This is a genomic window from Fibrobacter sp. UBA3629 (genome assembly GCF_002374005.1).
Lineage (GTDB): Bacteria > Fibrobacterota > Fibrobacteria > Fibrobacterales > Fibrobacteraceae > Fibrobacter.
On record NZ_DFLC01000015.1, the window covers coordinates 1 to 57,671 of the forward strand.

General features: G+C 55.6%; 45 protein-coding genes and 1 tRNA gene (1 of these 46 running past the window's edge). 15 read left to right on the forward strand and 31 right to left on the reverse strand.

The genetic code is table 11. The features are described from left to right. A partial coding sequence (locus B2310_RS05440) for a PAS domain-containing hybrid sensor histidine kinase/response regulator (protein ID WP_290729281.1) occupies window positions 1-1,850 on the reverse strand: 1,850 nt, incomplete at its 3' end. A gap of 124 nt (window positions 1,851-1,974) precedes the next feature. Between B2310_RS05440 and B2310_RS05445 the strand changes: the two genes are divergently transcribed. Together B2310_RS05445 and B2310_RS05450 are read left to right on the forward strand one after the other, a co-directional pair. Next, complete coding sequence (locus B2310_RS05445; protein ID WP_290725698.1) at window positions 1,975-3,678, forward strand: putative bifunctional diguanylate cyclase/phosphodiesterase; 1,704 nt, start codon at window positions 1,975-1,977, stop codon at window positions 3,676-3,678. Further along, the gene (locus B2310_RS05450) at window positions 3,675-4,019 is read left to right on the forward strand and encodes an Hpt domain-containing protein (RefSeq protein ID WP_290725694.1); all 345 of its coding nucleotides are present in this window, start codon (window positions 3,675-3,677) and stop codon (window positions 4,017-4,019) included. Before B2310_RS05445 ends, B2310_RS05450 begins: the two co-directional genes overlap by 4 nt. A gap of 9 nt (window positions 4,020-4,028) precedes the next feature. Here B2310_RS05450 and B2310_RS05455 read toward each other — a convergent pair whose 3' ends face one another. From B2310_RS05455 to B2310_RS05510, 12 genes are all read right to left on the reverse strand, one after another. Next, complete coding sequence (locus tag B2310_RS05455) at window positions 4,029-6,356, reverse strand: caspase family protein (protein ID WP_290729284.1); 2,328 nt, start codon at window positions 6,354-6,356, stop codon at window positions 4,029-4,031. Window positions 6,357-6,360: 4 nt separating this feature from the next. After that, window positions 6,361-7,131, reverse strand: a complete 771-nt coding sequence (locus B2310_RS05460; protein WP_290729287.1) for a hypothetical protein — start codon at window positions 7,129-7,131, stop codon at window positions 6,361-6,363. Beyond that, a complete protein-coding gene (locus tag B2310_RS05465; RefSeq protein ID WP_290729290.1) occupies window positions 7,128-7,631 on the reverse strand; it encodes an RNA polymerase sigma factor in 504 nt (167 codons plus the stop codon). The genes B2310_RS05460 and B2310_RS05465 overlap by 4 nt, the downstream gene beginning before the upstream one ends. A 192-nt stretch (window positions 7,632-7,823) precedes the next feature. Beyond that, a complete protein-coding gene (locus B2310_RS05470; protein WP_290729293.1) occupies window positions 7,824-8,660 on the reverse strand; it encodes a fibrobacter succinogenes major paralogous domain-containing protein in 837 nt (278 codons plus the stop codon). 24 nt (window positions 8,661-8,684) lie between these two features. Beyond that, window positions 8,685-11,708 carry a fibrobacter succinogenes major paralogous domain-containing protein gene (locus B2310_RS05475; RefSeq protein ID WP_414655106.1) on the reverse strand — a complete coding sequence of 1,008 codons (3,024 nt, stop codon included), beginning with the start codon at window positions 11,706-11,708 and terminating at the stop codon, window positions 8,685-8,687. Between the two features lie 33 nt (window positions 11,709-11,741). Next, complete coding sequence (locus tag B2310_RS05480) at window positions 11,742-14,816, reverse strand: fibrobacter succinogenes major paralogous domain-containing protein (protein ID WP_290729299.1); 3,075 nt, start codon at window positions 14,814-14,816, stop codon at window positions 11,742-11,744. 17 nt (window positions 14,817-14,833) lie between these two features. Next, the gene (locus B2310_RS05485) at window positions 14,834-15,682 is read right to left on the reverse strand and encodes a TIGR02147 family protein (protein ID WP_290729303.1); all 849 of its coding nucleotides are present in this window, start codon (window positions 15,680-15,682) and stop codon (window positions 14,834-14,836) included. Between the two features lie 215 nt (window positions 15,683-15,897). Further along, window positions 15,898-18,072 carry a fibrobacter succinogenes major paralogous domain-containing protein gene (locus B2310_RS05490; RefSeq protein WP_290729305.1) on the reverse strand — a complete coding sequence of 725 codons (2,175 nt, stop codon included), beginning with the start codon at window positions 18,070-18,072 and terminating at the stop codon, window positions 15,898-15,900. A gap of 27 nt (window positions 18,073-18,099) precedes the next feature. Further along, the gene (locus B2310_RS05495) at window positions 18,100-18,954 is read right to left on the reverse strand and encodes a TIGR02147 family protein (RefSeq protein WP_290729308.1); all 855 of its coding nucleotides are present in this window, start codon (window positions 18,952-18,954) and stop codon (window positions 18,100-18,102) included. 215 nt (window positions 18,955-19,169) lie between these two features. After that, the gene (locus B2310_RS05500) at window positions 19,170-20,330 is read right to left on the reverse strand and encodes a sodium ion-translocating decarboxylase subunit beta (protein WP_072809289.1); all 1,161 of its coding nucleotides are present in this window, start codon (window positions 20,328-20,330) and stop codon (window positions 19,170-19,172) included. Between the two features lie 13 nt (window positions 20,331-20,343). Then, window positions 20,344-20,703, reverse strand: coding sequence for an acetyl-CoA carboxylase biotin carboxyl carrier protein subunit (locus tag B2310_RS05505; protein ID WP_073188184.1), 360 nt, complete (start codon window positions 20,701-20,703; stop codon window positions 20,344-20,346). Window positions 20,704-20,750: 47 nt separating this feature from the next. After that, window positions 20,751-21,602, reverse strand: coding sequence for a hypothetical protein (locus B2310_RS05510; RefSeq protein ID WP_290729311.1), 852 nt, complete (start codon window positions 21,600-21,602; stop codon window positions 20,751-20,753). Between the two features lie 141 nt (window positions 21,603-21,743). Here B2310_RS05510 and B2310_RS05515 point away from each other — a divergent pair. Beyond that, window positions 21,744-21,816, forward strand: a tRNA-Lys gene (locus B2310_RS05515). A gap of 58 nt (window positions 21,817-21,874) precedes the next feature. On the opposite strand, the gene B2310_RS05520 is transcribed toward B2310_RS05515, so the two are convergent. The 8 genes from B2310_RS05520 to B2310_RS05555 form a co-directional block, all read right to left on the reverse strand. Continuing rightward, window positions 21,875-23,386 (reverse strand): histidine phosphatase family protein, encoded by a 1,512-nt coding sequence (locus B2310_RS05520; protein WP_290729314.1) that lies wholly within the window; start codon window positions 23,384-23,386, stop codon window positions 21,875-21,877. Between the two features lie 48 nt (window positions 23,387-23,434). After that, a complete protein-coding gene (locus tag B2310_RS05525; RefSeq protein ID WP_290729317.1) occupies window positions 23,435-24,442 on the reverse strand; it encodes a histidine phosphatase family protein in 1,008 nt (335 codons plus the stop codon). A 19-nt stretch (window positions 24,443-24,461) separates the two neighbouring features. Further along, window positions 24,462-26,708, reverse strand: a complete 2,247-nt coding sequence (locus tag B2310_RS05530) for a histidine phosphatase family protein (RefSeq protein ID WP_290729320.1) — start codon at window positions 26,706-26,708, stop codon at window positions 24,462-24,464. 75 nt (window positions 26,709-26,783) lie between these two features. Continuing rightward, complete coding sequence (locus tag B2310_RS05535) at window positions 26,784-28,781, reverse strand: histidine phosphatase family protein (RefSeq protein ID WP_290729323.1); 1,998 nt, start codon at window positions 28,779-28,781, stop codon at window positions 26,784-26,786. A 133-nt stretch (window positions 28,782-28,914) separates the two neighbouring features. Then, window positions 28,915-30,402 (reverse strand): acetyl-CoA hydrolase/transferase C-terminal domain-containing protein, encoded by a 1,488-nt coding sequence (locus B2310_RS05540; protein WP_290729326.1) that lies wholly within the window; start codon window positions 30,400-30,402, stop codon window positions 28,915-28,917. A 124-nt stretch (window positions 30,403-30,526) separates the two neighbouring features. Next, window positions 30,527-30,943 (reverse strand): GtrA family protein, encoded by a 417-nt coding sequence (locus tag B2310_RS05545; RefSeq protein ID WP_290729329.1) that lies wholly within the window; start codon window positions 30,941-30,943, stop codon window positions 30,527-30,529. Window positions 30,944-31,075: 132 nt separating this feature from the next. Continuing rightward, a complete protein-coding gene (locus B2310_RS05550; RefSeq protein WP_290729332.1) occupies window positions 31,076-33,535 on the reverse strand; it encodes an OmpA family protein in 2,460 nt (819 codons plus the stop codon). Window positions 33,536-33,554: 19 nt separating this feature from the next. Next, window positions 33,555-35,675: a polysaccharide biosynthesis tyrosine autokinase gene (locus tag B2310_RS05555; protein WP_290725647.1), complete on the reverse strand. Its 2,121-nt coding sequence runs from the start codon at window positions 35,673-35,675 to the stop codon at window positions 33,555-33,557. Window positions 35,676-35,883: 208 nt separating this feature from the next. On the opposite strand from B2310_RS05555, the gene B2310_RS05560 reads away from it, so the two are divergent. The 3 genes from B2310_RS05560 to B2310_RS05570 are packed head-to-tail and all read left to right on the forward strand — an operon-like array spanning window position 35,884 to window position 38,557. Further along, on the forward strand, window positions 35,884-36,642 hold the full coding sequence (locus B2310_RS05560) for an ABC transporter ATP-binding protein (protein WP_290729335.1): 759 nt from the start codon (window positions 35,884-35,886) through the stop codon (window positions 36,640-36,642). 30 nt (window positions 36,643-36,672) lie between these two features. Beyond that, the gene (locus B2310_RS05565; RefSeq protein ID WP_173381004.1) at window positions 36,673-37,878 is read left to right on the forward strand and encodes an ABC transporter permease; all 1,206 of its coding nucleotides are present in this window, start codon (window positions 36,673-36,675) and stop codon (window positions 37,876-37,878) included. Window positions 37,879-37,918: 40 nt separating this feature from the next. Continuing rightward, a complete protein-coding gene (locus tag B2310_RS05570; RefSeq protein WP_290729338.1) occupies window positions 37,919-38,557 on the forward strand; it encodes a bifunctional 4-hydroxy-2-oxoglutarate aldolase/2-dehydro-3-deoxy-phosphogluconate aldolase in 639 nt (212 codons plus the stop codon). Here B2310_RS05570 and B2310_RS05575 read toward each other — a convergent pair whose 3' ends face one another. Both B2310_RS05575 and B2310_RS05580 read right to left on the reverse strand, forming a co-directional pair. Beyond that, window positions 38,558-39,418, reverse strand: coding sequence for a GGDEF domain-containing response regulator (locus B2310_RS05575; RefSeq protein ID WP_173381006.1), 861 nt, complete (start codon window positions 39,416-39,418; stop codon window positions 38,558-38,560). 99 nt (window positions 39,419-39,517) lie between these two features. Next, the gene (locus B2310_RS05580) at window positions 39,518-40,336 is read right to left on the reverse strand and encodes a menaquinone biosynthetic enzyme MqnA/MqnD family protein (protein ID WP_290729343.1); all 819 of its coding nucleotides are present in this window, start codon (window positions 40,334-40,336) and stop codon (window positions 39,518-39,520) included. An 82-nt stretch (window positions 40,337-40,418) separates the two neighbouring features. Here B2310_RS05580 and B2310_RS05585 point away from each other — a divergent pair, with 82 nt between their 5' ends. Genes B2310_RS05585 through pflA form a run of 3 tightly spaced genes read left to right on the forward strand, consistent with a single transcriptional unit; the run spans window position 40,419 to window position 42,604 of the window. Then, complete coding sequence (locus B2310_RS05585) at window positions 40,419-40,706, forward strand: hypothetical protein (RefSeq protein WP_290729346.1); 288 nt, start codon at window positions 40,419-40,421, stop codon at window positions 40,704-40,706. A 26-nt stretch (window positions 40,707-40,732) separates the two neighbouring features. Next, a complete protein-coding gene (locus B2310_RS05590; protein ID WP_290729349.1) occupies window positions 40,733-41,806 on the forward strand; it encodes a glycoside hydrolase family 5 protein in 1,074 nt (357 codons plus the stop codon). A gap of 36 nt (window positions 41,807-41,842) precedes the next feature. Then, window positions 41,843-42,604, forward strand: coding sequence for a pyruvate formate-lyase-activating protein (gene pflA / locus B2310_RS05595; RefSeq protein ID WP_290729352.1), 762 nt, complete (start codon window positions 41,843-41,845; stop codon window positions 42,602-42,604). Between the two features lies 1 nt (window position 42,605). Here pflA and B2310_RS05600 read toward each other — a convergent pair whose 3' ends face one another. The 3 genes from B2310_RS05600 to B2310_RS05610 all read right to left on the reverse strand — a co-directional run bounded on the left by B2310_RS05600 (window position 42,606) and on the right by B2310_RS05610 (window position 45,295). Further along, complete coding sequence (locus B2310_RS05600; protein WP_290725630.1) at window positions 42,606-42,836, reverse strand: hypothetical protein; 231 nt, start codon at window positions 42,834-42,836, stop codon at window positions 42,606-42,608. Window positions 42,837-43,021: 185 nt separating this feature from the next. After that, window positions 43,022-44,224 (reverse strand): type II secretion system F family protein, encoded by a 1,203-nt coding sequence (locus B2310_RS05605; protein ID WP_173381011.1) that lies wholly within the window; start codon window positions 44,222-44,224, stop codon window positions 43,022-43,024. Window positions 44,225-44,227: 3 nt separating this feature from the next. After that, entirely contained in the window at window positions 44,228-45,295 is a 1,068-nt protein-coding gene (locus B2310_RS05610) for a type IV pilus twitching motility protein PilT (RefSeq protein ID WP_290729354.1), read from the reverse strand. Between the two features lie 53 nt (window positions 45,296-45,348). On the opposite strand from B2310_RS05610, the gene B2310_RS05615 reads away from it, so the two are divergent. After that, the gene (locus B2310_RS05615) at window positions 45,349-45,864 is read left to right on the forward strand and encodes a TlpA family protein disulfide reductase (RefSeq protein WP_290729356.1); all 516 of its coding nucleotides are present in this window, start codon (window positions 45,349-45,351) and stop codon (window positions 45,862-45,864) included. A 6-nt stretch (window positions 45,865-45,870) separates the two neighbouring features. On the opposite strand, the gene epmA is transcribed toward B2310_RS05615, so the two are convergent. Next, a complete protein-coding gene (gene epmA / locus B2310_RS05620; protein ID WP_290729359.1) occupies window positions 45,871-46,827 on the reverse strand; it encodes an EF-P lysine aminoacylase EpmA in 957 nt (318 codons plus the stop codon). 28 nt (window positions 46,828-46,855) lie between these two features. Further along, the gene (locus B2310_RS05625) at window positions 46,856-48,232 is read right to left on the reverse strand and encodes an FISUMP domain-containing protein (RefSeq protein WP_290725622.1); all 1,377 of its coding nucleotides are present in this window, start codon (window positions 48,230-48,232) and stop codon (window positions 46,856-46,858) included. Window positions 48,233-48,347: 115 nt separating this feature from the next. On the opposite strand from B2310_RS05625, the gene B2310_RS05630 reads away from it, so the two are divergent. The 4 genes from B2310_RS05630 (at window position 48,348) to B2310_RS05645 (ending at window position 52,964) form a co-directional block, all read left to right on the forward strand. Continuing rightward, the gene (locus tag B2310_RS05630; RefSeq protein ID WP_290729362.1) at window positions 48,348-49,586 is read left to right on the forward strand and encodes an aminotransferase class V-fold PLP-dependent enzyme; all 1,239 of its coding nucleotides are present in this window, start codon (window positions 48,348-48,350) and stop codon (window positions 49,584-49,586) included. 11 nt (window positions 49,587-49,597) lie between these two features. Continuing rightward, a complete protein-coding gene (locus B2310_RS05635) occupies window positions 49,598-50,431 on the forward strand; it encodes a tRNA threonylcarbamoyladenosine dehydratase (protein WP_290729364.1) in 834 nt (277 codons plus the stop codon). A 1-nt stretch (window position 50,432) separates the two neighbouring features. Then, window positions 50,433-50,867, forward strand: a complete 435-nt coding sequence (dtd, locus tag B2310_RS05640) for a D-aminoacyl-tRNA deacylase (RefSeq protein WP_290729367.1) — start codon at window positions 50,433-50,435, stop codon at window positions 50,865-50,867. Between the two features lie 102 nt (window positions 50,868-50,969). Then, the gene (locus tag B2310_RS05645; RefSeq protein ID WP_290729370.1) at window positions 50,970-52,964 is read left to right on the forward strand and encodes a Gfo/Idh/MocA family oxidoreductase; all 1,995 of its coding nucleotides are present in this window, start codon (window positions 50,970-50,972) and stop codon (window positions 52,962-52,964) included. A gap of 11 nt (window positions 52,965-52,975) precedes the next feature. Here the strand turns inward: B2310_RS05645 and B2310_RS05650 are convergent, their stop codons facing one another. Further along, window positions 52,976-54,043 (reverse strand): glucokinase, encoded by a 1,068-nt coding sequence (locus B2310_RS05650; RefSeq protein ID WP_173381018.1) that lies wholly within the window; start codon window positions 54,041-54,043, stop codon window positions 52,976-52,978. 107 nt (window positions 54,044-54,150) lie between these two features. On the opposite strand from B2310_RS05650, the gene B2310_RS05655 reads away from it, so the two are divergent. After that, a complete protein-coding gene (locus B2310_RS05655; protein ID WP_290729374.1) occupies window positions 54,151-55,947 on the forward strand; it encodes an FISUMP domain-containing protein in 1,797 nt (598 codons plus the stop codon). A 28-nt stretch (window positions 55,948-55,975) separates the two neighbouring features. On the opposite strand, the gene B2310_RS05660 is transcribed toward B2310_RS05655, so the two are convergent. Both B2310_RS05660 and B2310_RS05665 read right to left on the reverse strand, forming a co-directional pair. After that, window positions 55,976-57,019 (reverse strand): tetratricopeptide repeat protein, encoded by a 1,044-nt coding sequence (locus B2310_RS05660; protein WP_290729377.1) that lies wholly within the window; start codon window positions 57,017-57,019, stop codon window positions 55,976-55,978. 13 nt (window positions 57,020-57,032) lie between these two features. Then, window positions 57,033-57,671, reverse strand: the 3' portion of a protein-coding gene (locus tag B2310_RS05665) for an energy transducer TonB (protein WP_290729380.1). It continues 6 nt past the right edge of the window; 639 of the gene's 645 nt are visible here — the last part of the coding sequence; the start codon falls outside the window, past its right edge; its stop codon occupies window positions 57,033-57,035.

The following is a 57,671-nucleotide window of genomic DNA, read 5'->3' on the forward strand; positions in this document are numbered from 1 at the left end:
TCCATGTTGGGCATCTGGATGTCCATGAATACCAGGTCGAATTCACCCTCGCTACTGTCCGCCATCCGTTCCACGGCCGCTGCGCCATCCATGACCCATTCTATTTCGAGGCCCGTCATCTGCAGCACGTTCTTCGCAATTTCCGCATTGACCGGGTGGTCTTCCACCAGCAAGATGCGCTTGCCCTCGAACTTGAGGTCTTCCAGATTCTTGAGCGGGTCTTCCTTGTGGGCTTCCGCATTCTGCACATCCAAAAACTTGAGGTAGATGGTGACGGCAAACCGCGAGCCCTCTCCGGGCCTGCTTTTCACCTGGATGTCGCCACCCATCATGCGCACAAGGCTCTGCGTGATGGTCATGCCGAGTCCCGTTCCCTGGATTGCTGCCGTCTTCTTGTCGTTTGCACGCGTGAACGGTTCGAACAGGTGCTTCTGGAAATCCTCCGTCATGCCGATGCCGTTGTCTTCAAAGACAAATTCGTAGCAGGCGACACCATGGGCGTTGGTGGGCCTTTCCGCCACCGTGAGCGAGATGGTCCCGCCATCGGGAGTATACTTGATGGCATTGCTCATCAGGTTCACGAACACCTGCTGGATGCGGTGGCTGTCGCCGATGACATTTTCGTGAACCACGTCCGCAACGTCAAGCTTCAGGGTGTGGTGGTGGCTTTCGAGCTGCGCCTTGGTCATCGCAAGCAGCGTGTCCACGAGTTCCGAGAGGTTGAAATTTTCCTCGTTCAGTTCCACCTTGCCCGACTCGATCTTGTTCATGTCGAGCACCTCGTTGATGAGCGAAAGCAGGTGGCTCGAGGCTTCCGAAATTTTCTTGAGACAGTCTTCCACGCGTTCCCGGTCGTCCAGGTGGGCGGTCGCGATTGCCGTCATGCCGATAATCCCGTTCATGGGCGTACGGATGTCGTGGCTCATGCTCGAAAGGAAGTCACTTTTCGCCTTGCTGGAGGCATTCGCCGTGTCAATGGCGTCGCGCAGCACCTGCTGTATTTCCTGGTCCTTGCGCACGTCATCGTCTACATCCTTGAAACCCGCCACAATTCCTGTCTTGCCATTGGGGAGCTGCACCTGCGCAAACTCGATACGGTAGTAGCGTTCTTCGCTCCCGACGATGCGCTTGAACCCTACGCCGAAAACCTTCTTGCTCGTGGTGTTCGCCACAATGTTTTCAAGCGTCAGTTCCTTTTCCAGGCGCTCCCTGTCCGACGGGGCAACATAGTTGTTGATGTAGTTCGCCTTGGCGTCTTCGTAGGTGAGCAGTTCCAACGCCTCGTTAGTAGGCCTCGCGTGGATGCTGCCATCGGAAGTATCGGCACGGAACAGCGAGAAACTCCCGGTCGCAATATCGTTGATGAGCCATACGGCGTAGTACGCGCGGCTCAGCGCATCGATGACCGCAGTAAATACAGCCTTGTCCGCCTCCATCTGCACGCGCTTTTCGGTAATGTCCGAAATGAACACGTAGAAAAGCCCGCCGTACACATCGGAGTTCACGTAATGGCCGTAGTCGTCGAGCCAGCGTACCTTGCCATCCTTGCGGACAATGCGGTACTCCACGTAGTCCAGGTTGCCCTGGCTTTTTTCGATCTGGTCCACAATGGAGCCGGAGACCTTCTCGTAGTCGTCCGGGTAGAGCATCCCCTTGAAGGTATAGCCCGTATGCTGCTTGAACTCTTCGAGCGTCTCGCAGCCGAAAATCTTGAACACGGCCTTGTTTGCGTATAGCAGTTCCTCATTGCCAGTCGCCTTGTAAATGAAAAAGCCGCCCGGCATGTCTTCGCCGATCTGCTCGATAACTTGCAAAGCCTGTTCGCTCAGGGGAAGGTGTCGACCGAACATGGGGACCTCGTATTCTAGTAATTCTGTTTTAAAGATATCTAAAAAAATTGCTTTGTCGCACAATCCGATACCTTTTTATTTCTTTTTACATATATTTATTCACGGATAAAAGGAGTTTTCTCCAATGAAAAAACTACGCCAGATCACTACCGTCAAGAGACACGTCCTAATCGTAGACGACGAGGTGGTAAACCGAGAAATCCTGGGTAATATCCTTTCCGTGAACTACGACGTCGAATATGCCGACAACGCCAAGGAAGCCCTCGCAGCACTCTCCAGGCAAGACAAGCGGTTCTCGCTTATCCTGCTGGACCTGCTCATGCCCGTGATGGACGGGTTTGAATTCCTAAAAAAAAGAGAAACCACCGAAACACTCAAGCGCATTCCGGTCATCGTGATGACCTCCGAAAAGGAATCCGAAGTCCGCAGTCTCAAACTGGGCGCCGCCGACTTTATCGCCAAACCCTTCGACATGCCCGAAGTGGTGCTCGCCCGCTGCGAAAGAATCATCGAACTCTTCGAAGACCAGGACATTATCCGCCAGACGGAGCGCGACCATGTTTCGGGTCTTTACACCAAGGACTACTTCTTTGAATACATCCGCCAGATAGAACTGTGGAGCAGGGACATCCCGCGCGACGCAATAGTATTTGACATCGAACAGTTCCACCTGGTGAACGAGTTCTGCGGAAGGGACTTTGGCGACCGCCTGCTTGCAGAAATCGGTAGCGCGCTCAAGAATGAACTCGCCCCCATGAACGCCATCGCCTGCCGTGCAGACGCGGACACGTTCTATATCTTCGCGACGCACCAGGAAAGCTACGACAACATCCGCAACATCGTCCAGGGAATCCTTACCGAATTTTTCGAGGTGAACCACATCCGCGTGCGCTTTGGCCTCTGGGAAAACGTGGACCGCAACGTAGAAATCGAGGCATGGTTCGACCGCGCAAAAGCCGCCTGCGACAGGAACCGTGGCGACCTGACGCAAGCGTTTACCCGCTATAACAACGAGATGCATTCCCGCTACATGTTCGAGGAAACTCTCATCCGCGACTTGCAGAGCGCCATAGACAACAAGAACCTGATTGTCTATTACCAGCCCAAGTACAACATCGAAGGCGACACCCCGCGGCTCACCAGTGCAGAAGCCCTCATCCGCTGGATACACCCGACACTCGGATTCATAAGCCCGGGCGACTTTATCCCGCTGTTCGAAGGGAACGGCCTTATACAAAAAGTAGACAACTTTGTCTGGAACGAGGTCGCAAAACAGATCCGCAAATGGAAGGACGAATTCGGCGTGACGGTGCCCGTTTCCGTGAACGTGTCCCGCATCGACATCATGGACCCGGAACTGGAAACGAAACTCATGCGGCTCCTCGAAGAAAACGGCCTTTCTCCGGAAGAATATATGCTCGAAGTGACCGAGAGCGCCTACTGCGAGAACATGGAGCGCCTTATCGAGGTCATCGAGAACCTGCGCAAGAAGGGATTCCGCATCGAGATGGACGATTTCGGTTCCGGATACTCCTCGTTGAACATGATTACCACGCTGCCCATCGACATCCTGAAAATCGACATGTCGTTCGTGCGCAACATGGAAAAGGACGAACGCAACCTGAAGCTCGTGGAACTTGTGGCGGGCATTGCGAAATTCCTCAAGATTCCTGCCGTAGCGGAAGGCGTAGAAACGCAGTCGCAGCTCGATACCCTCAAGGGAATGGGCTGCCAGATTATCCAGGGATACTTCTTCTCGAAGCCGGTCCCGCCGAAGGACTTTGTACCCTTCATCGAAAAGGAACTTGAACACCAGAGGGGCGCATGATTACCATCGAAAAACTGAACACTTTTGGGGCAAATACCGCCGAGGGGCTTGCACGCTGCTTCGGGAACGAGGCGCTGTACCTGAAACTCGTGGCGACCATTCCCGGCGAGGCCAATTTCGGCAAGCTCAAGGATTCCATTGCCGCGAAAGATCTGAAAGCCGCCTTCGAGGCGGCCCATGCGCTGAAAGGTGTCCTCGGCAACCTCTCGCTCACGCCGCTCTACACGCCGGCCGTAGAAATTACCGAATTGCTCCGCAGCAATACCGACATGGATTACAAAAGCCTGCTCGATACCATCCTCGAAAAGAAGGACGAACTCGGCAGGCTTTGTGCGGATTAGACTTTATTTTTAGAACCTTCCCACGGTGAGGCCGGCGTAGAAGCCCGGCCACCAGCGCGCATTGTGCCCATTGGCGCTGAAGTCGTCGTGGTATTCACTGCGGGGCTTGACAATTACTTTATCCGCATTCCCTTCGCTCACTATATTGAGCGTGCCGCCGACAGTCATGCCGAAGCCCGGGAATAGCTTGTGCACGAAGCCCAGGCGCAGGCGGTGATGGAAGTTGATATCATCCTCGTCCGTGTCCATGCCGAAACCTTCGCGTGCATTGAGGAACATGTACTCGAGTTCAAAGTGGTTGCCGTACTTGCCGAACTGCGTACCGATACCGAGACCCGTTTCGTACATGTCGCTGAAATGCTTGAAGTTCGAGCCCTTCTCGAATTCGCGAGTTCCTTCAAAGGCAGTAAACAGGTAGGCCGTGCCCAAGTGGAGCGAAAGCCCGAGCGCACCCATCTCGTTCACGGCAGAAGTCACGCTCCACACGCCGTTACCCACGATGTTGATGAGCCCTATCGGGGTGGATTCGCATGTGCCGCAGATGTTGACGATACCGATTTGCCTTCCAATTGCCCTGCCCGCAATATTCATGGTGCTCACCTGTGCGTCTTCGACAGTGCCCGCGATGTTCATTGCCGCCGTGACCTGCGCTCCGGCCTTGCCTGCGATGTTCATGGCTGCGGTCACCTGCACGTCGGATTCCCCGGCGATGTTCATGGCTGCAGAAACCTGCACACCGGCTTCGCCCGCAATGTTCATGGCAGCCGTCACCTGCACGTCGGCCTGGCCGGCATAGTTTAATGCCGGAGAAACCTGGGCGCCATTGAGGGAGTCTGCGATAAAGTTCGCCGTACTCGAAATCTGCGCGCCCGAGGAATTCTTGCCCGCAATATTGAGCGTCGACGCAATCTGCGCACCGTCAAAGGACTGCGCGTAGTTGATCATGCCGCTAATCTGCGCACCCTCGAAATGAGCATTCGCGCCGTTGTAGATGTCGGTCACCTGCAGACCGTGCATCTCTTTTCTCGCGACGTTCGCGATAAGGCTCAGCTGCGTTCCGAGCATGTAGTCATCGGCCTCTGCAACAAAGACGCCAATCTGGATTCCCTTGCGCGGATCCTTGTCGCTATCCACCGCGTTGAAGGTCACGCGGTATTTGCCATTGTGATCGAGAGAGTCGAGCGAGCACGCGATAGAATCGCCCGCAGTGCAGTCACGCAATCCGCCGATTTCGCCACGGAGCGTCGTCTTTTCGGCACTCACCGCGGCAAACTGCCTGTGCGAAAGCTTTTCGCGGCGGTTGTTCTGGAGCGTCACCACCGCCTCGCTGAATTCCGCAGGGCGTTCCAGGCGCACGGTGTACTTGCCGGCAGGGAACCCGAGGCTCATCGCACGTCCCGCCTTCTTGTAGAGTTCCGCGACGAGTTCGCCTTTTTCATCGCGAATAAACAGGCGGCCATCCACATCCTCGTCGAGCTCGAGGCCCGCGCTTGTGCTGCGCAAATCAGTCATCACCACGTCGCCCGTTCCCGCGAGGTTCATGTCGCGGCTCGGGTGCTGGGCGCCGCCCATCGTCTTCTCGGTGCGCTGGAGAGTTTCGTTAAAGGCAAACTGATAGGCCTCGGACAAAGTGACCTTGCCGTCACCGCTCAGGTCACCGGCGCCGCGGAGCCCGCTCACCAGCGAGTGCGTGAAGAACGAGCCCTTCAGCTTGTCGCTTTCCTGGCTAGATTCATCCTGCGTGCTGCTGGTAATGAACGCGTAGCCCTTCATGTCGCTGCTCTGGTCCACCATGAACGCGGGCACCGCCACGCCGCCCTTCAGGCGCGTGATAGCACCCGAGCCGCAGGCATCGATAACCGCAATCTTCACGTCGGCGTTCATCGCGTCGATGCGCTTGCGCAGCTCCTTCCAGGCATAGACTTCGTTACCCAGACGCAGGCCCTTCTCGTCGGCATGCCCGCTGTAGTAAAACAGCACCTCGTTGCGGCCCGCAGCGTTCTTGCCCTGCGCGATTTTCGCGTCAAGACCGTCGAGTTGCTTCTGGAGGGCGGCCACGCCCGGCTCCTTCACGAGCACCACGTTACCCGCCTGCACGCCGCCCATCTCACCGAGCACCTTCGCGAACGACTTCGCGTCACTTTCCGCATAGCGAAGCACCGGCCGGCCCTGCCCGCCATAGTTCGCGCTCACCGCCACCACGTAGCGGTTGATGCGCGCGTTATCGCCCTGCTGGGCCGCATTCGCATTAGAAGCCGCAGCGAAAAAAAGAATTGCAATCAGTGAAATTATATGGAGCGTAATCGACGCGTCCAACTTTTCGATAATGTTCTTCATCCTACTATTCCCCAACCTTGCGTAATGTGATAGATACGGAGCGCACGCCCTTGCTCTTGAGCAGCGCATCAATGTTGTTCGCGTCCAGCTCGAACGCCGCACGCGACGTGAGCAAGAAGAACTTCTCGAATTTCGGCGCGTTGTCGAGCTTGTAGGCGAACGGGAGCGTCGTCATCTTGCCGGGTTCGAGAGCAATCGCCTGCGAGCCATCGGCCATGTGCATCGTGACGGTCCCGTTTCCATCCATGCTGAAGAGCATTCCGTAGCACTTTTCGGGCACCGCGTAGCGCAACTGGATTTCGTCACCCTCGCGTGCCTCGCCCAGGTTCGACATCTGTACCGCGCTGTCGCCTGTCTTCTTCCAGACTTCCATGCGGGCATCCAGACCCTTGATGCGCGTGCCGTCATCCGGGACACCGGCCAAGGCAACATCCATCGCCCGCGCGCCACCGTCCGTAGCCGGGCCGATTTCGTGCTGGCTAAAGAGCGCCACCGACACCACCGCAAGCACCAGGGCCGCGGCGGCCGCGAACTTCACGAAACCGAAATGCACCACGTTGTCCTTGCGTTCCGCACCGCTGTCGCGGGCATCCATCTTCTCCGCGAGCCTCTCGAAAGGCATCTTGCGGAGAATTGCCGCATTGTCCTCGCGCAGCAGCTTCACACGATGGGCGAGCATCTCGTCCGTCTTCTCGAGTTCGCGAATCTCGCGCATCTCGCCTTCGGGCAGGTCGCCCGTAAGGTATCGTTCCAGTTTCCAATCGGGGATCATCACTTTACCTCCAGATTCTTTACCTTGGCCTGCAGGCCACGCAAACGCTTGCGCACGCCACTCACCGAGAGCCCAACCTCGCGGGCAGTCTCCTCGAGCGTCATGCCGTCCACAAAATGCAGCACGGCCATCGTGCGGCTAGACTCCGGCTCGTGCGAGAACAGTTTCGCGAGGATTCCCTTCGCCTCCTGTTCTTCATGGTCTTCGTCCGCGCAGGCAATAGTCAACAACAGTTCGTTCGAATCCACATCGAGGCCACGGCGGTGCTTGTCTCGGATGCGGTTCAGGCAGAGCCTGGTCGCCGTATTCCACAAGAGGCTGCTCGGCTGCGTCGCGTCGAGGCGGTCCCAATGCTCAAAAACGCGTAAAAACACGTTCTGCATCATGTCCTGGGCCTCGGATTCGTCTCTGAGCATATAGAGGCAGCGCCTGAAAACCATCGGGGCGTAGGCCTCGTACAGCCCGGACATTTTCTCGCGATTTGCCTGATTATTGCCCTTCATGCTAGTATAACACCTATGGAGGTAAAAAGTGTCACCGCAAATTTAGAAAAAAAACTCAAAAACCCCGCTAGCGCGCTAGCGAGGTCATTTCTTTCTAACAAACGGCTTGCCAGGGGACTTCTATGGAGTCCCTTGCCAATTGGCTCGGCAATGCAAAAACGCAAGCATTTTTGCGCTGCACTCGCCTCATTGCTAGTCTTTCACGCAGCGGACAGAGAACCCGTAGTTCTTGTGGAAGCCATACTCACTCACCCCTTTGCTGTTGTAGTTCATGGTCTTAGCATCCGCATAGTAGTCGTCGTCGCTATCAGAAGTCCAAAAGGTTGTGCAGTAGCCCTCACCCACGTACCCTTCAATTGCACTCCTGATGCCAACAGGCAATACGGCAAAGGAATAGATATCGGAGCCATTGCCGTTATCGGCCCAACCACTTGTCGTTTTGAGCCTCTCCGCCGCCGTCGATGTATACCCGTCTAATATAAATAGCCTACCCCATTCTAATTCCGTTGGCAGGTGCCAGCCCTCGGGGCAAATACCACGCACCGGGTATGTCGGCGAGCACATCGTTTCATCGCCGCAACCTTTGCCATTCGTGCTCCACCTGCCCACGCTATCCATTGCGGCGGACCACGTGTAAAGGCGACCGTATTTGGCGCAGTTGGCAGGATCATTGTCATAGCACCAACTCGTGGAATCGAAGGTGATTAGGCCATTTTCAAAGGGAACACCAATGTATGCGTAGTTGAGATTCTCCGCCATCCAGATTTGTTTGCCGATTTTCACAATCTTGTATGTTTGCCCGTCACGCCCATCAGTCATAGTTCCTGTAACTCCATCTTCAAAGAAACTGATACTCGACGCATCACTTGAAAACGATTCCGCAGAACTACTACTTGAACCGTCGCAGTCCTCGCAAACAGACGAAGATGAATCCTCATCGGGGCGGGTTGTGAAACCGCTGCTCTCGTCATCGCCGCAAGCCGCAAACAAGAATGCAGACACGGCACATATTGCTAAAACTCTTTTCATTGTTTTTGCCTCTCTACCCTAAAATTAATCCTTCACGCAGCGGACAGAGTACCCGTAGTCCTTGCCGCTGCCGTACAAGTCAGCTTTGTCGAATTCGTCGTCCAAGCCCACGATATATGTGCGGGAACTATTGTACTCAGAGGAACTCCAGAAGTACGCATGGTAGCCAACGTTGTTGTAACCAGTGACGTCCCTGAGGCCAGCAGGCAACGCCGAGAAGGAATAGGCATCCGTGCCGTATCCGTCGCGGACCCAGCCGCCAGGAACGCTGGACCAGCTGATAGTGGAGCTGAGCATCTTGCCCGCCGTTGACGCTCCACCGACAGCAGTAAACAATGTATTCCACTCCGCCTTATCCGGCAGATGCCAGCCCTCGGGGCATATGCCTCGCACCGGGTAAATCGGAGTACATTGCACGCCATAGCCGCAGTCCTTGCCATTCGTAGACCACGTTCCCACACTGTCCATCGCTGCAGCCCAGGTGTAAAGGCGACCATATTTGATGCAGTTGGCAGGGTCGTTACTAAAGCACCAACTAGTGGAATCGGAGGTGTAGCCACTATTATTATAGAGAACGCCAGTGTATGCGTAGTTCAAATTCTCCGCCATCCACACCTGACTGCCAATTTTTACGGTCTTGTACATCTGACCGTCGCGGGTGTCCGTCATAGTCCCCGTAACAACAGTCAATGGATCTACATATCCTTCGGGGACGCTGCTGCTTGACACGCTTGTCACGCTGCTACTGGACTTCGTTTCATCAACGCTAGAACTTGAAGAAGGCCTTACCGGTGCAGTCGAAGGATCCCCTTTGACGCAACGGACACTTTGTCCATAAGACTTGCTATTCTGATACGTATAAGAATTGGTATAAACGTTGTTTATATTGAAATACCGGCCATCATTGGCACTGTATTCAGTAGCGCTCCAGTAATAAACATCCGAGCCCACCTTTTCCCATTTAGTAGCAGAAATTCTTCTTCCGGTCGGGAGTGCGGCAAAGCCGTAAAGATCCGTACCGTTGTTGTCAGGCGTTCCGGCGTAGTTCCATCCAGTCAACGCCTTGAGTGGTTCACCAGATACAGGGGCATTTCCTAATGCCACGCTCAATAGGCCCCATTCATAGATTGACGGCAAATGCCAGCCGTCAGGGCAAATTCCCTGCACAGCTCGATCAAGTCCGCACTTTTTGCCATAGCCGCAATCCAACGGAGCCTCGGCATCGTTCGCCAAAGCAACAGAGTCAATCGCTGCAGCCCAGCTGTAATAACGGCCACTCACCTTGCATTTTTTTTCATCACCCTGATAGCACCAGTTGTTGCCCTTCAAGCTCGGAGTCTTGACGCTATCGGCATAATTCAAATTCTCCGCCATCCACACCTGCGAATAATTTGAGTCTGGCACTTCAATTTTCACGACCTTGTAAACCTGCTTGTCACGCGGGTCGATTATCGAGTCGTACTTGATATTCGGATTCAGGCGAGTTTCCTTGGGCACATCCCAGCTCCACCCATCAGAATAACTGCTACTCGATTTCGCCAGGCTACTGCTAGAGCCAGCCACTGGGGATTCGCCTTTCAAGCAACGGACCGAACTCCCGATATACTTGTTACTGTAGAACTTGCGTACAATGGTATCCGTGTACAATCTTATACCATACGCATAATCATCGTACCCTTCGTACCATTCAGAAGTCCAGAAGACAGCAGCCTCGCCCACAAAGTCCTTGCTCCCCCAGCCACCAGCGGGCAACACAGTGAAGCCGAAATCATCCGTACCATTGCCGTTACTATTCCAGCCACTCGTAGACTTGAGTTTCATGCCTGCAATCGAATCCCCACCAACCGCAGCGAGCAGCATTCTCCATTCCGCAGTATCAGGCAGGTGCCAGCCGCTAGGGCATGCATCCATTGCCGCACTCCATTCATAAAGGCGACCATACTTTGCACAGTATTCAGCAGAATCATTATAGCAGTAACTGGAATCCGTTTCAAAGTTCAGGTTTTCCGCCATCCACACCTGATCACCGATTGTTACGGTCCTGTAAACCTGGCCGTCGCGGGTATCCGTCAGGGTATTCTTTTCGGCATTGTACGTCGTGTCATGGGAAGAACTGCTGGATGTCATGCCGGCCGATGTGCCGGCATCACCGTTTTTACTACTGCTCGACTTCGGTGTGACGATTAAGACAACGCTGTCGCCGTCCGCGTAGGCTTCGATGAACTTCTCGAATGCGGGCACGGTATCCCCGAGGTCCCAGGCTTCCACATTCTTGCGGATGGAATCGAGCCCGCCATTTGCCGTAGCCTCGACCGCCCATTCCGAAATCGTTTTTTTCGTGCCGGAATCTTTCCACTTGCCGGTTTCCGCGAACGATTCTACGAACTTTTCCATACGCGTAACAAGTCCCGCGTCATCCGTTTCCGCCTGCATCATCACGCTCACGGCAAGCAGCGCCGCGTTCTCGTCGCCCGACTCGAAGATATTCAGGTTTTCGAACTCCACGAAGTCGCCCTTGATGTCGAATGCCGCAAGCACTTCCTTTTCGGCCCGCGCCTTCGCTTCCGCGAACTTCTTGCCCTTTTCCGTCACGAGGAACATCAGGCGTTCGTATTCCAGTTCGGTAAGCAAGTTGATGTTCACGTTCTTGCGGTCCTTCAAGTTCGTCAATGCATGGAGCGTCAACTCCTCCGAGGACTTCTTACCGGTAATCTCATTGCGGTATTTACCCGTCACCTCGAACAAGGCACATGTAGACTTGAGAGAGACACCGTCGATGGCAAAGTCGCCCTTGTCGCTCTCGACTTCGCCCTCGAAAATCTCATCCGTCAGTTCAAGCGTCTTGCAGTCGATTCCCTGCACAGTCACCTTAGAACCCTTCACGAACGGGCCCTTCTGCGCCAAGCCCGCGATATCCTTCGCGACAATGCCCATGTCTCCCGAGGCGCCGCCCGCGACATCCGACTTGTCATCGGAACATGCCAAGAACATGGCGCTCACCGCGAGCATCCCGAGAGCAGCACCCCACTTCAGCATCGATTCCTTCATCGTGAACATATCTTGTTCTCCCTTTCCCTAAATTTAATCCTTGATGCAGCGGACAGGGTTCCCCGCCACCTTAGCAGCATCAGACACTTCAGCATTCTTGTCAATACACTGTATAGACATTACACCGCCATTAAGACCATCCGAATCTTCATCAGCGCTCCACCAATAAGACGTATAGCCTGCATTGCGATAGGCATGTTCATCTTCAACAGAAAAACCAAAGATGTTTACATACCCCGCTGGCAATGCGGAAAAACCAAAATCATCCGTACTTTTTTCATCACCACACCAACCAATAGATGACTTAAAATACTTGGCATTCGCTCTTAAGGGATTCTCACTCGATTCGGCAAGCATTATCCCCCATTCATCCTTTGATGGCAGATGCCACCCATTAGGACAAATCCCCTGCACTCTTTCAGGAAGTTCGCATGGACCCATAGATCCACAATTCTGAGGATTCTCCTTATCCATAGCAAGAGCCACCGAATCAATCGCCGCGGCCCACGTGTAAAGACGGCCAGCCACGTCACAATGGGCTTCGTCATCATCATAGCACCAACTTTGTTTCTTGAGACTCGGAGTTTTTACACTATCCGCATAATTCAAATTTTCCGCCATCCATACCTGCTTGCCAATTTTCACAGTTTTGTATGTTTTGCCGTCACGGTCGTCTACAAAGGTATCATAATTGATTTTCGGATTAAGGTAAGACTCCTTCGAGACACTCCAATCAAAATTCAAAGCATCACCGGAATTTCCACTACTACTTGAAGACAGCGTAGAAGCCGACCCATCCTTGATACAACGGATGCTGCGTGCATGGTACTTTACATAAGCAGGAATTTCCGCGTGCAAATTACTGTAGCTCAAATCCAAATAATAAGCTTCTTCAGACGCATACCAATCAAACTCTGATGAGCTCCAAAACGAAGCATGCATACCTTCATCATAAAAACGGTAAGAATCTTTCTCTCCCGCAGGAATAGCGGAAAAACCATAATCATCAAAGCCATTTCCATCATCTTTCCAGCCTTTCTTTGACTTAAGCGTCCTGCCCGATATATATTCTTCTCCTGCATAAACATACAGCACCTTCCATTCATCAAAACTAGGCAAATGCCAATCCGAAGGGCAAATACCCTGAACATCCGTCGTACGATAACATCCCGTACCACTTTCGCTGTAGCCACAGCCTGTCTCGACAGAGTCCATCGCTGCAGCCCATGTATAGAGACGGCCATACTTTTCACAATTTTTTGAGGAGTCGTTGTAGCACCAGCTACGTCCCAAGAGGCTCGGAGTCTTCGCACTATCGGCGTAATTCAGATTCTGGGCCATCCAAACTTGGTCCCCGATTTTCACAGTCTTGTAAACCTGCCCATCACGTGAATCAACGATGGAATCGTACTTGATTTCAGGATTCAGATAAGCTTCTTTCTCATATGAGTTCAAGACCGTCTCACTGGCAGAGCTACTACTATTGCGAGAACTCGAAGAGGTCGTGGCAATCTCACTGCTGCTGGATTCCGGATCAGTTCCGTTATCAAGCTTGACGCAACGAACCGAGTACCCCAAATCCTTAGCGGCGTAACTCCTCAAGTTTACATTGACGTCGTCATAGTCCAACCACATCGCATATGCGCAGCCGTTACCGGTCTCCGGAACACCCTCGCTACCGCACTCCGTAGAACCCCAGAAGCTCGTAGTGTAACCCACGCCGTAATAGCCCGCATTGCTGATACCAGCAGCCAGCGCCGAGAATCCGAAAGCGTCAGTGCCGTTGCCGCTTTCGCCATCATCGTCATTCCAGCCGCTGGTAGACTTCAGTTTAGTACCGGCACCTTTTTCGCCGCCCACAGCCTCGATCAAGGTCGCGTAATCAGCTTCGCTGGGCAAATACCAGCCATCGGGGCAAACGCCACGAACATTCCCGGATGACAGATTGCATTCTTTTCCGAGCCCGCACTCTTCCTCCGACTTGCCTACCGCAGCGGCCCAGGTGTACAGCCGGCCATACTTGTCACAGTATTTCGACGAATCGTTGTAGCAAGAACTGGCCGCTGTTTCAAAGTTCAGGTTTTCTGCCATCCACACCTGATTGCCGATTTTCACGGTCTTGTAAACCTTGCCGTCGCGCAGGTCCTTGAGCGTATTTGCGGTTGCGTCGTATTCACTGCCAGAATTGTCATTGCGAGAACTCGAAGAGTTCGTGGCAATCTCATTGCTACTAGAAGATTTACTATCGCTGCTCAGGATGACGGCATCGCCGAAGACTTCGATGTACTTCTCGAATGCGGGCACCACGTCGGCATAGCCCCAGCTTTCGATATTCTTGCGAATCGAATCCAGCGTTCCGTCGGCCGTAGCGGCAACCTGCCACTCTTCAATCGCGGCCTTCGTCTCGCCATCGCTCCACTTGCCGGTTTCCGCGAACGAGTCCGCGAACTTTTCGACACGCTTCCCGAGCCCGGCCACATCCGTTTCCGCATGCATCAACACGCTCACGGCAAGCAGGGCCGCATTGCCGTCACCGCTTTCATAGATAGTCAGGTCTTCGGAATTGTCGAAGTCGCCCGCGATACCGAACGCCGCAAGCACTTCCTTCTCGGCCTGTTCCTTCGCATCCGCGAACGTCTTCCCCTTCTCGGTCACGAGGTACATCACGCGCTCGTATTCCAGCTCGGTGAGCAAGTTGATATTCACATTCTTGCGGTCCTTCAAATCCGTCAGCGCATGGAGCGTAATCTCGCCCGCCGACTCCTTGCCGGTAATTTCGCTGCGGTACTTGCCCGTCGCTTCGAACACTGCGCACGTAGAAGAAAGCGTCACGTCGTCAAACGCAAAGTCGCCCTTGTCGCTCTTGACCTTGCCTTCGAAGACCTCGTCCGAGAACTTCATCGTCTTGCAGTCGATTCCCTGCACGGTCACGGCGGAACCCTTCACGAACGGGCCCTTCAGCGCTTCGCCCGCGATATCCTTCGCGACAATGCCCATGTCTCCCGAGGCACCGCCCGCGACATCCTGCTTGTCGGAACACGCCGTCAAGACAGCCATGGCGGCAAGCGCACAGGCCGGAATAAACCGAGTCCCAAAATTCCTGTTCATCGCTCCTTTCATTTCCTTTACCCCTTTTTATTTTTCAAATCTTTCTTGGTTTCAATCCGCTTGCTCAGCGGGAAAAGTTGCATGTTCATGCGGTACACGCGTTCCGTCTCGTCCTCTTCGGTCGCAATCGCCACGACGCGGCGGTAAAAGTCCGCCATCTCCTTGCGGATGCGTTCGTACGAGCGCTCCGTAAGGCCGAGCACGAACCCGGACATGGTGCGTTCGGAAAGCGGCAGGTCGATAGCCTTTATCGCGAATTCCCCCATCTGGCGCTGCAGTTCGCGGGCCGCCACGGGCACCACGTCCATGTCGCCCATCGTAATCGTCTTGTCCGTCTGGTGGTAGTTTCCGTCCCTGTCCTTCTTCAGGAGCTTCATCCTTACCAAAAAATTCAGCGTCTCGGTCACCTCGGCCGCGGTAATCGAGGGACTGCAGGCGCGCGCCATCTCGAGAGGCTTGGCTCCCGGCATGTGTGGGGCGAGCTCGCGCAGCACCGGATTCTTCCACGACTTGAAATAGTCGAACTCGTCGTTGCCCAGCACACGCATCTTGTGCGCCTTCGCAAGCGCACAGCGTTCCTCGAACGCGGCACGTTTCGCCTTGTCGTTTTTCGCATGCGCATACGAGACCATCAGGACAAAGTAAGTCTGTTCGTAGCCGGCGAGCCCCATGGCGCTCGCGACAGAACCCGCGGATCCGACGCTCAGATTCTTTTTCCCCTCGCAGACATACTTCAGGAACACCGCCGACGAGAATCCGGCATCCTGGGCGAACTTCTGCCACGAAAAGACGGAGCTGCGCTTGCGTTCTTCGTAGTAGTCCAGGATATACTTGCGATAATCCGTGTATTCAACGATTTCCTTCATGGGTACAAATATACCTTCTTTTCGCCCATTTAGGACATAAACATTGCGTTTTTGAGCAAATTTTACCACTTTTGACTAAATTCTAAAAAATTTGGCATTTTGGAACATGAAAGCATGTTCTGAGGACATGACCCCGGAACATGGCAATAGCAAGAGCCCCGCCAGATTGGCGGGGCATTCGTTGTCCTCCTCCTAAAGAGGCTCTGTTACCAACATTACGACTTTGGCTTATAGTAAGTATGGACTTCTATGGAGTAGCCATACCTGAACACCGTCAAACTTTCTCCTGCCGAGACATTCGCCCCGACAAGGACCACGATTACGTATTTCGCCTTGGCGGTTTCCTTTTCATAATAATCGCGACGGACCTTCGAATCGCTTGTCGCCACCTCATGCATAAAGTAAATGCCGTCCCTCCCGTTATACGTCGCCTGGCCGATAGAATCCGACTTCACATAGGCAAACCCGTTTTCCTCGAGCACGCCCTTGAACTGATCCAGGCTATCCCTGGCATCATCCTCCAGAGAAACGGACACATACTGCGAATAATTCTTGCCGCTCGTATGCACGCTTTCCGTACCCGTTATATGGCGGACATACCAGAATGTCATGAGCGAGTCGTCATCCCATGCCCTGCGATCCTTATCCGAAACATAATCCTGGATAAAGCCTACTTCTTCCGGCAAGTCCTCCTCATATCGCGGGGCATCAAAATCATAGCCGTTCCTTTTCCCGCCCAGTCCCTTGACGCAGCGGACAGAAACGGCATGGCTGATATGCGTCATATACACATTGGATCCGGAACCCTTGACGAAATGGATAGTCGAGGGAGTAATCGAAATGTAGCTCAGCCAATCCGTCGTTTCTATCGAGGCCGTCCAGAATTCCGACGACGTTCCAAGCCCCGAAAATTCCTTGCCATTAAACACGCCCGCAGGAACTACATTGAAGCCGAAGCGATCCGAGGAATACGTCTTTTCGAGATAATCATCCCGGTAATACGCCTGCAAGGCATCCCCGGCACTTTCGCCTTCGCCATGGGCATCGGCATACGCAAACAGCGTGTCCCATTCCGCGTGTTCCGGCACATGCCAGCCATCGGGGCATATCCCTTCGCGGGGATGGAAATCGCTACGGAGCCTGCACCCGGAGAAGTTGTCACCACATCCCCTGTTCGAGGTATCCAGGGCAATTTCCCAGTTATAGAGGCGGCCATACTTCTCGCAGTTCTTCTCGTCATCTTCGTAGCAGAGGCTGCCTTCGGCGGCATAGTTCAGGTTTTCCGCCATCCATTCCTGCGACCCGAGCTTCACTGTCTTGTAGACACGGCCATCGCGGGCATCCGTCAGTTCTCCGAAAACAGGTTCACCCGAATCGATGGACGAACTGCTAGGCGTATTTTCGGAACTGGAAGAGGCCGGTTCTTCACCCGGAATATGCCAGCGTCCGCCTTCGCAGACAAAGTATTCGTTGTACATCTTGCTCAGCTTGTTCACGTTGCGCTTGGTATCGCCCTCGCGCTTTTGGGTGCACTGGCCGAGCCCGTAGTTGTCCCACCAGAAGTTCGTCACGTATTTCTCGAAGGCGGGCACGGAATCCGCATACTTCCAGCCTTCGACATTGTCGCGCACGGTTGCGAGTGAGCCCTTGAGGTCGGCATCGCACGCCCAGTCCGCAATCACGGCCTTCGTGTCGGCATCTTCCCAGTCGCCGCCTTCCGCAATCGCGATGCTGAACTCGCCCATGCGCTCGGTGAGTCCCGCCACGTCGGCATCCGCATGCATCAGCACGCTGATGGCGAGCAGCGCCGCGTTGCCGTCGCCCGACTCGAAAATATTCAGGTCTTCGGATTTGCCGAAGTCGACATCGATGCCGAACGCCGCGAGTATTTCTTCGTCCGCCTGAGCCTTCGCCTTTGCAATGGACATCTTCTTCTCGGTGACAAGGTACATCACGCGCTCGTATTCCAGGTGCGTGAGCAGGTTGATGTTCACCGTCTTGCGTTTGGTGAGATCGGTCAGCGCGCGAAGCGTCACCGTGCCCGTAGACTTCTTGCCCGTAATCTCGTCGCGGTAGTAGCCCGACGCCTCGAGGATGGCGTACTGCGACTGCAGATTGATATCCTTGATGGCGAAGTCGCCCTTGTCGCTCTTGATGGTGCCCTTGAAACTCTTGCCCGTCTGCTTGAGCGTGATGCCGTCAAGCTCCTGCACCGTCACGGAGGAACCCGTCACGAACGGGCCCTTCTGCGACACGCCCGCCACTTCCCAGTCCTTGACCGCGGTGATGCCCTCGGATTCCTCGCTCGTACCGGTGGTTTGCCGGCCGTCGGAACAGGCGGTCACAAGAATCGACCCGAGCATAAGCGTCGGCAGAATCCATTTCTTCATATTCAAATCCTTTTTGGTAAACATACTTTATTCTCCTTTACCCGGCGTCCCCTGGACGCGTTTTAAATTCTCCGTGAGCGGGAAAAACTGGAAATTGAGCCTGCACACCTTATCCGGATGCTGCTCGTCGGCGACTAGCGACACGATGCGCTTGCGGCACCGCGCAAGTTCTTCTATAACCTTCGCGTAGGTTTCTGCGGTCACGCCCATCGTAATCCCGCTGAAGTGGCGTTCCGAAATCGGCAACTTGTCGAGGGCATCGAGCGCGAATTCGCCCATCTGCCGCAGCAGCGAATGCACCGCAACGGCGACCACGTTCAGGCGGCCTGTCGTAAGCGAGCGGTTCGTCTGGTGGTAATTGCCCTTGATGTCGCGCGTAAGGAGCCCCGCCTTCATGAGGAAACTCAGGCTTGCACTCACGTCGGCCGCCGAAATTGCGGGTCTGCAGGCCTTCGCAATCTCGTGTGGTTTCGCTCCCGGCATGGCAACCGCCAGCTCGCGCACCACGGAATGCTTCCAGGTTTCGTAGAAGGTGTACAGGTCGCTGCCCAGGATCTTCACGTGGTGCGCATCGCTCAGCGCCCGCATCTCCTCGAAACACTTTTTCTTCTGCACGTCCGTCTTCGCGTTCTCGTAGCGCACCATCAAGACAAAGTAGTCGTACTCGAAGCCGAGCAACCCCATGGCAAGCGCAGTCTTTTTCGCCCCCTCCTCCAAGAGGCGGGTCTTGCCGTCGCAAACGAGCTTCAAGTACGACCCCGAGGCAAACCCCGCGAGCCTCGCAAATTCGCGCCAGGTAAATGCGGAACTACGCTTGCGTTCGCGGTAGTAGTCCAACACGTACTCGCGGTAGTCTTTATATTCAACAACTGATTTCATCATGACTATAAGATAGATTTATGCGGGCATGCGCGCAACATTTTTGTTAAAACAAAATTGGCGATTTTAAGCAAATTTCGCCACTTCTGATTATAGCAGAAAGATTTTTGTTAAAGTAAAAAAACAAAAACGTGAAACTATAAAACAAAAAAGGAGCCCCCGGCGCATTGCCGAGGGCATTCCTTTGTAAAGATCCTCGCCTTCGCGGGGATGACGTCTTAGCTCAGGCGGCTAATCATGTAACCGGCGCAGACAGCAGTACCGATAACGCCGGCCACGTTCGGGCCCATAGCGTGCATCAAGAGGAAGTTCTGCGGGTCATACTTGGCACCTTCCACCTGAGAAACACGTGCAGCCATCGGCACGGCGGACACGCCAGCAGAACCGATAAGCGGGTTCACGGGGTTCTTCGGAGAGCACCAGTTCATGATCTTCGCGAGGAAGAGGCCGGCCGCGGTCGAGAAACCGAAGGCGACAACGCCCATGGCGATAATCATGAGGGTCTGCGGCTTCAGGAAGATGTCGGCAGACATCGTGAGACCCACGGAAGTACCGAGGAAGATGGTCACGATGTTCATGAGTTCGTTGGAGGAGGTCTTCACGAGACGTTCCACGACGCCGGCTTCCTTGAAGATGTTGCCGAGCATGAGCATGATGATAAGTGCTGAAGCATCGGGCACCACGAGGATGCAGACAATCATCACCATCACGGCGAACACGATGCGTTCTGCCTTGCTCACCTGGCGGAGAGCCTTCATGCGGATCTTACGTTCCTTGTCGTTGGTCATCAGGCGCATGATGGGCGGCTGGATGAGCGGAACGAGAGCCATGTAGGTGTAGGCCGCCACGGCGATAGGTCCGATGAGGTGCTTTGCGAGTTTGTTCGCAGTGAAGATGGAGGTCGGACCGTCGGCGCCGCCGATGATACCGATGGAGGCCGCTTCACCGAGAGTAAAGCCACCGAGGGCCACGGCGCAGAACATGGTCGCGAACACGCCGAACTGGGCGCCACCGCCGAGAAGCAGCGTACGCGGGTTGGCGATAAGCGGTCCGAAGTCCGTCATGGCACCCACGCCCAAGAAGATGATGGGCGGGAAGAGTTCCAGGTGGATACCCTGGCTGATGTAGTAGTAGAGGCCGGCAGTCGGCGTGAACATACCTTCGATGCTCCAGCCGCCATCGTAGAACCCGGCGCTCGGGATATTCACCGCCAGCGCGCCGAGGGAAATCGGCAAGAGCAGCAGCGGCTCATACTTTTTGACAATCGCCAAGTACATCAGTACGAAACTCACGATCCACATAATCACCATGGGGCCGGTGACATATGCGAATCCGGTATCGCACGCGAACTCGACGACCGAATTTAAGAGTGAACTCATTTATCTGTACCTCTTAGGCGATGGTCATGAGGGTCTGGCCGTCGACGACGGTATCGGTTTCCTTGACGGAGATGGAGTTGACGGTGCCGGCGCACGGAGCGACGACCGGGTTTTCCATCTTGAGGGCTTCGATGATGGCCACTTCCTGGTTGGCTTCGACCTTGTCACCGACCTTGACCTTCAGCTTGAACACGGAACCGGCGAGCGGGCACTTCACTTCGGTACCACCGGCTGCGGCGGGAGCTGCGGCAGGAGCGGCAGCGGGGGCAGCGGCGACCGGGGCTGCCGGAGCGGCGGCGACGGCGGAATCAAGAACTTCTACTTCGACGTCGTAGGTCTTGCCTTCGAAACTGATACGGACTGTTTTCTTCATTTTGATTTTTCCTGGCTTATAAGCCTGTTAAGTTTTAAAAGTTGACCTTACTTGACAATCGTCCAAGCAGGGGAGTTAATGTTCTTGTAGGCGGTCACGCGGCAGGGCTGACCGATGGCCTGGGTCGCAGCGGCGGTCACCAGGGCAAGGAACGTATCGTTGCTCATGCCGGGGTGTTCTTCCAGGGCGGCGACGGCGGCAATGCCGAGGAACGCCTGGAGCTGCTTGTTGGTGAAGCCCGGGTGGACGCTCTTGGCGTTCGGGTCCCAGTCGCAGTGGGCCGGGGCGATCGTCTTCGGAGCGGCGGCGGCAGGAGCAGCCTTGACCGCGGGTGCCGGAGCCTTGATCTTGTTGAGGCCGAGCTTCGCCATGATGAAGTTCATGAGGTAGCAGAGCACCGTGAGGCCGATAATCACCACCATCACCACTATGAGGCCGGTAGCCTGGAATTCAACCAGGGAACCGATGCCGAACGTGTCGGATTCGCCCTTGCAGCCCTGTTCGGTGGAGTATTCGCCCTTGCAGTAGGTGGTCCCGATCTTCGCCTTCGCGATGGGGAGGACCTTGTGGCCGGCGGCGTTCTCGATGGAATCGCGTACGTCGCGGGCAAGCACTGCCTGGTCGTAAGTCTTGTAGAGAACCGCATGGTTACCGCCGTGGGTTTCCACGATCTTGTAAACCATGTCATCGCTCATGCCCGGCATAGAAAGCTGCGCCTGGACCTGGGCTGCGTCGGAGGGGAGCATGAGCCCGAGCTGTTCGTCGAACTTGCCCTTCACCTTGGCAGCCGGTTCGCTTGCAACGATAGCCGGTTGCTGCACAGCTTCTTCGGCGACAGGGGCCGCGGCGGGGGCCGGGGCTACTGCGGAATCAGCTGCATTCTGTACTGTTTCATTCATATAGGAATGTGTCCATTTAATTAAGTGAACTGTTTGATAAAATCAACGCGGGATAATTTAGAATTTTTTTTCGGAGAAGGCTGTAAAAACCCTTGCCACATGGCCGAATTTTTCTATAATTGAGCCCGTCGAAAGACCTCTGGATGATTAGCTCAGTTGGTAGAGCAGCTGACTCTTAATCAGCGGGTCGCAGGTTCGACCCCTGCATCATCCACGAAAGCCTCTCCCCAGCGGAGAGGTTTTTTTGTACCCTGTACATATTGCGCCTGCGGCTACATTATTCCCGTTTCGAGGCCCTTGACAGGGATATAGCGCACAGAACCATCGGCAGAAATAATCATCGCGACACCCGCCATGTAGTTGACCCAGTGGTATTTTTCGTAGTAGCGCACGTTCGCATGCCCGTCGCTCGTGTACGCAAGGAGCGGGACCACCAGGTAGTCGTGCGTGCACATCACGTTCACGCGCTTCATGCTCCCGATGTTCGCTAGAATCTGGTCCTTGAGCAGTTGCTCGCTGCGCGTTTCCAAATCGTAGAACGCATCGGGATAGGCGCCCGTGAACCCGTACTTGGAATACACCACCCAGCCACCGCCATCGGAATTCACGTAGGCGTCCGCCTTGTCGGCATCCTTCACGTACCAGTCGCCATTCATGTAACTGAGCTGTTCGATGCTGTAGTTTGCCTGTCCCTTGCCCTGCGCAATGCCTTCGCAAGTCTCGTAGGTGCGCGTATAGCCCGAATACCCGAAGTAGAAATCCTCCGTCCCGACTTTCGCGAGGCGCGCGCCCAGGTCGCGGGCATATTTCTTCCCGTTGTCAGTCAGGTGGCCACCCGGTCCCGTGTCGTTCGTGCGTTCGCTGTGCCGGATGATAAAGACCACCTTCTCATCCGACTTGAGGTTCGCGTAAACCTGCACGAGGTCGGTAAAGCCGTCGGCCTCCTGCGGGGTCGCGACGCGCCACTTGCCCCCGTCGAATATGTAGTAGTTGTCGTGGTTCACGCGGCCTTCACGCACCTCGCGGTCGTATTCGCCGGCACCGAATTCCGCGGTATCCTTCTCGATGGCATTCGCGACGCGCCACTGGAATCCGTTCGCATCGCAAATGAAGCGCACCTTCGAATGGTCCGCATGCTCGTAGTTGTTCGCAAAATAAACGCTCTGGCCCTGGTTCACGTACGTGACCTTCCCCGCATTCGAGGCGCCACACGGCTCAAAACCGTAGGCTATCGGAAAAAACTCGCGCATGTATCTTTCGAAGTAAGGGACGTTCCCGCCATAGAACGGGGCCGCGTTGTTGCGGACATCGTTATACTTCCAGCTGGAATCAAGCCCCACGACCCAGTCCGCAATCCTGATTTTCCAGTTCGGGTCGTTCCATACGCCATCCCCCTTCAGGTCCTCCCCCAGATTGCGGATAAAGTTCTGCGTCTCTTCTTTGCTAGCACGGTTCTGCACCATCGCCGAGACGGCAAGCATCACCGCGCCGGAATCGCTTGCAAGCTGCACGGAATCAATCCCGAAGGCGGCCGCCGCTTCGCGCTTCGCCTGCACATGCACCAGTTCCTCGGGAACATGGTTCATCAGGAGTTGTTCCACACGCGGCTCGGACAACATGTCCAGAATGTCGACAGAGGTCGAATCCTCCGCAGCCCGTTCCGCGAGAATTTCATAGACAAAGAGCGGGGCGTCAATTTTTTCGACAGTTTCATGGGAACCATTCTCACCGCCGGGCATAAAGCCGTTGCCGTCGCTACAGCCTACGGCAAACACAACAGCCATTACGGCCGCCAAACATCCAACATACCACCTTTTCATATCCATCCGCACCTATTCTTTCTTCATTGTCCCCGCATCGAGCCCCTTCACCGCATAAATCCGGCGCTTCCCGTCGGGTTTTAGAACTATAGCAAAACCCGCAAGATAATTCAGCCACTTTTTCGACGTGTAATAATTCATGTCTATGCTGTTGTCCGAAACTAAGGCGACAACCGGAATAATAAGCAAGTCATGCGAAATAAATATCCCCACTCTTTTTCCGGATCGCTCGAATGCGGGAACAATGTTATCGTCCAGGTACTCGGCAACGCGCGGGGAGAGTTCGTAGAACGCGTCGGCATAGCGACCATCGTAGAGCCACCTAGATGTCACCTTCCAGCTTCCGCCATGGTCATCCTTGTACTGATTGTAGAGGACCGTATCTTTCACGAACCACGAGCCGCCCAATAATTCGAGCGTGTCGGCAAGCGTATCGGCCTGGCCTCGGCCCTTCGCGATGTTGTTGCAGGTCTGGTGCGTCCTCGTGGCGGGAGATGCCGCAAAATAAATATCAAAGTCGCCCTTGAGCTTTTCGCCAAACGACAGCGCCTGCTGCACCCCTTCGTCATTCAGGGGCCCTGTCGAAGAATAATCGCTCCCCCGTTCGGCATGGCGCAATACGGCAACAATCTTCTCGCCCTCGGCGAGGCTGTCCAGCACATTCCTGAGCGGGACAAAGGCGGTGACATGCGGTTCGACAACCTGAACGCTATCGACCACGCGGACGCTATCCACAATGTTCACGCTGTCCTTGACATTGAGACTATCCACCACGTGCACGCTATCCCTGACCCGTACGCTATCGATTACGCGCACGCTGTCGCGCAAGACAACGGAATCGCGGATGACAACCGAATCACGGATGACGACGGAGTCGCGCACCACGACAGAATCGCGAACAGTTTCTTTTACCTTGTCCGAAGAGACCTCCGACGCGCCGGTCGCATCGTCCTCGCACGAAACCAGGAACGGCGCAACGCATGCGACGGCGAGAGCTGCAAGCAGGTTCCTGAATTTCACGCACCACCCCCTTCGATGTTTACATCGTCATTGTCCCGGAAGAAAGCCCCTTGACCGGAACATAGCGCATCTTGCCGTCGGTGCCCATGATGATGGCGACACCCGCAAGGTAGTTAATCCAGCTCTTGGTATCGAAATAGCGCAAGTTCACCTTCTTGTCCGTGCAGTAGGCGGTAATCGGGGCGACAAACATGTCATGCGAAATCCAGACTCCCACGCGGTTCACGCTTGCAAACCTCGGCTTCACGACTCCCGTGAGGAATTCCTCGCTACGCTTGTCGAAGTCGTAGAACGCATCGGCATAGGCGCCCTTGTAGGCATATGCCGACGCCACGACCCAGCCGCCGCCATCGGAATTCTTGTAGCTGTCATACTTGGATTCGTCCTTCACGTACCATTCGCCATCCAGATCCTTGATGGTATCGGAAACAAACGGCGACACTCCCGCGCCAGACGCCACATTCTCACAAGTCTCGTAGCTGCGCGTGTAGGTAGAATTCGCGAACACGATGGCATCACCCTTGAGCTTCTCGCCCACGGTCTTCGCCTGTTTCTTGCCGTTATCCGTCAGGTGGCCCTTCTTGCCCGTATCGTCAGTACGTTCCGCATGGCGCAAGATAAAGATGACCTTTTCTCCCGGAGCAAGCGAGGCGTACACATCCCCGATATCCTCGAATTCCATGATGTCGTCGGACGTAGCCGCACGCCACTTGCCCTTACTTTGCTCGTACACGTAGAATTTATCCGCATTGATCTTTCCGGCCTTGATCTGTCCGTCGTAATCGCCCTTGCCAAAACCCACCGTATCCTTCTCGATATCGGTCGCCGCACGCCACCGGTGCGTCTCGGCATCGCAAATAAAGCGCGTGCGCGGGCCTTCGGGCTGTTCGTAATACGAAATGAAGTACTTGCTCAGGCTGTTGTTCACGTGTTTCACGGTCCCTGCCGTCATAGAGTTGCAGGCGCCGAACTGGTAGATGCCGGTCCAGAAATTGCGCAGGTGTTTCTCGAAGTCGGGGACATCGCCACGCTTCCAGCTAGCGATATTATTCCGGATAGTCGCATACGAGCCGCTCGTATCGAGCACCATGAGCCAGTCGGCGAGGTCCGCCTTCGCATTGTTGTCGTCCCAGTTGCCGTTGCCCTTGATGCGTTCGGCAATGCCCGAAGTGTACTGGAGCATGTCGTTGCCAGAGCCGTTCCTTTGCATCATGATGGAAACTGCAAGGAGCGCCGCGCTGTATTCATCGCCATCGAACAGGCTGATGTCTTCGGCAAAACGTCCGTCGGTCGTAACCGTAGACTGTTGCTGCTGCCCGTAGCCCCACGGGAACCCGTTGTTTCCGCCGCCCGAAGATTCGCCCAGGTTAATCTCGAACGAAGAGAGGATTTCCTTCAGGGCCTGGGCCTTCACCGCACGGATCGGCTGGTTGTTGCCGCTATTCTCTACAAGCTTCAATACGCGCGGGGCTTCCATGTGGGTAAGCATGTTCACGTTCACCGTATCGCGGTCCGTCACGTCGACCACCGCCTTGAGCGTCACCATCTGCGACGAAAGCCCGCCGGTCAGTTCGTTATGGAAGTAGCCGTTCGCCTCCACGCGCAGGTACGGCGACACCAGGTCGACGCTGTCGAAACTGAAGTTGCCGCCCGCCTCGGTAATGCAGGTCTTGTGAATCTTCTTGGAATCGGCAAGCCTCTGCGTGCTGTCGAGTTCGATGATCTTGACCGACGCCCCGTAGCGGAACGGGCCCTTCTCCGCAAAGCCAACGATATGCGCTCCCGGCAAACGCACCGGCATCGTATCGAGCGCAGAGGTTCCACTACCGCCGCCATTGAAGAATCCCCACGGGTTCGACTGGCCCTGGCCGGAAGATTCCTCTTCTTCCTCTTCCGCACCCGGAGCCTCCAAGGTCAACACGCCATTGTGGCAACCAATCTTGAAAAGCGACTCGACCGTCTCGGAGGGGAACCATTCCTTCTCAAGGCAGAAATAAAGGACATGTTCGCTCTCGACATAGAAGGACTCCCCTTCCTTATCGGGCGTGCAGGCGGGCAGGTCGTTCTTGCTCAGGACCGCAGTCGTATCTTCAATCAGGGAATCGCCCACCGCGGAGATGGGTTCAGCCTTCACGGAACTCGAGCTGGAACTGCCATGGTGGCCGCCATGCGAATGGCCACCGCTAGAAAGCGCAGCGGACCCGCTGGAAGGATCGTCCACAGAAGAACCTTCGGATGCCGGGTTGTCGGATCCACAAGATGCCAAAAAAAAGGCGATCAGTACAATAGGCCATATCGTCTTCATAATAATGAACAATAGTAATTTACAACCGGATTTCAACTACATGAAGGCAGAATCCAGGCCCTTGACGGGCACATAGCGCCTATTTCCGAGCTCGTCGACAATAATGGCTACTCCCGCGAGATAATTGAGCCACTTTCCGCCGTCGTACTTGCGGAGGTTCACCTTGAAATTCGTGCAGTAGGCGACCAGGGGAACCATCACCTTGTCATGCGAGCTGAGCATCACGAACCGCTGCGACGGGTCGTTGTACTTCGCGAGGAGCACATCCACAATCAGTTCCACGGAGCGTTCGTCCAGCTTGTAGAACGCGGCATTCTCGCCCGTCGTATAGGCTCCCGTGTAGGCATACTTGGAGGTCAGCTCCCAGCCACCGCCACATTCGGATTTCGCCTTCTCGCTCGCCTCGTGGTTTTTCTCGTACCAGTTGTCGTTGAGTTCCGGGAAGGTATCGCGAATGTCGGACTGCTGGCCGCGTCCCTTCGCTATGTATTCCACAGTCTGGTGGGCGCGCAGGAACTCGGAAGCCCCCAACAGGAAATCTTGCCTATGCTTCGTGAGCCGCTTGCCCAAATCGCGCGCCTGCTCCTTGCCGTCAGAAGTAAGCGTCCCGGAGATGCTCGTGTCGTCGCCACGCTTGCCGTGCCGAATCACGAAGATAACGCGCTCGTTGTCCTTGAGCCCGTCATAGACATCCTGGATGTCGACAAAAGTACTCGTCGCCGACATCTGGACAAAGTAAGAATCCTTTTCGAGTTCTGTCGAATGGCGCCATGCCTTTGTCGAAGCATCGTAGGTATAGAAGATGTTGCCGCTAAACGCTCCCGGGCGCACTTCGCCATCCGAGCCCGAACCGAAGGCAGACACGTCCTTCAAGGAATCGGAAGCAAGCCCTACGCCGCCCGCAATCTCGCAGACAAACCGGTCCGGAACTTTCGAGAAGTCCGATTCGTCCGCGACAAAGTAGCGGCTCGCGACATTCCCCACGTGGAGCATCGTTCCCGCATTTTCGCTATTGCACTCGGGAAGCCCGAGTTCCTTCTGGTAGAACAGGCGCAGGTACTTTTCGAAATCGGGAACAGACGGCGCCTGGGCAGAGAGCCACTTGCGGACACCGGCAAAGGCATCTTCCGCATCCGCACGCAAAGCCCAGTCGGCAGCTGCCGCACGTGCAGCCGAATCATTCCAGAGTCCGTCATCCGCGATGTCGTCCACGATATCCGCAAACGAAAACCCATCGCCCACCGCCACGCGCGAAGAAACAAGCAGGTGGATGGCGAGGAAACGTGCTGCCACTTCCTCTTCCGGCAAGTCGGTAAAATCGTCCATGCGGAACGCGCGCAAGACCTCTGTTGACGCCTGCTCCATCGCCGTGGCCAGCGTCTGCCCCGCAGCGACAAGGGTTTCGGCACGCGAAAGTTCGGCCGTCGAAATAAAGTCCACATTCACCGTATCGCTCGAAGACAAGTCACCCAACGCCGAAAGCGAAAGCCCTGCGACCTGCGCTCCCTGGAAATCGAGAGCGACGCCATCGACCGTCACCCTGACATAGGGTCTTTGGTAAGAGACCGGGAAAGTAGCCTCGACAACGGAAGCGCTTCCCGAATCAACCCCGTTCACGGAGAAGTCGGTCAGCGTCTGCAGATATTCAATCTTCATCGAGGAGTTCGGAGACAAGGCGAACAGGGCGGACAAGCGCCCGTCAACAGCAAGACGGCTGAGATGATAGATAGAATCCGGATTCCTGACCCAATCCGTATCATGGGAAATGGAATCGGCCAGCTCAAGGGTATCGCCCGGCTTTAGGGAATCACCCGGCTGCGTGCCGATTACAGCACCCGAGGAAAATCCCCAATAATAGTACGACGAAGAAGAAAATGCTGTAGAAAAATCCCCTCCCTCCGGCGCGGCAGAAGAGGAGTCCGGAGTTTCGGCTCCAGTAGGCGACGCCTCGTCGCCACACGCGACAACCCCAAAAGAGAGCGCACATACGAGCGCCCACAAAAACGCAAAACTCTTTTCCTTTCGTGTACCCATCAAGACGCCCCATGAACGTATAAACGCGGAGTCACACACCCATCTTAAAGATATAATAATTTTCTTACATGCGGAAGATTTTTCCCGCAAATCGGGCATTCCAAGTGCGAATGATGCGGAAACGGAGCGTTTCCTAGAGCATTTTCCCGGTTTCGAGGAAGCGGTTGTGCATCTCGAAGGCGCGGTCGAGCGCAAGCGGCAGGTGCTTGCCCTTCGCATGCTTCAGGCCGTATTCCAGGAAATCGGTCAGCGGTTCACGGAAATCGGGGTGGGCGCAGTTCTTGATAATGAGCCGCGCGCGGTCTTCCGAGGCGAGCCCGCGGAGGTCGGCAAGGCCCTGCTCCGTCACGAAAATCTGCGTGTCGTGTTCCGTGTGGTCCACGTGGCTCACGTACGGCACGATGCTAGAGATGGCACCGCCCTTCGCGACAGACGGCGTGAGGAAAAATCCGAGGGCGCAGTTGCGTGCAAAGTCCGCCGAGCCGCCGATGCCGTTCATCATCGCCGAGCCGCACACGAGACTGCTGTTCACGTTCCCGAAGATATCGGCCTCGAGGGCGGTGTTCATCGAGATGACGCCCACGCGGCGGATGATGTCGGGACTATTGCTTACCTCTTGCTGGCGAAGCACAAAGTGCTTTTTCCAGTCGGCAGCGTTCTGCACGAACTCCTGCTGCGCGGCCTGCGAAAGCGTGAGCGCCGTACCGGAGGCGACACCGAGCTTGCCCTTCTTGAGTAGCGGGAGCACAGCCTCCTGGATGACCTCGGTAAACAGGTCGATGCGCCCGAGACGCTCGTCGTTCGCCATCGCGCACAAGACCGCATTCGCGACCTTCCCGACTCCACTCTGGTAGGCCATTCCCTTCGGGAGCCTGCCGTGCGATTCCTCGAACCGGATAAAATCGAGAATGCGTTCGCCGATATTGCGGGAAACATCGTCGGGTTCTACAAACGGGGTCACCTCGTCGTAGGCATCGTTCTCGACGACTGCGATTACTTTATTTACATCAATCTTGACAAATTCACTACCCACGCGGTCGCCTGCGGAATAGACCGGCAGGGGTTTCGCATGCGGGGGCAGTTCCGGGAGGGCGTCGTCGTGCATGCCGACGCAGCTCTCGCCCAGGCGCGTGTTTAACTCCAGGATAATCTTCGGCGCCATGTCGAGGTAGCAGACCGAATTCCCCCCCGAGGTAGAAAGGCACACGCGGCCGTCGGGCAGTATAGCGCTCACCTCTATCACGGCGACAGTGGGCGCAGGAACTGCGCCCGTGCGCACAAGGTAGCCCATCTTGCCGAGGTGCGCGTCGATATAGCGGATGCTCCCGTCGTTGATACCCTTGCGAAGGCTCGGGTTGCTCTGGTAGGGCATGCGCAGCTTGAGCGCACCTGCGCGGGAGAGCGCCCCGTCGCAGCTGTCGCCGGTCGAGGCGCCCGCATAGAGCGTCACCTGAAAGCTCTCGCCGGCGGCATGCAATTTTTCGGCGCGGGCCGCAAGCGCGAGGGGTACCGCCTTCGGGTAACCCGCGAGCGTAAAGCCCGAAACCCCGAGGATATCGCCATCCTGAATCATCGCCGCGGCATCTTCCGCGGAACACTTCTTGCCTTCAATCCAATTCATATTATCAACCATTTTTCATTCTAAAATCAAGTCTGAATCCTTCGCGCCCTTCGGCAAGCTCACTTCGGCCATGCTCAGTGCAGGCAGGGGCCTTACAAGGTTGGTGAGCCTGTCGAACCACGCGTCACTTCCGGAAAACCCACTTCTTGTACAGCATAAAGCTAGCTAACACGTAGACCACGTTCGCGACTACGTTCGCGAAATACGTAGGCTTCATGAACTGCGAAATCCATGCGGTAAACGGCCTGCACCACTCAGCATTCTCGAGCAGGTACGAAGTTCCTTCGAGCGCCCCGAGATTAAGCGCGTAACTCAGCAAAAAGACAACGAGGAACCGCACGACTTCCGTTCGCTTGCGGTTGTTGCTTCTGAAATTCCAAATGCGGTTCATGAGGTAGCTGTTGATGCCGCCCGCGACAAACCCCAAAAAATTCGAGATTTCCTTGCCCCAGTCCAGCCACTGGTGCAGCACCCACACCACGGCAAGCGTGATGAGCGTGTTTACGATGCCAATGGCATTGTACTTGATGAAATGGAGCACAATTAAAATTTAACATTTTTAAGACACGCACCTAATTTTCAATTAGGTGCATGCGCACACCTTCGGTGCGCATTAACGAAAAAAAGGCGTCCGCGGTTGCGGGCACCTTTTTGAACTTATGTCAGCTGTCGATTACTCGAACGGAACAAGTTCCACGCGGCGGTTCTTGGCGCGATTCTTCTTGCTGTTGTTGTCAGCAATCGGCTTCTCGGAACCGTAACCCACAGCGCGGACGCGTTCGGCAGCGATACCCTTCTTGATAAAGTAGTTCGCAACCATGTCGGCGCGATCCTGAGAAATCTTCTTGTTGGTCTGTTCAGAACCGGTGTTGTCCGTGTGGCCCTGGACTTCGAGCTTCGCGGATTCGACCTTCTTCAAGAGCTTGACGATATCGTCGAGGATCTTGTAGCTCGCCTTGGTCAGCTTGGAGGAACCGGTCTTGAACTGGATACCCTTCTTGAGGAGTTCGAGGTCTTCCTTCTTGTTGACCGGGCAGCCCTTAGCGTCGATCTTCACGCCTTCGAGGGTGTTCGGGCACTTGTCCTGGAAGTCGGCCACACCGTCCTTGTCGGAATCGAGCGGGCAACCCACGGAGTCGACCTGGGCGCCAGACGGAGTGTTTTCGCACTGGTCAATGCCATCGGCCACGCCATCCTTGTCGGTGTCGCTGCTGCAGCCCGTGGAGTCAACAGGCACGCCGGGCTTGGTGTTCGGGCACTTGTCGAGAGCATCCGGGATGCCGTCCTTGTCGTAGTCAAGCGGGCAGCCGGTGTTGTCGACCGTGTAGTTTTCCGGAGTTTCGGCACACTTGTCGAGGTAGTCAGGCACGCCATCCTTGTCAGCGTCGGCCGGGCAGCCAACGGTATCGACAGGCACGCCCTGCTTGGTGTTCGGGCACTTGTCCATAGCATCGGGGATACCGTCGTTGTCGAAGTCGCCTTCGCAGCCTTCGGAGTTCACCTGGGCACCCTGCTTGGTGTTCGGGCACTTGTCGAGGGCATCGGGCACGCCATCCTTGTCAGCGTCAGCCGGGCAGCCCACGGAGTCAACCGGGAGACCAGCCGGAGTGTTGAGGCACTTGTCGAGAGCATCCGGGATGCCGTCCTTGTCGTTGTCGACCGGGCAACCGGTAGAATCGACAGTGAAGCCAGCCGGAGTATCGGCACACTTGTCCATGTCGTCGGTCACGCCGTCCTTGTCGCTATCCTTCGGGCAACCCGTAGAATCGACAGGCACGCCCTGCTTGGTGTTCGGGCAGCGGTCGAAGGAATCTTCCACGCCGTCGCCGTCGAAGTCGCCTTCGCAGCCGTTGATGCCGACGTTAGCGCCTTCCTTGGTTTCGGGGCACTTGTCAAGACCGTCGTAAACGCCATCCTTGTCCGTATCGATCGGGCAGCCGACAGAGTCGATCGTTGCGCCTTCCGGAGTGCCGGGGCACTTGTCGAAGCCATCGAGAACGCCGTCCTTGTCGCCATCGAGCGGGCAACCAGTAGAATCAACAACAGCGCCAGAAGGTGTATGCGGGCACTTGTCGTTCTTGTCGTTGATGCCGTCGCTGTCTTCATCCTTGTCCTTGCCGCCAAAGCGCCAGGTAAGGGCAGCAGTACCGGCAAAGCGCGGAGTCGGAACGTAGCCGTAGGTGACCTTGTTGCCGCGTTCATCGATGTAGCGGACCGTGAACTTCTCAACATCTTCCATCTCTTCCTTCCAATCGTAGCCGATGTTGGTAAGGGCGCGGACGGACATATCGAGACCCATGGCGAAGTCGATGTTCCAGGGCAGGTGGAAGCGGAGACCCGGAGTAACGATCATCGGGTCGGCCATCATGTCACGCGGGTAACCCGTCTTCTGCACGCGGTATTCGCCAGAGTATTCGACGAAGGCGTCCAACCAGGAGAGCGGGAGCCAGTTGATACCCGTACCGTAGACAAGCGTATTGGCCTGTCCGTCACCGGTAGCAAGCACGAAGCCCGCATGGGTGTTCCAACGGATGGGGATATTCTTCTTGGTGAGGTCCAAGGTGAATTCGAGAGTCGCGGCCATCGCAAATGCGTCGGCAGAGAACGGATGGGTGTAGCCTTCATCGTTCAGGTACCAGGCGTGACGCGGACGCGTACCCACGGAGTTTTCGCCAGTCGGGATGTAGAAGTCGAACATGGCGGCAAGGCCGAAGATGCTCTCGTCACTGAACGGGACGCCAGCCTTGAACCAGAGGTCAAGGTCGCCACGGCTCGTGGTCCACATGTCATAGTAACCGGACGGGCCTTCGTCGTCGTTGGCGTGGTCGTAGTAGAGCGGGAGGCTCACACCGACATCCAAGAAGTCGAGAAGACCGATTGCCGCATTGAAGTTACCGGCGAGAGTCCAGTCCCAGCGATTTAAGGTATAGGTCTTTCCCTTGGAGGTGTACTGACCACCGCGAGTAAGGGACCAGTTATCCAGAGTAATGTCTCCACCCGTGCCAATGACAAAATTCCACTGGCCGAGGGTTCTGGCATTATGCTGGTGGATACCGTCAGACCCACCCATCAACCCGCTTTGGGCGAAGGCGAGACTACCGGCTAGTAGTGAAAGAGCGATTGCTTTTTTCATCTATTCTCCTTATTGTGTGTTAATACTTCTTGTAGCCATAGTAGCCGTAGTAGCCACCATAACCGTAACCCGAATGACGTTCGCACTTGTTGAACACGAAGGCCTTCGGCAAAGGTGTTTCGGTACTGCGGTCGAAGGTAGAGAGCGCTTCCTGGATGTTATCCATGCTATGCGCCGACTGCTTCAGCACGCACAAAAGGTAATCCGCATACTTTTCGACCAGGAGCGCATCGCTGCACTGGAATATAGGCGGGGTATCAAGAATAATCAGGTCGTACTTCTTACGGAACGTGTCGAGGAACGTACCGAAGCGGTTCTTGTTCAAGAGGTCGCCCGGGTTCACCACACGCTTGCCCGAACCGATGATGTGGTAGTTCTCGCTAACCATCTCGATGTACTCGTCATCGAACTTTTCGGCACGGAGCATTTCGCAGAGGCCCTTGTGGCCCTTCTTGAACATGCGGCCACGGCGCAGGTCCATATCCACAAGCAAAACCTTCTTGCCCGACATAGCAAAGGAGCATGCGAGGTTCGTCGAGACGAACGACTTGCCCACGCCCTCTATGAGGCCCGATACCATAAGGACCTTCTTGCCGTCGGCAAAGAGCGAGAACTCGAGCGCCGTCCTGAGGGCACGGACCGCCTCGGCAAACGGTTCGTCGGGCTTTTCGTGCACGACCGGATCGAGCACGTTGTTCTCGGTGCCCTTGCCGAGCATCGGGAGCTTTCCGTACACGCCGATTCCCGTAGCCTGCTCGACCTCGGTACTGCTCGCGACACCGTTATGCGACATGCGGCGCACGAGCACGATGGCACAGCCAAGGAGGAGGAACGCCAAGGCGACACCGCCAAAAATCAGCTTGCGGTTCGGCTTCGCAGGCTTTATGGGCACGTAGGCCTGGTCCACGATACGCACGTTTCCGACTTCACCCGCCTGCACCACGCGGAGCTGCTGGATATTGTTCAGGAGGTTCGTGTAAAGCTTGTTGTTGACTTCCACTTCCTCTTGCAGGGAGAGGAATTCCTGCTGGGTCTTGGGGAGCTTGTCCGCCGCCTTCTTCTGCTTCGCAAGTTCGCCATAGAGCCTAGCCTGCTGCTGCTCGATGGTACGGACCGTCGGGTGTTCCGCCTGGAACAGGCGCAGGGCTTCCTGCTTCTTCTGTTCAAGTTCGAGCAGGCGCTGCTGGAGGCTCACGTCCTTTTCGAGGTGTACGCGCGTTTCACCCGAAAGGTCGATAGTCCCGTTCGCATTGCGGAACGAGGTAAGCTTCTGTTCGGAAGAATCGAGCTTTGCCTTAACGCTGGGGAGCTGTTCCTCGAGGAAGTCGAGGGTTTTCTTCGCCTCGGCGCTACGCATTTCGATATTCTGCTTGAGGTAGGTATTCGCGATGGAATTCAGGATATCCGCCACGCGGTCCGGGTAGGCGTGCTGCATCGAGACGCGGATAATCCCGGAATTCTTGCCCTCTTCCGAGACGCTCAGGCCACCCAGGAGACCGGCAACCGCCATCTGAGGATGGGTCGCACCCAGGAGGAAGGTCTGGCCCGGACGGGCCTTCATGGACCGCACGCAAATGGCAAGCGTATCGCCCGCATAGGGTTGCCTGTAGGTTTCCCCGACCTCGCCCTTCAGCAATACGGCATCGTCCTCGCCCAGGAGTTCGAACTTGGTGGAATCGGGCAGCACACGGGCCTTGATCTTGATTTTCGCCTCGGATACGGCACGCGGGATGCTCAGGAACTCGAGGTCCATGCGGCCTTCCCTGTGCAAAAGGCGGTCGACCTTGTCCAGCGGTACGGCCGAATAGCAGAGGCGCTGCTCATCGACGACCGTAGAGAGCACCATGCGGCTCTTGATGAGTTGCATTTCTGCTTCGGAGGGGGTAGATACATCCAGGAGGGCACCCATTTCGCCAAGCGCCTTGGACGACTTGTTGCCCTTAACATCCACCTGCAGAAGGATATCGCTCTTGTACGCGGGACGCATCCACATGGAAGCAACGCCACCTGCAAAAAGCCCCAAAACAAGGAAAATCGTCAAGAACTTCCACTTGCTCTTCAAGAACACCAGAATTTCGAGAATGTCAATCTCGTCATCTTCCGGTTTCGCAGTAGCGCCTTGCGGTACCTTATTATCCATCAAAAAATCTCCAAGTCATTATCAAACGTCAAGATACGTTCAACGAGGGAAAAATACATTATTATTACAAAAGCTAGCAAAAAAAGAAATAGTGACGAAAATCACCCCGGCTTTTGGGCCAGTTTTTCGCCACACATCAACCACAAATATATTATCTTCTACCCCCCGTGCAACGGAAATATGTGCCAAGACATCTAAAATGACGAAAATGAGTGAAAAAAGCCCCATACTTTCGATACAGGACATCCGTCGCGACTTCAAGATGGGCGACGAGACCGTACATGCGCTGCGCGGTGTAAACTTTAATATACATCCAGGCGAGTTCGTGACCATCATGGGGACCAGCGGATCGGGCAAGTCGACGATGCTCAACATACTCGGGTGCATGGACCGCCCCACCTCCGGGCACTACATACTGGACGGCGAGCATACCGAAAAGCTAAAACGCGACGCGCTCGCACGCATAAGGAGCAAGAAAATCGGGTTCGTGTTCCAGAGCTACAACCTGCTGAACCGCACGACCGCCATCGAGAACGTGGAACTGCCGCTCCTGTACAATTCGGGAGTGAGCGCATCCGAAAGAAGGCGCCGCGCCATCGAGGCCCTGGAAAGGGTCGGGCTTGCCGAACGCATGAACCATGTGCCGAACCAGCTTTCGGGCGGCCAACAGCAGCGTGTCGCCATCGCGCGCGCACTCGTGAACGACCCGGTCATCATCCTCGCCGACGAGGCCACCGGGAACCTCGACACGCGCACGAGCTACGAAATCATGATGATTTTCCAGGAACTCAACCGCCAGGGGAAAACCATCGCCTTCGTAACGCACGAGCCCGACATCGCGACCTTCAGCGGGCGCACCATCACGCTCCGTGACGGACTCATCAAGAAGGACGTAATCAACGAGAACGTGCAGGACGCGAAAGCCGCCTTCGAGGCCCTGCCGCCACCGGAGACGATTGATAATTGATGATGGATGATTGATGATGGATAATTGACGATGGCTCCACTTACCTTGGCAAAAATCGCTCTCCGCGCACTGTTGCGCAACCGCATGCGCACCTTCCTCTCGGTGCTCGGCATCGTCATCGGTGTCGCGGCCGTCATCACCATGGTCGCGATGGGCGAAGGTTCGCGCATTTCCATCAAGGAACAGATGACAGCGATGGGTTCGAACGCCGTCATCATCATGCCGAACCGTGACAGGCGCGGCGGCGTGCAGATGGAATCTTCCGAAATGCTCGAGGAAGCCGACCTAATCGCCATCCGCGAGCAGGCGACCTACATCGACGGGGTGTCCCCGATGGTCACGGTCGGCGGGCAGGCGATTGTAGGCAACAACAACTCACCCACCACCCTGAGCGGCGTATCGGCAGACTACCTCAAGATACGCAACTACGAAATCGAGGACGGGGTCATGTTCGACGACGAGGCCGACCGCATGGCAAAGGTATGCGTCATCGGGCAGTCCGTCGTAAAGAACCTCTTCCCCGACGAGGACCCCATCGGAAAGACAATCCGCTACAAGAGCATCCCGCTAAAGGTCATCGGCACCCTGAAATCAAAGGGCTCCGGCGATTTTGGACAAGATAATGACGACGTGATATTCACTCCGTACCAGACCGTGATGCGAAGGTTTTCGGCGACAACAAATATCCGGCAAATCTACGCGAACTCCATCGGCGAAGGCTACGCCGACAAGGCGACCGAAGAAATCATGGGCATATTGAAAGAGCGTCGCGGCTGGACCAGGCCCACGGACCCGTTCCGGATCTTCACGCAGGAGGAAATGATACAGACCATCACGAGCACCTCCGACCTGATTTCGCTCGTGCTCACCATCATCGCGGGAATCAGCTTGTTCGTAGGCGGCATCGGGATCATGAACATCATGTATGTTTCCGTGACCGAACGCACCAAGGAAATCGGGCTACGCATGGCAATCGGCGCGCGCGGCCGCGACATCATGTTCCAGTTCCTGTTCGAATCCGTCATCATCAGCCTCCTGGGGGGCATCATCGGAATCGCGCTCGGCATCGCCGCCTCCGAAGTCGTGAAGAACTTTTTCAACATGCCCATGAGCGTCTCCATCACGAGCGTCATCGTGAGCTTCGGCGTATGCTTTGTCACCGGGGTATTCTTCGGCTGGTACCCTGCAAGGAAGGCGAGCAGGCTCGACCCCATCGAAGCCTTGAGATTCGAATAGGCCCCTGTCCTTTTTCCGTTTTTTCTTGTATATTTAGGGCATGGACCTGCTTGAATTCTTAAAACCGATGCCGGTCGTGGGCATTCTCCGCGACATTCCCAAGGGTGCCGAAGAGGCATGTGCAAAGACAGCCGCAAACTGTGGGCTCAAGGCCATCGAAGTGACAATGAACACGGAAGGCGCCACGGACATCATCGCAAAGCTGAAGGCATGCGCAAAGCCCTACGGCATCACCGTCGGAGCGGGCACTGTCCGGCACGGGAGCGACCTCGAAAAGGCGCTTGCCGCAGGAGCAGAATTCATCGTCACGCCCAACACCCGAAACGAAATCATCCGTCTCTCGTGCACGGCGGGCGTCCCCATCATTCCAGGTGCGCTCACGCCGACCGAAGTGCAAAAGGCATTCGACCTCGGTGCTTCCGCCGTCAAGATTTTTCCCGTAAACTGCGTCGGCGGGCCCGAATACATCAAGGCCCTGCGCGGCCCCTTCCGCGACATCCCGCTCATGGCATGCGGCGGAGTAAACGCGGATAACGTCCAAAATTACTTCAAGGCGGGAAGCAACCTCGTATCGTTCGGGGCCAGCATCTTCAATGTGCAGCTGATGCAACAAGGCGACTGGGCTACGATAGCAGACAAGCTAAAAAAACTGCTTGATGCCGTCAGCAACCGCGACTAGTCACTTTCGCATTTTCTTCTTGCATTCATACATCGCGAAATCCGCGCTGTGGAGCATTTCGTCCATTTCGCGGTAGTCGTCGCTGGAATGTGCAACACCGTAGGCAAAGGATGCGCTCTTGTCCACAATCGTCACCGCCTTCACGGCCTCCTGCATACGTTCGGCGCAGATGAAGGCCCCGCGCTTGTCGGTATCGGGGCAAAGCACCATGAATTCATCTCCGCCCATGCGGAACAGCATGTCCGATTCGCGCAGGAGCTTCTTGCATGCGCTCACCACGGCACGGAGCAAGAGGTCGCCCGCCTGGTGGCCATAGTCGTCGTTAATCTGCTTCAAGCCGTTCAGGTCGAAATAGATCAGCGAGAAGTGAGTCCCATAGCGCTTGCTGCGTGCGAACCATTCGCGCAGGGAATACATCCCGTGGCGGCGGTTGTAGGCGCCCGTCAAGTCGTCGGTCAGGGAAATATCGCGCAGGTAGCGCAGGGAACGCGAAAGCCGGATATGCACGTTCACGCGCGCAAGCAGGATATCGGTAATCGACGTCTTGGAAACAAAGTCCGATGCACCCGCATGGAACCCCTTGGTAATGCTATCGCTGTCTTCCCGGCTCGTGAGGAAGATGATGGGGAGGTCGTCGAGCGCATAGCGCTGGCGAATGCGCAGGCACACCTCGTAGCCGTTGAGACTCGGCATGTTGATATCGAGCAGCACAAGGTCCACCCTCTCCTTGTCGAGGTAATCCAGGGCCTCCTCGCCGGAGTTGCACGTCGCCACGTTATAACCCACCTGCGTCAAAAGCTCCTGCATCTGCTGGAGCGTCTCCGCACTGTCATCCACTATGAGAATCTTTTCTTCGAGCATAATCCTGGACTCCTTTTCCCCTAATCTATATTCTTGAGCCGACAAACGCCACTGCGACAACTCCGATTGGCCAAGAAGAGGCGCTTTCGCGCCCAAAAACTAGAGGAATTCGAGTTTCGGGGCGCTTTCGACAATCCCCTTTCGGGCGGCGAGTTCAAAAAACAGGGAAAGCGATTCCTTGCGCTCGTCGGTAAAACGGTAGTCGAGCACCCTGTAATAATCTTCCAGGACCCCGCGCGGGAGGTCGACCGGGTACCTGGCAAGCCAGCGATCGAGCGCGCCCGAGACATCGGCCCGGAAGCTCTCGATTCCCGCTTCCGTCTGCCGCAGGTAGTTTTCGAGCAGCGGTCTCAACTGCGGCGCGAGCGCAGCCTTCGAGATGACCCATGCGCCAAACACGAACGGGAGTCCCTGCCATTCCTGCCAGAGCGTCCCGAGGTCGTAGCTGTAGGGGAAACGGCCGCGGGCGTTCTCTTCGAGCGCGAGGTCGCCAATCAAAAGGCAGGCATCGTCCGAGGCCTCTGCCGAAAGGCCTTCGCAGTAGAACGGCGAAACCCCGTAGCGCATTTCGAGAAGAATCCGCAGGAGCGCGACAGAGGTCCTGCTCTGCGACGTAAGACGGACGTTACGGCCACCGAGATCCTCTATCGGGAAATGCGAAAAGAGCTTGACCGAGCGGACCTCGAAGGAGCACGACGTGCAAAGCGACGGCGAAAGCACGAACGCCCCGGGTTTCTGCGCAAACGTAATCGACGATGCGGGAGAAAGATGGATCGTCCCTTCCTTGAGTCCCGCGCTATGGGCACTCGGCGGGCCGTCCACGAACTTCACTCCGGCACATTCATCTTCGCGTCCGAGAAATTCATGGAAAAACGGTGCACATACCAAAAAAGGGATTCGTCCAACCTGAAGGGGCATATAAAAAAATTAACTTTTATGCGGGGCCTCCTGCAAGGCCGCAAATACAAATCAACCGACAATAAGAGATGGCTAAGGTATAATGGCTGTATTTCGCGTGAAGAAAACATCTGTGGGTGCAGACGAGAAAAGCATCGTGTTCAAAGGCAAGATTCTCGAGGGGCCCATCAGCAAAGGCATGACCATTGAAATCCCGATTACCCCGGATATCAAGATTCCGGTGAAGATTTACGACGTAGTCCAGTTCGAGAACCAGAAGGACGAAGACAAGAAGGTCGGCCTCGTCGCCGATTTCTACGACCTTCCCGAAGACATGGAAGTCATCCTCGGGCTGAACATCGCGAGCGAAGATTTGAACATCATCAACTAACCCTCAACTCATAGGACGACAAAACCATGAAAAAGGAAAGACTGCGCGGAGTGAATTTGGGTGGCTGGTTCAGTCAGGTCGACTGCATCCAGGAAAAAGACCCCGTCGGTTTCCCCGGGGTCGTCCAGCACATCAGAACCTTCCTCGACAAGAGCGATTTCAAGCGCATCCGCGAGGCGGGGTTCAACCACGTGCGACTGCCCGTGGACTACTTTAACTTGTTCAAAGGCGAGAACGACACGCCCGACGAGGAGGTCTTCGGGCTTCTGGACAAGGCGCTCAAGGAAATCCAGGAATCGGACCTCGACGTCATTCTCGACCTGCACAAGTGCCCGGGTCACGATTTCCACCTGGGCTGCTCGACGGAACAGGCGTTCTTCGCCGACCCCGCCGCACGCAAGCGCGCCTGCAACATCTGGGCGTTCATGGGCGAACGCTACAGCGGCGAACCCCGCGTGATGATGGAACTTCTGAACGAACCTGCCGGCAGCGACTCGAAGGTTTGGGACAAGGTAAAGGACGAACTCTTCTGGGCTATCCGCAAGCACGCCCCGAAAAACACGATCGTCGTGGGCAGCAACAAATGGAACAGCGCGAAGGAATTCGAGTTCCTTACGCCGCTCGACGACGACAACGCCATCTACAGTTTCCATACCTACACGCCCGTGACATTCACGCACCAGGGCGCCGCATGGATCAGCGACCCGTTCTTCCACATCGAACGCCCGTGGCCCGGCGACTATGCCGCCCCGACGGGAGATGCAGAAACGCGCCTAAACGTGGAGTACGGCAAGTGGGACAAGGCGAGACTCCAGGCAAGCATCCAGAACGCGCTCGACTTCCGCGCGAAATACGACCTGCCGGTAAGCTGCAACGAGTTCGGCGTATACGTGCAGGTGCCGCGCCAGTACCAGATCGCATGGATGCGCGACTTCCTCGACATCCTGCGAGCAGCCGACGTGGGGTTCAGCTACTGGAACTACAAGAACCTCGACTTCGGGCTTGTATCGAAGGGCGAATCGCTGCACGAGAGCCTCGCGCAGTACAACAACCCCGAAAGGCTCGACCGCGAACTGATGGACATGCTCGCGAAGGGCTAGTTCCGACCGATCGAACTGCAGACGAAGGCAACCCGCATGGCAACAGGATTCATCAACAAGCTGGAATCGTTCGGCTCGGTCGACGGGCCGGGCATCCGCTTTGTCGTGTTCCTGCAGGGTTGCCCGATGCGCTGCAAGTTCTGCCACAATCCCGAAACGTGGGGCTTCGGCAAAGTAAACGGCGCCATCGAAATGACCGCCCGGGAGCTACTCGAAAAAGCTCTCCGCTACAGGACATACTGGGGCAAGGACGGCGGCATTACCGTCAGCGGCGGCGAACCACTCGCACAACTTGATTTCATGGTGGAGTTCTTCGAGCTTGCGAAAGCATCCGGAGTCCACACATGCATCGACACGAGCGGAGTCACGTTCAGGCGTTCCGGCGAAGCGTTCGCAAAAATCGAGCGCCTGATGCAGGTGACCGACCTGCTTCTCGTGGACATCAAGCACATAGACAACGTTGTCCATAAAGAACTCACCGGACACGGAAACGAAAACATCATCGACTTTTTCCGCTACCTGGACGAAATCCACAAGCCCATCTGGATTAGGCACGTGCTTGTACCCGGAATAAGCGACGACGACGGCGCATTGACCCGCACCCGCGAATTCATTGGCACGCTCCATAACGTGGAACGCATCGACGTGCTACCCTACCACGCCCTCGCACTGGGCAAATACGCCGAACTCGGCATCGACTATGCACTCAAGGACACGCAGTCGCCCACGGCAGAGCGAGTCGCCAACGCCAACGCCCTCCTCGAAACCGAAAAGTACACCCGCTGGAAAAAGCAGTAATTTAGCGCCAGTGAAGCCATTTCGTCAAAGGAATGGCAACAATAAAATTGAAAATAAAATAAATTACGAAAACCCGAGGAAGTTCGCTTTCCGGAAGCGGCATCGTTGCACCGCCTCTCAATCCATACCCCACACCCTCTTGATCCATAATCACAAACATCACACTCATGAAAAGTGCGAACACAAAGCACTTGATAAAATTTTTTATAAAGTCTTTTGATTTCTGTGTCATCGTGGCGATCTAAAACTAATATTTCGTCTTAATACAACAAACAAAATATCGCACAAAACCGAGCGAGACAAAACCATTATCCATAGCCGAGATTTCGTCTAAAGCCTAGCAAGAGCAGGAACAACTCCGCGTAGCGTACTAAAATGTACGTGAGCGGAGTTGTGACGAACTATTGCGACGGCTTCTTAGCCTTTAATCGCGTCGCCCATGCTAAACATCGGCATATACATAGCAATGAGCAATCCGCCGACCGCGCCACCGAGGAACACGATAATCAAGGGTTCGATCATGCTCACGACGGCATCCACTGCGGCGTCCACTTCTTCGTCATAGAAGTCAGCTAGCTTCAAAAGCATGCCGCCCAGGTTACCGGTCTTCTCGCCCACGCCAGTCATCTGGATCACCATGGGAGGGAAAATGCCCACTTCGGCCATCGGGTCCGCGATGCTCTTACCGCCGGCGATACCTATCGAAATCCTTCCGATTGCCTTTTCGACGACCTTGTTGCCAGCCGTGGACGCAACCACCTTCAAGGCATCCATCACGCTCACACCCGCATTCAAAAGCGTACCGAGCGTTCTGGAGAAACTCGCCGTAGACGACTTTATCTGCAAGTCACCTATCTTCGGGACCTTCAAAAGGAACTTGTCAAATGCGAACTGCGCAGCAGGAATCTTCATCACGAGTTTCCAGCCGATAATCAGTGCGATGAGCCCGAGGAAGAGGAAGCCACCATTGTTGAGCAAGAAGTCGGAAATGTTCATCACGACCTGCGTCGGGGCAGGGAGTTCGGCATCCAAGGCAGCGAACTGTTCGGCAAACGTCGGCACCACGAAAGTCATAAGCGCGATCACCACGACGATACCCACGATGATAACCATCACCGGGTAAGTAAGCGCCTTCTTCACCTTGCGCTTCAGTCGCATACTGTTTTCCATCGTCTCGGCCAGACGCGCAAGAATCCCTTCAAGGATACCGCCCGCTTCGCCAGCCGCCACCATGTTGCAGTAGAGGGAGTCGAACACCTTCGGGTGCTGAGCCAAGGCATCGGCCAAGGACGAACCGCCGTTGATGGACTGGGTCACCTTGTGAATCACATCCTTCAATGCGGGGTTCTCGCACTGCTCTTCCAGAATGTTCAAGCACTGCAGCATCGGAAGACCGGCAGAGCACATGGAAGAGAACATACGCGTAAAGCGGGTCAAGTCCTCGTGCTTGATGCCGTTGCCGATGTTAATCTTGATTTCCATCGGCTTTTTCTTCAGCTTCACAATCGTGAGACGGCGGCGCATGAGGAGCGCTTCGGCCTCGGCCTTGTCCTTCGCTTCGAGAGTTCCCTCAAAGTTGTTGCCCTGTGCGTTTTGCGCCTTGTACAGGAATTCTGCCATAAGTTAGACTCCTTCCTTCACGAACAACTGTTCCAGCTGGTCCGGGCTCGGAGAACGGGCGAGCGCCTCGAAACGGTCGACCTTGCGGTTTTTCACCAGTTCGCAAAGGCACATGTTCATCGTGTTCATGCCGAACTTCTGGCCAATTTCGATCATGGATTCAATCTGATGGACCTTGTCGTCGCGAATAAGCGCACGGATACCCGGAGTCACGTTCATGACTTCGTAGGCCATCACGCGGCCGCCGCCAATTTTCGGGATAAGCGTCTGGCATATCACGCCCTGGAGCACGAACGAGAGCTGCGTACGCACGGTCTGCTGTTCGCCCTTCGGGAAGGCGTCGATGATACGGTTGATCGTCTGCACGCAGGAGTTGGTATGCAATGTCGCGAAGGCCAAGTGACCGGTTTCCGCAATCGTCAAGGCGCAACGCATGGTCTCGTTATCGCGCATTTCGCCGATGAGCACCACGTCCGGGTCCTGGCGCAAGGCCATCTTCAGGGCAATCGCGAAGCTGTTCGTATCGCTACCGACTTCGCGCTGGTTGATCATGCATCCCTGGTGCTTGTGCAAGAACTCGATCGGGTCTTCTACGGTCAGGATATGGTCGTGACGTTCCTTGTTGATCTTGTCGATCATGGCAGCGAGCGTCGTCGACTTACCAGAACCGGTAGCACCCGTCACCAGCACGAGGCCGGAGGGTCGGGTCGTGAACTCGGCCATGATCTTCGGGAGGCCAAGTTCCTTGAAAGTCTTGATTTCAAGCGGAATGATACGGAGGGCAAGCGCCACGCAACCACGCTGCAGGTAAGCGTTCGCACGGAAACGCGCCAGGTTCGCGATACCGAAGGAGAAGTCGCATTCCTTGTTCTGTTCGAACGACTTCTTCTGGAGTTCGTTCATCAGGCTATACGTCATGCGCATGGTCTCGTCCGGTTTCAGCTTGTCCTCGCCGATGGGGGTAAGCTTGCCGGAAAGACGGACGAGCGGAGGGGAACCTGCGGTTATGTGCAAGTCAGAAGCCCCGCGTTTAACCATTTCAGAAAGAAGATCTTGAATATTATACGACATATCAAAGAATATAACTTAAAACGGCGCGAAAAAAAAATAAATTCTTTATGGATATGCAGATTAAATCCTATAAAACTGCCGGAATTCTGGCCTTGATCGCCATTTTGTGCGCCATTTTCCTTGCCTACAGGGAAAACGCGAAGCCTTTCCAGCAGATGCCCGATTCAATCGAGAACTTCGACGCAATCAGCATCGACGGCGGGAAAACCACGTTCCAGGCAGAAAAGGGCAAGGCGACACTCATCGTGCTCAGCGCTAGCTGGTGCCCCGCATGCATCGCCGAGCTGCCGACGCTGAAAAAACTGCACGACGAATTTTTCGACGACGGCTTCCGCATCCTCATGGTAAACGAAGACGACAACATAAAAATCGCCTCACGGTTCAAGAAGAAGTACGACATGCCATGGGTCATGGTGCACTGGAACTACGACCTCATGAACATGCTCGGCAACCCGCGGGTCATCCCGGTAAGCTACCTTCTGGATGAAAAAGGCGGCATCGACTACATCGAAGCGGGAATCATCGAAGAACACCGCATGAGGCGCGCGATAAAGGCGCTTGTCAAATAAGACGCATCAGGCAATCGGGCTCGGGAACAGGATCACATCCTTGATTTCTTTTTTGCCGAGGGCAAGCATAAACAAGCGGTCAAGCCCGAGCGCCACGCCCGAGCAGGCCGGCATCCCGGATTCCAGGGCGGATAAGAAATTTTCATCGACAGGCGGAAGCGGTTTCCCCATCTGGCGGCGGATGTCGAGATCCGACTCAAAGCGCCGACGCTGTTCGGCAGCATCGGTAAGTTCCGTATAGCCGTTGCAGAGTTCCACGTTATCCATGAAGAGTTCGAAACGGCGCGCCCAGGTGTGGCCATCTTCCCCGACAAACGTCTGCGCAAGCGCGGCCTGCGACTGCGGGTAGTCGAGGATGAATTCGGGGCCGTTTTTCGCAAGGGCAGGTTCCACCAAGAAAACCATCAGGTAATCCCACCAGTCTTCGCGGGCCATCCGTTCCGGGCCTTCGGGAACGGGCACGCCGCCGGATTCGCACGCTCGAACAAAGTTGTCCAAATCCTCGCAGAACGGGTCCACTCCCGCATAATTCTTGAACGCGTCTATCCAGCGAGTGCGATGGGCCTTGACAGGGCTTCCGACTATTTCGGACACGAGCGCTTCCACCTCGTCCATCAGTTTCTCCTGCGGCATGCCGACGCGATACCACTCCACCATGCTGAACTCGTTGTTGTGGTGGCTTCCGAATTCATCCTTGCGGAAGGACTTGGTTATCTGAAATATGTCCCCGAAACCGGACGCCAGCAGGCGCTTCATGTGGAATTCGGGACTCGTCATGAGGAAGCACGCCGGCCGACCGTTCACCTCGAAATAATCGAGCTGGGGGTCGGTACCGCCCGCATTCGAGAGCACGGGAGTCTCGACTTCAAGCACGCCGCGGCTTTCAAAGAAGGCGCGCACCTTGCCCATCAAGGCTTGGCGCCTTATCCAGGAATCACGATTGCAAGTAGGAGCGAAGGACATGGCGAGCTCCTTCATCATCCATCAATCATCATTTATTCATCACGCAACGCACGGAAAGCCAGAAGTCCTTGTCGGCAGGCATCGACGTCACGTTCTTATCGGAGCTGAACATCGACTTCGCAAGGCCGCGGCCGTCCGCAAGCTGCTTCTCGGTCCAGAAGTAGGCCCCTTCGCCCTGGATAACGAAGTTCATGTTCTTGTTGGCATAGCCGCCGAACAGTGCGGTAAACGCATAATCGTCGCTGCCGTTGCTGCGGAGCTTCTCGGCAGCCACGTCCGTGCCGCCAGCGAACGCTTCGAGGGACTTCCAGTCTTCTTCCGTCGAGAGATGGGTACCTTCGGGACAAGCGACCTTGGCGGCTCCCTGCGTATAGAGCTTGCCATAGGCCTTGCAGTTGTCTTCCTCGCGTTCATAGCAAACGGAGCTGCCTTCCATGGCGAAATTCAGGTTCTGGACAAACCACTTGGTTCCACCAATATCCTTGACCCTATATTTCTGATTGTCGCGAGGGTCTACAAATTCTTCGAACACCGGGCAGCGGGAACCATGTCCCTTCGTCGCAAGGATTGTTTCCACTTCGGACGGCCAAACCGCACAGAAACGGAAAAGTTCGCTGCCAGGAAGCGGAGTCCCTGCAGCCTTGTGGCTTTCAACCCAGCGGCTCACGTAACCAAGACCGATAACAGCCGTATCCGGAATCGAGAGCGCCTTTGCGCTATTCTGCATAATCGTCGCAAAGCGGCCCGCTACAGATTTCGGAGATTTCCAGAAGGCTTCCGGCAATCCCTTGCGGAGCTTTTCGAACAAGGGAGACGGACGCGGAGCGTTGATAGTCGTGTCGGAAACAAAGCGTTCCGGCTTGGTTTCGCACAGGGCCTCGCGTGCGGCATCGAGCGTATTGTGAGCCTGTTCAAAACATTCTTCCATGCATTCGTTGCGGGCGCGGCCCTTCTTCGGGCACGGGACCCAGAGGGACGTATCGACAAGCATCTTGATAGGCTTCGCAAAAGCCTTGACCTTGACAGCCGCTTTTACAGCCGCTTCAAGCAGGTCAATCGCCCTGGCGTTTCCATTTTCGCCATCCAGGAGCAAGAGCGAGATGACCTCGTTACAGGCTTCCATCGCATTCGGATTGGAGCAAGTGTGCGTCCCGTAACCATAGGCAAACTGAGTCGGGCAGTTGGCAAAAGACTCATCGGGATTCTTCTTGAAAATTTTTTCGTAGACCTGGACAGCCTCGTTCGGAGTGAGCTTTCCACAGTACACGTCCTCGACTTGGCCTTTTTTCACCATTTTCTGGGCGGTCGCCAAATCACCGGCATCGATGGCGGCATGCAATTCATCCTGGGCAAACGCACCCGTCGCAAAAACGGATGCCACAGCAAGGGCCAATATCTTACGCATATTTTTCATACTGTCCTCTCTTTCGTTTCGTTCCAATATAGCAAATCAACCTTTCGCAACCGAGTCCACCCCTAAAAAAAGCGCCGAAGAGCCGAACTTTTCTACATTTGGGCGCATGATTGATGCAAATTTTAATGCCGAAAAAATCCGTAGCGAATTCCCGATGCTTGTCGCAGGCGATAAGGATGCAAAGCCCCTCGCCTTCTTGGACAGCACGGCCACCACGCAAAAGCCCGCGTGCGTCATTGACGCGATGGACGACTTTTACCGCGAACATTACAGTTCCGTGAAGCGCGGCGTGTACCGCCTGAGCGCCCGCACCACCGAAGCATTCGAAGCCACCCGTAAGAACGTGGCAAAATTTATTAACGCGAAGACCGAAGACGAAATCGTGTTCACCCGCGGCACCACCGAAAGCATCAATCTGGTGGCGTGGAGTTACGGCCGCAAGTTCTTCGAGGCGGGCGACGAGATTCTGATTAGCGGACTCGAGCATCACGCCAACATCGTGAGCTGGCAGCTCGTTGCCGAAATGAAGGGCGCCAAGATCAAGGTGATTCCCGTTTTGGACAACGGCGATCTGGATTTGGCAGCACTTCCCGGTTTGTTGAATGCGCGAACCAAGATGGTGGCCGTCGCCCACGTGAGCAATTCCGTGGGCACCGTGAACCCGATTGCAGAAATTATCGCGACCGTTCGCGCCGCCGCACCCCAAGCGAAAGTTTTAATTGACGCCGCCCAGAGTTCCAGCCACATCAAGATTGACGTGCAGAAGCTGGACTGCGACTTTCTCGCCTTCAGCGGACACAAGATGTATGGTCCGACAGGTGTGGGCGTACTTTACGGCAAGTACGATGTTCTCGACAGCATGCCCCCCTGGCACGGCGGTGGCGAAATGATCAAGAACGTGACCTTCGAAAAGACGACGTTCGCCGACGTTCCCGCCCGCTTCGAGGCTGGCACGCCCATGATCGCCGAAGTCATTGGCCTCGGCAAGGCCATCGAATGGATTAATGAAGTCGGCATCGAGAACATCCGCAAGCACGAAGAAGAAATTACGAACTACGCGCTGGAACAGCTTGCGCAGATTCCGCAGGTAAAGATTTTCGGGAACCCGAAGGAACGCGGGGCCCTCATCAGCGTAACCCTCGACGGCATCGCTGTAAGCGACGCCGCCATGATTCTCGACGAAGAAAACGTTGCGGTGCGTAGCGGGCACCACTGCGCCCAACCCGTCATGGACCGCTTCGGCGTTGACGCCACGCTTCGACTCAGTTTCGGAGCGTACACCCTGAAGCGCGACATCGACCGCTTTGTCGCAGGCATCAAGCGCGTTCTCCGACTCTTCGGCTAACCGGGATTCGTATGGGAATCGAGAAAGGCATCTTTAACCGCACATCGCTCCTGCTCGGGGACGACGTGATGGGCGACATCTACCAGAAGCGCGTCATCATCTTCGGTCTCGGCGGAGTTGGCAGTTGGTGCGCCGAAAGCCTGGTGCGTTCCGGCATCAAGGAACTCGTACTCGTTGATTCAGACCGCGTGTGCGTCACCAACGTGAACCGTCAACTGATGGCCACTACGAAAACCGTGGGGCAAGTCAAGGTGGACGTGCTGAAAAATCGTCTGCTCGAAATCAACCCGCACGCCAACATTGTCGCATTGCAGGACATCTACGAAGAAGCGAATACGGACAAATTCCAACTGGACACATTCGACTACATCATCGATGCTATCGACAGCCTCGAAAACAAGATGCAGTTATTGTGGCACGCCACGCGCACAAAGGCCACGGTATTTTCTTCAATGGGGGCAGCCCTCAAGATGGACCCCACACGAATCAAGGTCGCCGAATTCTGGAAAGTCGCCGGATGCCCGCTCGCCCGCGCCCTGCGCGACAAGTTCAAGAAAAAGAAAATGGCGCTCAAGAAAAAAGTGCTATGCGTCTACAGCGACGAACTCCTGAAAAACCGCGGCAAGAATTCCTCTTGCGGAACGGACGCCTGCATGTGCCCCAAGGTGCGCCACGAAAGGAGCGAAGCCGAACTCCAGAATGCAAACCTGGTCAATCACGAATGGTGCAGCAGCAAGGCGCAAATCAATGGCACCATGGCACACTCCACCGCTATTTTTGGATTCATGATTGCGGGCCTCGTGATGCAGGACATCTACAAGAAGGCCTTAGCAAGCGCGGAGTAATATGAAATTCTTGATTCAGCGAGTATTGAACGCCCAGGTGGATATTGCGGGCGAAACCGTCGGCAAGATCGGCAAGGGCTACATGATTCTCATCGGCGTGGGCGAAGAAGATACCAAGGAAATCGCCGACAGGCTCATCCGCAAGATGCTTGCGCTGCGCATCTTTGCCGACGAAAACGGCAAGACGAACCTTTCCATCAAGGACGTTAGCGGTGAACTCCTGCTCGTCTCGCAGTTTACGCTGTACGCGAACTGCAACAAGGGCAACCGTCCCACGTTCAACGGCGCCGGCAACCCCACGCTCGCAAACGAGCTCTACGAATACATCATCGCCGAATGCAAAAAAGAAATTCCCGTCGTACAGACCGGGAAATTCGGCGCCGACATGCAGGTGAGCCTCACCAACGACGGCCCCTTCACGATAATGTTGGAATAAAAGCCCCTACACAATCCCCAAAAATGGCGTTTACACGTGAGTCCATTTATATGGTCGCAAGCGGTGTTTTATTTTCAGAAATAAGTTTATATTAGTATAACAATGAAAACGGTTATAAAATTTGCAATTCTCGGATGTGGCCATATCGCCACGAAGATGGCCACTGCGGTCAAGACACTTGAAAAGAACGGCATGGGCGTAGAATGCTACGCGGTAGCGTCACGCACGCTTGACAAGGCGAAAAAATTCGCCGACGATTACGGATTCGTCCGCGCCTACGGCAGTTACGAGGAACTGGCGCGTGACCCTGCCGTGGATTTGATTTACATCGCGACCCCGCATTCAGAGCACTACAGCAACATTCTGCTTTGTCTGGAACATGGCAGGAACCTGCTCGTGGAGAAGGCCTTTACCGCGAATGCGCTAATGGCATCGGAAGTACTAGCCCTTGCCGAAGAGAAAGGCGTATTTATATGCGAGGCCATGTGGACGCGATTCCTGCCTGCGGTGCAGATGGTAAAGGACTGGATTCTTGCAGGGAAGATTGGCAAGGTCGAAAGCATGGAGGCCGACTTCTCGATGCCGCTTTCGCATATCGGGCGCCTGCACAAGCCCGAACTTGCGGGCGGTGCACTGCTGGACCTGGGCATTTATAGCCTTACGTTTGCGGATATCTTCTTGACTGACCCGAAAATTTGCAAGGGGATCCCCGCCTCCGCGGGGATGACATCGGGCGAGGAACGTGCGGGGATGACATCGGACGAGGAACGCGCGGGGATGACACCGGGTGGGGAATACGTTGCAAACCACATCGTAGAGACGAAGACGAAGTGCGTCAAGTTCCATACGGGCGTGGATGCGACCGACTGGATTGACCTCGTATATGCGGGCGGGCAAGTCGCACACCTCAAGACCTCGATGGTGGCCCCTCTCAAGAACGAGGGCGTCATTTACGGTTCCGAAGGCTTTATCCGCGTGCAGAACCTCAACGACATGGAAGAAATCCAGCTGTTCGATGTCGCCGGGACGCTCGTGGAATCGGTAAAGCCGCCCCGCATCGAAAACTGCTACGAATATGAGGTGCTGGGCTGCAAGGCGGCCCTCGAGAAGGGACTCAAGGAATGTCCCGAGATGCCGCACGCCAAGACCATGCAGATGATGACGCAGATGGATAACCTCCGTGCCGCATGGGGAGTAAGCTACCCGTTCGAGCTCAGTCCGGGCGAAGTCTGGGATCGCAGCGGCGACAAGTCCTTCCTCGAAATTTTTGACGTCGAGACCGGCGAATCGAAACTGCTCAAGGAATTCGACAAGGTCATCGAGGCGCCAAACTGGAGTGCCGACGGCAGGTTCCTCACGTTCAACAGCGAAGGCCGCATCTACAAGATTGAAATCGAAAGCGGCAAGGTGACGGAAGTCCCGAGTTACTTTGTCAACAACTGCAACAACGACCACGTTCTCTCTCCCGACGGCGAGGGGCTCTACGTGAGCCACCACACCAAGGAAGACGGGCTTTCGCGCATCTACAAGATTTTCTTCGACGGACGCATGCCGGAACTCGTGACCCCGCTTGCCCCGAGCTACCTGCACGGCGTTACCACCGACGGCAAGATGCTCGCCTACTGCGCCGAACGCAACGGAGAATACGACATCTACACGATTCCTGCTGCAGGCGGGAACGAGACGCAGCTCACGACCGCATTCGGACTGAACGACGGCCCCGAATATGACTGCGACGGTGAATACATCTGGTTCAATTCAGTGCGCAGCGGCCGCATGCAGGCCTGGCGCATGAAGGCCGACGGTTCCGAGCAGACGCAGATGACATTCGACGCACACTTGAACACCTGGTTTCCGCACATTTCGCCCGACCGTACAAAAGTCGTGATGCTCGCCTACCACGAGCGCGACGTACGCCCCGGCGAGCACGTTCCCAACAAGAACGTGGAAATCCGCCTGATGACAGGGTGTGACGAAACAGGCTGGAGTGAGCCCCGCACGGTTCTGCAGCTGTTCGGCGGCCAGGGAACCATCAACGTGAATTCATGGTCCCCCGATAGCCGCAGTTTCGCCTACGTGCGCTACGAGAAAAAATAGACGCCCGCAGATTACTTCTGCAAGTTGAGGCTCGCGTTCGCGGCGCCGTACAGGCTGATGCTGTAATCCTTGATGATGTACACCGGAATCTTGTTCAAGAGCGGACGGATGTTCGGGTTGTAGTTTTTCTCGAAATACTTCATGAACAGGTTGTCGCGCTCGAGCCAGCGCAGGTCCTTCTGCACCGTACCGCCGGCCAGGTAGAGGCCACCCAGGGGCAGGAACAGCGTAGAAGCGTCGCTTGCGAAGCGGGCGAGCATCTTCACGAACAAGCGCATCATCTCGGCGGCCACCGGGTCGGTGTCGCTCGCGCGGCTGATGTACTTCGGGCGATCGTTGGGTTCCGTTTCTTCAATCTTCTTGAAAGCCTCGTTGTCGGGAACGCCGCGGGTTTCCTTCCACCATTCGTACATGTTACGGAGCCCCATGCCCGAGACGAGCGGTTCCACGCCGGGCACGGTGCCAATCTTCTTTTCCATGTAATCGTGGAATTCCTGCGAATCCTTGTCGAAGGGGGCGAAGGTAGAATGCCCGCCTTCCGAAGAAGCGGGGATGTACTTCTCGCCGTCGAACGCGAGGAAGCCGACACCCATGCCGGTACCCGGGCCAATCACAGCCTTGGTCGCCTTCTGCGGGGCGGGTTGGCTGCCGTCGGTATGCGTGAGCTTGAAAATCTGCTTGGGGTCGTCCACGTCCAAGGTCGGGATGCCGTAGCTGATGGCCATGAAGTCGTTGATGACAAGCGTCGGGATGCCGGTCGCCGCAGTGAGGGCGTCGCCATCCACGCTCCACGGGAGGTTCGTCATGACGCACTTGTTGTTCGCCACCGGACCCGCGGCACTGATGCACACATGACTGGGCTTGAGGTCGGCACGGTTTTCCGCGGCGAGCTTGAGCGTCTCGCGGATAGGAGCGTCGAGCCCATCGATATCCTTGGAGGGGCACACCGTCTCGAGAATCAGCGTGAACTTGCCATCCTTGTAGCCCACAAGGCCAAGGTTCGTGTTGGTGCCGCCAATATCGCCTGCAAGAACGAGGCGGTCAAACTTTGCATCGGGATTAAGCCATTTGATTTCCATAATAAAAACTCCGGTAATTACGGAATGAATATAGGAAAAACGGCAGCGCTAAACCGACGAATCCAACATTTTAGGTATATTTTATGCAGGATGATAAAGGAGGATGAATGAAACATTCTGTGTTTAGACACTTGCCCGGCCTGTGCGTTCTAGCCACGACAACGATATTTTTTACCGCCTGCAGTGACGACGACGATTTCTCCCCGGTTTCGAAGAACCGCGGGTACGACTATGCGTTCAAGTCAAACAATGGATTTGCGGATTACCCGTGCAACGAGATGCGCGAGGGCCGCGAGGCGATTGTCGGACGCGACAAGGAAAGCTACTTCTGCGAGTTCGACGAGATTGACTCCGTGTATATCTGGGCTGGCTACAACGATACACTCACGGCCAAGGGCAAGGAGTTTGTCCGCAAGAATGTTTCAAGCAGTTCACGCGAGTCGAGTAGTTCTGGAGACGATGACTCCAGCAGCTCGCAGTATTCGTCGAGCTACAGTTCTTCAAGCTACAGTTCGTCGAGTTCGTCGGCAAGGTCGAGTAGTTCCTCGCTGAGTTGGGAAGAACTCAAGCCACGCCTCACAGAAAAGGGCGAACAGTTCAATCCGGACATCGATTACGGCACCATGACCGACCCGCGCGACGGCAAGACGTACAGGACCGTGGATATCGAGGGAACAATCTGGATGGCGGAAAACCTGAACTACACCGGTCACGAAGTAGGTAAGTCCTATTGTTTTAAAGGTGACGAGGATATCTGCAAACTGTATGGCCGCTTTTATAGCCGCGATGCCGCGATGAATAGTTCAAAATGCGAGTATGGAGCTAGCTGTTTATTAGGGAACGATCCTATTCAAGGCATCTGCCCGGACGGATGGCATATCCCGACATATTCCGAGACGCAGACGCTGGTAACCCTTGCCGGCAAAAAGGCTCAACCGCTGATGTCGACGATAGGATGGGGAACCGAGGATTCGCTGTACATCAATCCTGGGATCGATACGTACGGGCTCTCCTTCGTGGGAACGGGACAATATGATACCAAGGACGGTTACAATGACATCGGCGAATTCACATTCATGTGGGTCTATTACCAGTCGAGCGACATGTATTACCTTCTCATAAGGGGAAAAGACAACGAGGCGTTCATCAATGATTTCGACGGCTACGAGTCGAACTTCTCCGTCCGTTGCGTGAAGGGTGACGGCGTCGTACCGGTTTCGTCGAGCAGCGTTTCGTCCAGTTCCGTGAGCAGTTCATCGAGAACCAAGCAGGCAGGCGCCGAGCCTCTCCTGGAAGCCGCTGGCGAGCAGTTCAACCCGGACATCGAATATGGCACCATGACGGACTCGCGCGACGGCAAGACATACAAGACCGTAAAAGTCGGTAGTGCAACATGGATGGCGGAGAACCTGAACTACGCCGGCAACGAAATTGGAGTATCTACCTGTTTCAACGACGACGACCGTTTCTGCGAACTATACGGTCACTTTTATAGCCGCAGCGCGGCGATGAATTCCTCCAGTTGTGCCTATAAATCTTCATGCGACCTGGGTACCGGCCACATCCAGGGAATCTGCCCTGACGGGTGGCATATCCCGACAAATAAGGAGGCGCAAGACCTTGTAAATCTTGCCAGCGGACACGCACTCCCGTTGATGTCGGCAAAGGGATGGAAAACAGGAATTACACCCGGGACTGATACATACGGGCTCTCCTTTGTGGGCACTGGATGCTATTGCAGTGATGATGGATTCCATTCTTTGGGTGAATATGGACGTCTATGGGTATATTATGCATCCTCGACCCAATACTACATTGTAATAAGGGGATCAGAAAATGAAGCGGAAGTATGGGACTATAACGACGAAGAGTGCTATAACCCAGTCCGCTGCGTGAAGGATTAAAATTTGTCCGGCTCACTCGCCGGACTTTTTAGTTCTTCTCGAATTCCAGGATGTCCGCCTGCACGGTGATATCGTCGGGGAAGTACTTCTGTGCGACTTTCAGCAGGCGGAGCGCCTCGTCGTCACGCTTTTCGGCATGGGCGTCGTAGGCCATGTTCTTGAACCCGTAGACAGATTCCGCGTTGCCCTGTTTTGCCGCAAGTTCATATGCGGATTCGGCGCGGTCAAGGAACTTCGCGTCGTAGGCGAGATTCCCGAGGAATATGGCGGCATCGCTAAAATCCGGCTTGATTTGTACCAGGTTGTTGAGCACGTCCATCGCGATAAACGGCTTGTTGTCTTCGGCGAGGACGTCTGCTAGTTTGTACATAGTGGCGGTATCATCGGGGCGGACACCCAGCGCCTCGCGGTAAGCGGCGGCACTTTCCTCGAACTGCTTGTTCAGGCGGTACACGTCGCCGAGATACACGAGAAAATCGACTTCGTCGGGGTGCGAGGCGTAGCCCTCGCGGATAACGGCTACGGCGCGCTCGAAATCGTTCAGCGCAATATTCGCTTCCGAAAGCTGGTAGACGATGCTTATGTCTTCCTTGTCGAGCTGGTAGGCCTTCTCGATGGCACGCAGCGCGCCGACCGCGTCGCCGGTTTTACCGTAGGCTTCGCCGAGGTAAAGCCAGCCCGAAACGTTTTCGGGCTCCAGTTTCAACGCCCTGTGGTACGCCGCCACGCATTCGGGGTACTGCTTGAGCCTAAAGTACACGCTCGCCATGTTGAAAAGCGCAGGGGAAAACGCCCCGTTCGAGAAGTCGATAGCCTTGCGGTACGTGGCGGCGGCGTTCGGCAGGTCGTTTTGCTGGTAGTAGCTGTTCGCGATGTTGAAACTGGTGGCGACGGGGTCCGCACCTCGGGATTCCGCCTTGCGGTAGAGCATGATGGCCTGCTTGAATTTGCCATCGCGGTAGAGGGCGTTCGCGCGTTCCATCAGGTCGTATGCGGATTGCGCCGCGAAGGAGGACGTCGCGATAAACGCGGATGCAACCAGGGAGAAAACTGCGCAAGTTAATTTATTCATAGTACGCTTCTCCCTAGTCCCTAAATTTCACTTCGAAAGGCTGTTCCATGCCGCAGAAGGGTACCGCCTTGCCCGCCTTTTCGGCAGGCGCGAATGTCATGCGCGATAGCGCCTCGCGGCCGGCGGCGGCGAGCCCGGAACCTGAGGGAGATTCCTCCAGCACCTTGATATCGTACGCCTTGCCGTTCACGTCCACGCAGAAACTGAGCCGCAGCATCGCATCGATTTCGCGGTCACGGATCTGCGGGGGCACCTGAAAGTTCGGGTACGCCCTGCTTTCGGGCTTCTTGTCCACATCGCCCTTTTCGGTCGAAAGCGCCCCGCCGCGGAAATCAGCCACCATGTCCTCACTCACGGCGGCGCCGGCGTTACCCGATGCCGTCCCGAGATTCATCGCGAAACGCGGCCCCGCCTTCGGGGAACGCGAATTTGATTTCTGGCGGTCGGGCTTGCGCGCGGGCTTTTTCTTCTCGACCTTCTTCTCGACTTCTTCCACCTTCTTCACGGCAATTTCTGTCTTGTTGTACTTCTTTTCGTGAAAGACCTTGCCCGTCAAGAAGAGGTTCGCCATCGTCACGGAGAACACGAGCGCACAGCTCGCGAGGATAGCCGCGATGAGGATAGCAAAACGCTTCAACAATTTTTTAAAAAA

Coding starts and splice junctions, on each gene's coding strand:
- B2310_RS05445 (WP_290725698.1), top strand. CDS start 1,975: ATGAAAAAACTACGCCAGATCACTACCGTCAAGAGACACGTCCTAATC.
- B2310_RS05450 (WP_290725694.1), top strand. CDS start 3,675: ATGATTACCATCGAAAAACTGAACACTTTTGGGGCAAATACCGCCGAG.
- B2310_RS05455 (WP_290729284.1), bottom strand. CDS start 6,356: ATGAAGAACATTATCGAAAAGTTGGACGCGTCGATTACGCTCCATATA.
- B2310_RS05465 (WP_290729290.1), bottom strand. CDS start 7,631: ATGAAGGGCAATAATCAGGCAAATCGCGAGAAAATGTCCGGGCTGTAC.
- B2310_RS05470 (WP_290729293.1), bottom strand. CDS start 8,660: ATGAAAAGAGTTTTAGCAATATGTGCCGTGTCTGCATTCTTGTTTGCG.
- B2310_RS05475 (WP_414655106.1), bottom strand. CDS start 11,708: ATGAAGGAATCGATGCTGAAGTGGGGTGCTGCTCTCGGGATGCTCGCG.
- B2310_RS05480 (WP_290729299.1), bottom strand. CDS start 14,816: ATGAACAGGAATTTTGGGACTCGGTTTATTCCGGCCTGTGCGCTTGCC.
- B2310_RS05485 (WP_290729303.1), bottom strand. CDS start 15,682: ATGAAGGAAATCGTTGAATACACGGATTATCGCAAGTATATCCTGGAC.
- B2310_RS05490 (WP_290729305.1), bottom strand. CDS start 18,072: ATGAAGAAATGGATTCTGCCGACGCTTATGCTCGGGTCGATTCTTGTG.
- B2310_RS05495 (WP_290729308.1), bottom strand. CDS start 18,954: ATGATGAAATCAGTTGTTGAATATAAAGACTACCGCGAGTACGTGTTG.
- B2310_RS05500 (WP_072809289.1), bottom strand. CDS start 20,330: ATGAGTTCACTCTTAAATTCGGTCGTCGAGTTCGCGTGCGATACCGGA.
- B2310_RS05505 (WP_073188184.1), bottom strand. CDS start 20,703: ATGAAGAAAACAGTCCGTATCAGTTTCGAAGGCAAGACCTACGACGTC.
- B2310_RS05510 (WP_290729311.1), bottom strand. CDS start 21,602: ATGAATGAAACAGTACAGAATGCAGCTGATTCCGCAGTAGCCCCGGCC.
- B2310_RS05520 (WP_290729314.1), bottom strand. CDS start 23,386: ATGGCTGTTGTGTTTGCCGTAGGCTGTAGCGACGGCAACGGCTTTATG.
- B2310_RS05535 (WP_290729323.1), bottom strand. CDS start 28,781: ATGGGTACACGAAAGGAAAAGAGTTTTGCGTTTTTGTGGGCGCTCGTA.
- B2310_RS05540 (WP_290729326.1), bottom strand. CDS start 30,402: ATGAATTGGATTGAAGGCAAGAAGTGTTCCGCGGAAGATGCCGCGGCG.
- B2310_RS05550 (WP_290729332.1), bottom strand. CDS start 33,535: ATGAAAAAAGCAATCGCTCTTTCACTACTAGCCGGTAGTCTCGCCTTC.
- B2310_RS05555 (WP_290725647.1), bottom strand. CDS start 35,675: ATGGATAATAAGGTACCGCAAGGCGCTACTGCGAAACCGGAAGATGAC.
- B2310_RS05560 (WP_290729335.1), top strand. CDS start 35,884: ATGAGTGAAAAAAGCCCCATACTTTCGATACAGGACATCCGTCGCGAC.
- B2310_RS05565 (WP_173381004.1), top strand. CDS start 36,673: ATGGCTCCACTTACCTTGGCAAAAATCGCTCTCCGCGCACTGTTGCGC.
- B2310_RS05570 (WP_290729338.1), top strand. CDS start 37,919: ATGGACCTGCTTGAATTCTTAAAACCGATGCCGGTCGTGGGCATTCTC.
- B2310_RS05575 (WP_173381006.1), bottom strand. CDS start 39,418: ATGCTCGAAGAAAAGATTCTCATAGTGGATGACAGTGCGGAGACGCTC.
- B2310_RS05580 (WP_290729343.1), bottom strand. CDS start 40,336: ATGCCCCTTCAGGTTGGACGAATCCCTTTTTTGGTATGTGCACCGTTT.
- B2310_RS05585 (WP_290729346.1), top strand. CDS start 40,419: ATGGCTGTATTTCGCGTGAAGAAAACATCTGTGGGTGCAGACGAGAAA.
- B2310_RS05590 (WP_290729349.1), top strand. CDS start 40,733: ATGAAAAAGGAAAGACTGCGCGGAGTGAATTTGGGTGGCTGGTTCAGT.
- pflA (WP_290729352.1), top strand. CDS start 41,843: ATGGCAACAGGATTCATCAACAAGCTGGAATCGTTCGGCTCGGTCGAC.
- B2310_RS05600 (WP_290725630.1), bottom strand. CDS start 42,836: ATGACACAGAAATCAAAAGACTTTATAAAAAATTTTATCAAGTGCTTT.
- B2310_RS05605 (WP_173381011.1), bottom strand. CDS start 44,224: ATGGCAGAATTCCTGTACAAGGCGCAAAACGCACAGGGCAACAACTTT.
- B2310_RS05610 (WP_290729354.1), bottom strand. CDS start 45,295: ATGTCGTATAATATTCAAGATCTTCTTTCTGAAATGGTTAAACGCGGG.
- B2310_RS05615 (WP_290729356.1), top strand. CDS start 45,349: ATGCAGATTAAATCCTATAAAACTGCCGGAATTCTGGCCTTGATCGCC.
- epmA (WP_290729359.1), bottom strand. CDS start 46,827: ATGTCCTTCGCTCCTACTTGCAATCGTGATTCCTGGATAAGGCGCCAA.
- B2310_RS05625 (WP_290725622.1), bottom strand. CDS start 48,232: ATGCGTAAGATATTGGCCCTTGCTGTGGCATCCGTTTTTGCGACGGGT.
- B2310_RS05630 (WP_290729362.1), top strand. CDS start 48,348: ATGATTGATGCAAATTTTAATGCCGAAAAAATCCGTAGCGAATTCCCG.
- B2310_RS05635 (WP_290729364.1), top strand. CDS start 49,598: ATGGGAATCGAGAAAGGCATCTTTAACCGCACATCGCTCCTGCTCGGG.
- dtd (WP_290729367.1), top strand. CDS start 50,433: ATGAAATTCTTGATTCAGCGAGTATTGAACGCCCAGGTGGATATTGCG.
- B2310_RS05645 (WP_290729370.1), top strand. CDS start 50,970: ATGAAAACGGTTATAAAATTTGCAATTCTCGGATGTGGCCATATCGCC.
- B2310_RS05650 (WP_173381018.1), bottom strand. CDS start 54,043: ATGGAAATCAAATGGCTTAATCCCGATGCAAAGTTTGACCGCCTCGTT.
- B2310_RS05655 (WP_290729374.1), top strand. CDS start 54,151: ATGAAACATTCTGTGTTTAGACACTTGCCCGGCCTGTGCGTTCTAGCC.
- B2310_RS05660 (WP_290729377.1), bottom strand. CDS start 57,019: ATGAATAAATTAACTTGCGCAGTTTTCTCCCTGGTTGCATCCGCGTTT.